General features: G+C 41.8%; 61 protein-coding genes and 3 pseudogenes (1 of these 64 cut by a window edge). 54 read left to right on the top strand and 10 right to left on the bottom strand.

The genetic code is table 11. The annotated features are described in order from the left end of the window. The 8 genes from AC1WMD_RS06445 to AC1WMD_RS06410 all read left to right on the top strand — a co-directional run. On the top strand, nucleotides 1-677 hold the 3' portion of the coding sequence (locus AC1WMD_RS06445) for a branched-chain amino acid ABC transporter permease (protein ID WP_494256681.1). The gene continues 364 nt to the left of window position 1, outside the view; the window shows 677 of its 1,041 coding nt (coding positions 365-1,041); the start codon falls outside the window, past its left edge; it ends in the stop codon at nucleotides 675-677. 2 nt (nucleotides 678-679) lie between these two features. Then, nucleotides 680-1,444 carry an ABC transporter ATP-binding protein gene (locus tag AC1WMD_RS06440; protein WP_043904838.1) on the top strand — a complete coding sequence of 255 codons (765 nt, stop codon included), beginning with the start codon at nucleotides 680-682 and terminating at the stop codon, nucleotides 1,442-1,444. Continuing rightward, nucleotides 1,437-2,144 carry an ABC transporter ATP-binding protein gene (locus AC1WMD_RS06435; RefSeq protein WP_043904837.1) on the top strand — a complete coding sequence of 236 codons (708 nt, stop codon included), beginning with the start codon at nucleotides 1,437-1,439 and terminating at the stop codon, nucleotides 2,142-2,144. The genes AC1WMD_RS06440 and AC1WMD_RS06435 overlap by 8 nt, the downstream gene beginning before the upstream one ends. 83 nt (nucleotides 2,145-2,227) lie before the next feature. Next, a complete protein-coding gene (locus AC1WMD_RS06430; protein WP_494256379.1) occupies nucleotides 2,228-3,436 on the top strand; it encodes an ABC transporter substrate-binding protein in 1,209 nt (402 codons plus the stop codon). Nucleotides 3,437-4,146: 710 nt separating this feature from the next. Further along, complete coding sequence (locus AC1WMD_RS06425) at nucleotides 4,147-5,349, top strand: DNA polymerase IV (protein ID WP_043904835.1); 1,203 nt, start codon at nucleotides 4,147-4,149, stop codon at nucleotides 5,347-5,349. Nucleotides 5,350-5,616: 267 nt separating this feature from the next. Further along, nucleotides 5,617-6,300 carry a SatD family protein gene (locus tag AC1WMD_RS06420; protein WP_043904833.1) on the top strand — a complete coding sequence of 228 codons (684 nt, stop codon included), beginning with the start codon at nucleotides 5,617-5,619 and terminating at the stop codon, nucleotides 6,298-6,300. A gap of 10 nt (nucleotides 6,301-6,310) precedes the next feature. Beyond that, nucleotides 6,311-7,162, top strand: a complete 852-nt coding sequence (locus tag AC1WMD_RS06415; protein WP_494256377.1) for a DUF3307 domain-containing protein — start codon at nucleotides 6,311-6,313, stop codon at nucleotides 7,160-7,162. 189 nt (nucleotides 7,163-7,351) lie between these two features. Beyond that, on the top strand, nucleotides 7,352-7,519 hold the full coding sequence (locus AC1WMD_RS06410) for an ADP-ribosylglycohydrolase family protein (protein ID WP_186003938.1): 168 nt from the start codon (nucleotides 7,352-7,354) through the stop codon (nucleotides 7,517-7,519). A gap of 34 nt (nucleotides 7,520-7,553) precedes the next feature. On the opposite strand, the gene AC1WMD_RS06405 is transcribed toward AC1WMD_RS06410, so the two are convergent. Next, nucleotides 7,554-8,039, bottom strand: coding sequence for a QueT transporter family protein (locus AC1WMD_RS06405; RefSeq protein ID WP_494256376.1), 486 nt, complete (start codon nucleotides 8,037-8,039; stop codon nucleotides 7,554-7,556). 166 nt (nucleotides 8,040-8,205) lie between these two features. Between AC1WMD_RS06405 and AC1WMD_RS06400 the strand changes: the two genes are divergently transcribed. The 3 genes from AC1WMD_RS06400 (at nucleotide 8,206) to AC1WMD_RS06390 (ending at nucleotide 9,985) form a co-directional block, all read left to right on the top strand. Further along, the gene (locus AC1WMD_RS06400; protein ID WP_494256375.1) at nucleotides 8,206-8,706 is read left to right on the top strand and encodes a hypothetical protein; all 501 of its coding nucleotides are present in this window, start codon (nucleotides 8,206-8,208) and stop codon (nucleotides 8,704-8,706) included. A 294-nt stretch (nucleotides 8,707-9,000) separates the two neighbouring features. Then, a complete protein-coding gene (locus AC1WMD_RS06395) occupies nucleotides 9,001-9,435 on the top strand; it encodes a DMT family transporter (RefSeq protein ID WP_494256374.1) in 435 nt (144 codons plus the stop codon). A gap of 223 nt (nucleotides 9,436-9,658) precedes the next feature. Then, a complete protein-coding gene (locus AC1WMD_RS06390) occupies nucleotides 9,659-9,985 on the top strand; it encodes a YnfA family protein (protein WP_494256680.1) in 327 nt (108 codons plus the stop codon). Between the two features lie 197 nt (nucleotides 9,986-10,182). On the opposite strand, the gene AC1WMD_RS06385 is transcribed toward AC1WMD_RS06390, so the two are convergent. Beyond that, on the bottom strand, nucleotides 10,183-10,434 hold the full coding sequence (locus tag AC1WMD_RS06385) for a sporulation protein (protein ID WP_494256372.1): 252 nt from the start codon (nucleotides 10,432-10,434) through the stop codon (nucleotides 10,183-10,185). Between the two features lie 318 nt (nucleotides 10,435-10,752). Here AC1WMD_RS06385 and AC1WMD_RS06380 point away from each other — a divergent pair, with 318 nt between their 5' ends. The 19 genes from AC1WMD_RS06380 to AC1WMD_RS06290 all read left to right on the top strand — a co-directional run bounded on the left by AC1WMD_RS06380 (nucleotide 10,753) and on the right by AC1WMD_RS06290 (nucleotide 30,678). Next, complete coding sequence (locus tag AC1WMD_RS06380) at nucleotides 10,753-11,232, top strand: PH domain-containing protein (RefSeq protein ID WP_494256371.1); 480 nt, start codon at nucleotides 10,753-10,755, stop codon at nucleotides 11,230-11,232. Then, nucleotides 11,225-12,739: a PH domain-containing protein gene (locus AC1WMD_RS06375; protein WP_494256370.1), complete on the top strand. Its 1,515-nt coding sequence runs from the start codon at nucleotides 11,225-11,227 to the stop codon at nucleotides 12,737-12,739. Before AC1WMD_RS06380 ends, AC1WMD_RS06375 begins: the two co-directional genes overlap by 8 nt. 11 nt (nucleotides 12,740-12,750) lie before the next feature. Next, a complete protein-coding gene (locus AC1WMD_RS06370; protein ID WP_494256369.1) occupies nucleotides 12,751-13,359 on the top strand; it encodes an NAD(P)H oxidoreductase in 609 nt (202 codons plus the stop codon). A gap of 456 nt (nucleotides 13,360-13,815) precedes the next feature. Next, nucleotides 13,816-14,565 carry an ATP-binding protein gene (locus AC1WMD_RS06365; RefSeq protein ID WP_494256368.1) on the top strand — a complete coding sequence of 250 codons (750 nt, stop codon included), beginning with the start codon at nucleotides 13,816-13,818 and terminating at the stop codon, nucleotides 14,563-14,565. 74 nt (nucleotides 14,566-14,639) lie between these two features. Continuing rightward, entirely contained in the window at nucleotides 14,640-16,562 is a 1,923-nt protein-coding gene (gene cooS / locus AC1WMD_RS06360) for an anaerobic carbon-monoxide dehydrogenase catalytic subunit (protein WP_494256367.1), read from the top strand. Continuing rightward, nucleotides 16,562-17,050, top strand: coding sequence for a 4Fe-4S dicluster domain-containing protein (locus tag AC1WMD_RS06355; RefSeq protein ID WP_494256366.1), 489 nt, complete (start codon nucleotides 16,562-16,564; stop codon nucleotides 17,048-17,050). Before cooS ends, AC1WMD_RS06355 begins: the two co-directional genes overlap by 1 nt. 118 nt (nucleotides 17,051-17,168) lie before the next feature. Further along, entirely contained in the window at nucleotides 17,169-19,178 is a 2,010-nt protein-coding gene (gene hyfB / locus AC1WMD_RS06350) for a hydrogenase 4 subunit B (RefSeq protein ID WP_494256365.1), read from the top strand. Between the two features lie 12 nt (nucleotides 19,179-19,190). Then, a complete protein-coding gene (locus AC1WMD_RS06345) occupies nucleotides 19,191-20,132 on the top strand; it encodes a respiratory chain complex I subunit 1 family protein (protein WP_494256363.1) in 942 nt (313 codons plus the stop codon). Between the two features lie 18 nt (nucleotides 20,133-20,150). Continuing rightward, the gene (gene hyfE, locus AC1WMD_RS06340; protein ID WP_494256362.1) at nucleotides 20,151-20,798 is read left to right on the top strand and encodes a hydrogenase 4 membrane subunit; all 648 of its coding nucleotides are present in this window, start codon (nucleotides 20,151-20,153) and stop codon (nucleotides 20,796-20,798) included. 12 nt (nucleotides 20,799-20,810) lie between these two features. After that, complete coding sequence (locus AC1WMD_RS06335; RefSeq protein WP_494256361.1) at nucleotides 20,811-22,289, top strand: hydrogenase 4 subunit F; 1,479 nt, start codon at nucleotides 20,811-20,813, stop codon at nucleotides 22,287-22,289. 58 nt (nucleotides 22,290-22,347) lie between these two features. Then, nucleotides 22,348-23,787 carry a hydrogenase 4 subunit D gene (locus tag AC1WMD_RS06330; protein ID WP_494256360.1) on the top strand — a complete coding sequence of 480 codons (1,440 nt, stop codon included), beginning with the start codon at nucleotides 22,348-22,350 and terminating at the stop codon, nucleotides 23,785-23,787. Between the two features lie 22 nt (nucleotides 23,788-23,809). After that, a complete protein-coding gene (locus AC1WMD_RS06325) occupies nucleotides 23,810-25,537 on the top strand; it encodes a hydrogenase large subunit (protein WP_494256358.1) in 1,728 nt (575 codons plus the stop codon). Nucleotides 25,538-25,576: 39 nt separating this feature from the next. Then, the gene (locus tag AC1WMD_RS06320) at nucleotides 25,577-26,095 is read left to right on the top strand and encodes a formate hydrogenlyase complex iron-sulfur subunit (protein ID WP_494256356.1); all 519 of its coding nucleotides are present in this window, start codon (nucleotides 25,577-25,579) and stop codon (nucleotides 26,093-26,095) included. A 23-nt stretch (nucleotides 26,096-26,118) separates the two neighbouring features. Next, the gene (locus AC1WMD_RS06315) at nucleotides 26,119-26,862 is read left to right on the top strand and encodes an NADH-quinone oxidoreductase subunit B family protein (RefSeq protein WP_494256355.1); all 744 of its coding nucleotides are present in this window, start codon (nucleotides 26,119-26,121) and stop codon (nucleotides 26,860-26,862) included. Then, the gene (locus AC1WMD_RS06310) at nucleotides 26,852-27,277 is read left to right on the top strand and encodes a formate hydrogenlyase maturation HycH family protein (RefSeq protein ID WP_494256353.1); all 426 of its coding nucleotides are present in this window, start codon (nucleotides 26,852-26,854) and stop codon (nucleotides 27,275-27,277) included. The genes AC1WMD_RS06315 and AC1WMD_RS06310 overlap by 11 nt, the downstream gene beginning before the upstream one ends. Next, the gene (gene hycI / locus AC1WMD_RS06305) at nucleotides 27,249-27,704 is read left to right on the top strand and encodes a hydrogenase maturation peptidase HycI (protein ID WP_494256351.1); all 456 of its coding nucleotides are present in this window, start codon (nucleotides 27,249-27,251) and stop codon (nucleotides 27,702-27,704) included. Before AC1WMD_RS06310 ends, hycI begins: the two co-directional genes overlap by 29 nt. A 115-nt stretch (nucleotides 27,705-27,819) precedes the next feature. Next, nucleotides 27,820-28,203 (top strand): hydrogenase maturation nickel metallochaperone HypA, encoded by a 384-nt coding sequence (gene hypA / locus AC1WMD_RS06300; protein WP_494256349.1) that lies wholly within the window; start codon nucleotides 27,820-27,822, stop codon nucleotides 28,201-28,203. Then, a complete protein-coding gene (hypB, locus tag AC1WMD_RS06295) occupies nucleotides 28,169-28,912 on the top strand; it encodes a hydrogenase nickel incorporation protein HypB (protein WP_494256347.1) in 744 nt (247 codons plus the stop codon). Before hypA ends, hypB begins: the two co-directional genes overlap by 35 nt. 629 nt (nucleotides 28,913-29,541) lie before the next feature. Then, nucleotides 29,542-30,678: a KamA family radical SAM protein gene (locus AC1WMD_RS06290; RefSeq protein WP_494256679.1), complete on the top strand. Its 1,137-nt coding sequence runs from the start codon at nucleotides 29,542-29,544 to the stop codon at nucleotides 30,676-30,678. A gap of 228 nt (nucleotides 30,679-30,906) precedes the next feature. On the opposite strand, the gene tnpA is transcribed toward AC1WMD_RS06290, so the two are convergent. The 4 genes and pseudogenes from tnpA to AC1WMD_RS06270 form a co-directional block, all read right to left on the bottom strand. Then, entirely contained in the window at nucleotides 30,907-31,329 is a 423-nt protein-coding gene (gene tnpA / locus AC1WMD_RS06285) for an IS200/IS605 family transposase (protein WP_043904821.1), read from the bottom strand. 220 nt (nucleotides 31,330-31,549) lie between these two features. Next, nucleotides 31,550-31,756: pseudogene (locus tag AC1WMD_RS06280) on the bottom strand (ISNCY family transposase); the annotation flags it as partial. A gap of 603 nt (nucleotides 31,757-32,359) precedes the next feature. Beyond that, nucleotides 32,360-33,721: a sensor histidine kinase gene (locus tag AC1WMD_RS06275; RefSeq protein WP_494256345.1), complete on the bottom strand. Its 1,362-nt coding sequence runs from the start codon at nucleotides 33,719-33,721 to the stop codon at nucleotides 32,360-32,362. Nucleotides 33,722-34,327: 606 nt separating this feature from the next. After that, nucleotides 34,328-35,212, bottom strand: a complete 885-nt coding sequence (locus AC1WMD_RS06270) for a DUF2935 domain-containing protein (protein ID WP_494256343.1) — start codon at nucleotides 35,210-35,212, stop codon at nucleotides 34,328-34,330. Between the two features lie 108 nt (nucleotides 35,213-35,320). Here AC1WMD_RS06270 and AC1WMD_RS06265 point away from each other — a divergent pair. Then, nucleotides 35,321-35,590, top strand: a pseudogene (locus AC1WMD_RS06265) (arsenic resistance protein); the annotation flags it as partial. Between the two features lie 20 nt (nucleotides 35,591-35,610). Continuing rightward, the gene (arsC, locus tag AC1WMD_RS06260; RefSeq protein WP_494256341.1) at nucleotides 35,611-36,021 is read left to right on the top strand and encodes an arsenate reductase (thioredoxin); all 411 of its coding nucleotides are present in this window, start codon (nucleotides 35,611-35,613) and stop codon (nucleotides 36,019-36,021) included. 187 nt (nucleotides 36,022-36,208) lie between these two features. Here the strand turns inward: arsC (AC1WMD_RS06260) and AC1WMD_RS06255 are convergent, their stop codons facing one another. Beyond that, on the bottom strand, nucleotides 36,209-36,703 hold the full coding sequence (locus tag AC1WMD_RS06255; RefSeq protein WP_043904817.1) for a DUF1572 domain-containing protein: 495 nt from the start codon (nucleotides 36,701-36,703) through the stop codon (nucleotides 36,209-36,211). A gap of 238 nt (nucleotides 36,704-36,941) precedes the next feature. On the opposite strand from AC1WMD_RS06255, the gene AC1WMD_RS06250 reads away from it, so the two are divergent. From AC1WMD_RS06250 to AC1WMD_RS06235, 4 genes are all read left to right on the top strand, one after another. Further along, nucleotides 36,942-37,394, top strand: a complete 453-nt coding sequence (locus AC1WMD_RS06250) for a ferritin-like domain-containing protein (RefSeq protein WP_043904816.1) — start codon at nucleotides 36,942-36,944, stop codon at nucleotides 37,392-37,394. A 383-nt stretch (nucleotides 37,395-37,777) separates the two neighbouring features. After that, nucleotides 37,778-38,938 (top strand): methyl-accepting chemotaxis protein, encoded by a 1,161-nt coding sequence (locus AC1WMD_RS06245; RefSeq protein ID WP_052351480.1) that lies wholly within the window; start codon nucleotides 37,778-37,780, stop codon nucleotides 38,936-38,938. Next, nucleotides 38,916-40,124, top strand: a complete 1,209-nt coding sequence (locus AC1WMD_RS06240) for a phenylacetate--CoA ligase family protein (protein ID WP_494256338.1) — start codon at nucleotides 38,916-38,918, stop codon at nucleotides 40,122-40,124. The genes AC1WMD_RS06245 and AC1WMD_RS06240 overlap by 23 nt, the downstream gene beginning before the upstream one ends. A 399-nt stretch (nucleotides 40,125-40,523) precedes the next feature. After that, a complete protein-coding gene (locus AC1WMD_RS06235; protein WP_494256336.1) occupies nucleotides 40,524-40,859 on the top strand; it encodes a hypothetical protein in 336 nt (111 codons plus the stop codon). 158 nt (nucleotides 40,860-41,017) lie between these two features. Here AC1WMD_RS06235 and AC1WMD_RS06230 read toward each other — a convergent pair whose 3' ends face one another. Then, entirely contained in the window at nucleotides 41,018-42,010 is a 993-nt protein-coding gene (locus tag AC1WMD_RS06230; protein ID WP_494256334.1) for a spermine/spermidine synthase domain-containing protein, read from the bottom strand. Next, nucleotides 42,007-42,420, bottom strand: coding sequence for an adenosylmethionine decarboxylase (gene speD / locus AC1WMD_RS06225; RefSeq protein WP_043904813.1), 414 nt, complete (start codon nucleotides 42,418-42,420; stop codon nucleotides 42,007-42,009). Before speD ends, AC1WMD_RS06230 begins: the two co-directional genes overlap by 4 nt. Nucleotides 42,421-42,989: 569 nt before the next feature. Between speD and AC1WMD_RS06220 the strand changes: the two genes are divergently transcribed. Next, entirely contained in the window at nucleotides 42,990-43,247 is a 258-nt protein-coding gene (locus AC1WMD_RS06220) for a YiaA/YiaB family inner membrane protein (protein ID WP_043904811.1), read from the top strand. Between the two features lie 355 nt (nucleotides 43,248-43,602). Here the strand turns inward: AC1WMD_RS06220 and AC1WMD_RS06215 are convergent, their stop codons facing one another. After that, complete coding sequence (locus tag AC1WMD_RS06215) at nucleotides 43,603-43,824, bottom strand: hypothetical protein (RefSeq protein WP_494256332.1); 222 nt, start codon at nucleotides 43,822-43,824, stop codon at nucleotides 43,603-43,605. A gap of 205 nt (nucleotides 43,825-44,029) precedes the next feature. Here AC1WMD_RS06215 and AC1WMD_RS06210 point away from each other — a divergent pair, with 205 nt between their 5' ends. The 17 genes and pseudogenes from AC1WMD_RS06210 (at nucleotide 44,030) to AC1WMD_RS06130 (ending at nucleotide 56,031) form a co-directional block, all read left to right on the top strand. Continuing rightward, entirely contained in the window at nucleotides 44,030-44,464 is a 435-nt protein-coding gene (locus AC1WMD_RS06210; RefSeq protein WP_494256331.1) for an SAM-dependent methyltransferase, read from the top strand. A gap of 128 nt (nucleotides 44,465-44,592) precedes the next feature. Next, nucleotides 44,593-45,321, top strand: a complete 729-nt coding sequence (locus AC1WMD_RS06205; protein ID WP_043904809.1) for a hypothetical protein — start codon at nucleotides 44,593-44,595, stop codon at nucleotides 45,319-45,321. A gap of 479 nt (nucleotides 45,322-45,800) precedes the next feature. Next, the gene (locus AC1WMD_RS06200) at nucleotides 45,801-46,376 is read left to right on the top strand and encodes a GNAT family N-acetyltransferase (protein ID WP_043904808.1); all 576 of its coding nucleotides are present in this window, start codon (nucleotides 45,801-45,803) and stop codon (nucleotides 46,374-46,376) included. A 737-nt stretch (nucleotides 46,377-47,113) separates the two neighbouring features. Then, entirely contained in the window at nucleotides 47,114-47,461 is a 348-nt protein-coding gene (locus AC1WMD_RS06195) for an ArsR/SmtB family transcription factor (RefSeq protein ID WP_011230091.1), read from the top strand. A gap of 32 nt (nucleotides 47,462-47,493) precedes the next feature. Then, the gene (gene arsB / locus AC1WMD_RS06190; RefSeq protein ID WP_043904806.1) at nucleotides 47,494-48,555 is read left to right on the top strand and encodes an ACR3 family arsenite efflux transporter; all 1,062 of its coding nucleotides are present in this window, start codon (nucleotides 47,494-47,496) and stop codon (nucleotides 48,553-48,555) included. A 20-nt stretch (nucleotides 48,556-48,575) separates the two neighbouring features. Then, nucleotides 48,576-48,998 carry an arsenate reductase (thioredoxin) gene (arsC, locus tag AC1WMD_RS06185; protein ID WP_043904805.1) on the top strand — a complete coding sequence of 141 codons (423 nt, stop codon included), beginning with the start codon at nucleotides 48,576-48,578 and terminating at the stop codon, nucleotides 48,996-48,998. 55 nt (nucleotides 48,999-49,053) lie between these two features. Next, nucleotides 49,054-49,413 carry an arsenite efflux transporter metallochaperone ArsD gene (arsD, locus tag AC1WMD_RS06180; RefSeq protein WP_043904804.1) on the top strand — a complete coding sequence of 120 codons (360 nt, stop codon included), beginning with the start codon at nucleotides 49,054-49,056 and terminating at the stop codon, nucleotides 49,411-49,413. A gap of 18 nt (nucleotides 49,414-49,431) precedes the next feature. Continuing rightward, nucleotides 49,432-51,192: an arsenical pump-driving ATPase gene (arsA, locus tag AC1WMD_RS06175; RefSeq protein ID WP_494256328.1), complete on the top strand. Its 1,761-nt coding sequence runs from the start codon at nucleotides 49,432-49,434 to the stop codon at nucleotides 51,190-51,192. Nucleotides 51,193-51,219: 27 nt separating this feature from the next. Next, complete coding sequence (trxB, locus tag AC1WMD_RS06170; protein ID WP_043904802.1) at nucleotides 51,220-52,167, top strand: thioredoxin-disulfide reductase; 948 nt, start codon at nucleotides 51,220-51,222, stop codon at nucleotides 52,165-52,167. 15 nt (nucleotides 52,168-52,182) lie between these two features. Next, entirely contained in the window at nucleotides 52,183-52,464 is a 282-nt protein-coding gene (locus AC1WMD_RS06165; protein WP_043904801.1) for an adhesin, read from the top strand. Nucleotides 52,465-52,655: 191 nt separating this feature from the next. Beyond that, the gene (locus AC1WMD_RS06160) at nucleotides 52,656-53,102 is read left to right on the top strand and encodes a MarR family winged helix-turn-helix transcriptional regulator (RefSeq protein WP_043904800.1); all 447 of its coding nucleotides are present in this window, start codon (nucleotides 52,656-52,658) and stop codon (nucleotides 53,100-53,102) included. A gap of 75 nt (nucleotides 53,103-53,177) precedes the next feature. Beyond that, nucleotides 53,178-54,044, top strand: coding sequence for a permease (locus AC1WMD_RS06155; protein WP_043904799.1), 867 nt, complete (start codon nucleotides 53,178-53,180; stop codon nucleotides 54,042-54,044). 13 nt (nucleotides 54,045-54,057) lie between these two features. Next, nucleotides 54,058-54,852 (top strand): arsenite methyltransferase, encoded by a 795-nt coding sequence (locus tag AC1WMD_RS06150; RefSeq protein WP_494256324.1) that lies wholly within the window; start codon nucleotides 54,058-54,060, stop codon nucleotides 54,850-54,852. Between the two features lie 64 nt (nucleotides 54,853-54,916). Next, nucleotides 54,917-55,111: pseudogene (locus AC1WMD_RS06145) on the top strand (permease); the annotation flags it as partial. Nucleotides 55,112-55,141: 30 nt separating this feature from the next. Beyond that, nucleotides 55,142-55,285 carry a YrzI family small protein gene (locus AC1WMD_RS06140; RefSeq protein WP_088124148.1) on the top strand — a complete coding sequence of 48 codons (144 nt, stop codon included), beginning with the start codon at nucleotides 55,142-55,144 and terminating at the stop codon, nucleotides 55,283-55,285. Between the two features lie 27 nt (nucleotides 55,286-55,312). Next, entirely contained in the window at nucleotides 55,313-55,468 is a 156-nt protein-coding gene (locus AC1WMD_RS06135; protein WP_494256322.1) for a hypothetical protein, read from the top strand. Nucleotides 55,469-55,539: 71 nt separating this feature from the next. Then, nucleotides 55,540-56,031: a phosphinothricin acetyltransferase gene (locus tag AC1WMD_RS06130; RefSeq protein ID WP_494256320.1), complete on the top strand. Its 492-nt coding sequence runs from the start codon at nucleotides 55,540-55,542 to the stop codon at nucleotides 56,029-56,031. Nucleotides 56,032-56,275 lie beyond the last annotated feature (244 nt).

Below are 56,275 nucleotides of genomic sequence, written 5' to 3'. Positions count from 1 at the left end.
ATATTATTTACCTTGTCATCGATAAATGGGACAACCTGACGGGAGGGGTGCGCGGATTCATCGGCATTCCTGCTCCGGCAAACATCGGTCCACTTTCATTCCAGACTCCTGTGTCGCAATACTATTTAGTGCTGTTTTTCTTGCTTCTCGTCGTTTTCGTCATGCACCGCATCATCTACTCGCTGACGGGAAGAACGTATATTGCGATTCGCAACAGCGAGGATCTGGCGCTCGCGATCGGGATTTCCACAATGAAAAATAAATTAACATCATTCGTCTTATCGGTCTTTTTCACTTCCTTGGCAGGAGCGCTGTACGCTTCCTTTATCCGCTTTCTTGGACCGGATATCAGCTATATTTCCGTGATGTTTGATTTGCTTACGTATTTGCTTGTCGGCGGCATCGGAACGATGGCCGGACCGGTCGTCGGTACGTTGTTGATTACGTTTCTATCTCAGCAACTGCAATTTTTGCAAGACTATCGGATGCTGATCTTTGGCCCGGTGTTGACACTCCTCGTCATCTTTTATCCGCAAGGCATTGTCGGAGGAGTAATCCGCTGGAGGGCAAAACAAGCAGAAAAAAGCAGCAATCGACAAGCACAGACTGTGCGTACTGCTAATCACTTTGTCGCTGCCCGTCATTCCGGAAACGAAAAACAAGTCAAGGAGGGGTGAACATGTTGCTGGAAATCCAGAAGTTGACGAAACGGTTCGGCGGGTTGGTAGCTGTCAATGATGTGAGCTTTTCCGTCGAAAAAGGGAAAGTAAATGCAATTATCGGGCCGAACGGAGCGGGAAAATCGACATTTTTCAATCTGATCAGCGGGTTTTATAAGCCGACATCCGGACAGATCATTTTTAAAGGGCAGGATATTACTCGCCTCCCGGCCAATCAGCGGGCTAAACTAGGGATTGCCCGCACGTTTCAAACGACCCAATTGTTTGAACAATCTACCGTATTTGATAACGTCATGATCGGCCATCGGCTGAGAACTTCTTCTAACTTATTCGACGCCGTTTTCCGGACGAAACGGTTAAAAAGAGAAGAAGCCGAATGCAAGGAAAAAGCAATGGAAGTATTGGAGTTTGTCGGTTTAACCGATGTCGCCGATAAAATAGTCGCCAACATTTCGCAAGAGCAGAAAAAACGCGCCGCTTTTGCGCTCGCGCTTGCGACGGAACCAGAGATTGTCCTTCTCGATGAACCGGCGGCAGGCGTCAATCCGGATGAAACAGAAGGATTGGAACAACTGATTGTCAAGATGGTGAATCACGGAATTACCGTATGTCTCATTGAACATAAAATGTCGATGATCATGAAAATCGCCCATAAAATTATGGTGTTGAATTATGGGGAAAAAATCGCTGAAGGAACGCCAGAGGAAATTCAAAACAACGAAACCGTCATTAAAGCATACTTAGGAGGGAGCGCGATTGCTTGAGTTAAGGAACGTATCCGTCCAGTACGGCAGCTTTACCGCCGTCAAAAATGTAAACATTACCGTCGAGCCGGGCGAAATCGTTGTTCTATTAGGCTCAAACGGGGCGGGAAAGAGCACAGTTTTCCGCACCATTAGCGGACTAAACAAACTTTCCCAAGGCGAAATTGTTTTTCAAGGGGAGCGGATCGATCATCTTACCCCGGACCGCATCGTACAATTAGGGATCGTCCAATGTGCCGAAGGAAGAAAATTGTTTCCGCGCATGACAGTTTATGAAAATTTATTGATGGGTGCCTACATTTACCGAAAAGAGAAGGAAAAAATCAAGCAGTCGCTGCAACATGTGTATGAACTGTTTCCGATTTTACAAGAAAAGCGCAACGATCCAGCTGGGTCGCTAAGCGGCGGCCAGCAGCAAATGTTGGCGATCGGCAGGGCGTTAATGTCGCACCCAAAGCTGCTGCTTTTAGATGAGCCATCGATTGGGCTGGCACCGCTTATTGTCGAACAAATGTTTCAAACGATCAAGCAAATCAATCAAGAAGGAACGACGGTTTTATTAGCTGAACAAAACGCTCATGCGGCGCTTAGCATTGCCCATAAAGGCTATGTATTTGAAAACGGAACGATTGTGGTAGAAGGAACGGCGGAACAGCTATTTGCTAATGATGATGTCCGCAAGGCCTATATCGGCACATGAAAAGGAGGTGATGGATCACCATCCTGTTAATAGTCTGAATATTTTTAATAATATTTTATTCATTGCAAAATAGGGGGGATACGATGAAGAATATGAAATGGTTTCTAACCACAATTATTATGTTGGTAATGGTATTTTCATTAGCAGCGTGCAACAGCTCCACAACGGGGAATACATCAAGCGGGGGCAATAATGAGACAAACGGAAGCGGCGATGGCAACATCGTCAACATCGGATACAGCGGTCCGTTAAGCGGTCCTGCCGCTTATTACGGGAAACGGACGTTAAACGGGTTGAAAATGGCGGCCGAGGAAATTAACAATAGCGGCGGTTTTGAAGTGAATGGAAAAAAATATAAATTAAATATCGTTGCTCTTGATGATAAATATTTACCGAACGAAACGGCATCGAATGCAAAACGCCTTGTCCAAGAGAATCACACGCCGATCGTGTTTACTCCGCACAGCGGCGGAGTCATGGCCTTACAAGTATTTAACGAAACCGACAAGTTTATTATCGGCGCTTATACGAGCGAACCGAAAATTACGCAAACAGGGAATTCGCTGACGGTAAGAATACCGCCGCGCTATGACAGCTATGTGGCACCGTTTACCGAATACGCGATGAAGCGCTTCGGCAAAAAAATTGCCGCGCTGCCAACTGCTTCGCAATACGGAAAAGACTGGACGGAAACGTTGCTTCCATATTGGGAAAAGCAAGGCGGAAAAGTTGTTTATAAAACGTCGATCGACTTTTCCAAAGATACGGACTTCTTTACGATTGTTACCAATGCGTTAAAAGAAAAACCGGATGTTTTATTTATCGGCGGCCCGTCGGAACCGACGGCAAAAGTGGCGAAACAAGCAAGGGAGCTTGGATTTAAAGGCGGCTTTATCATTATGGATCAAGCGAAGCTAGACGAAATGAAAAAAGTAACGGGATCTTACGATGTACTTGAAGGATCCATTGGTGTCATGCCATTAGTGGAATCAGACGGTCCAGGAGTGCCGTCATTTGTGAAAAACTACCGCGCCAAGTTCAATGAAGACCCAGGATCGGAAGCTGGTTTTAACTATTTGGCGCTGTATGCATTTGTCGAAGCGATGAAAGCAGCAGGCTCGGTAGATGACCCTGTTGCCATCCGCAAACATATGCAAGAAGGCCTTGAACATATTCCAAAGGACAAACAAGTATATGTTGTTGAAAAAATTGGAGATGACGGCGGATTTGAATCGAAACAAAGCATCGCGGCCATAGAAGACGGCAAGATTGTGCCGATAAAACTGAAATAAGAAGGCACTAAAAATAAAAAGTGGAGATGGAAGTTGCCATCTCCATTTTATTATTTGACCCTCTCTGCCCAATGCATAATGCGTCACTGGTTTCGGTTCAATCCTCCTCATCATCCCGATAAGGGGATTCGGAACGGGCATACCAAGCATGCTGGCAAATGCGGTTTAACAAAATAAGCGACAAAGGCAGTCTTTTATCGTTCATTTTTGAACTGTAAGAGGCTGTCTTATGGAATAAAATTAATTTATTTAAACTATATTCTAAATAATCAATCAAACTCAAAAAAGACAACAATCAACAAGATAAATGAGAAGAAATAGTTTTCCCTATGCGAGAAGACTCCTACTTCTCATTGGGGCTGGGTATAAACGATAAAAGCGGGAGAGGAATCGCCATGTCGCAGAAAAAAGAACATATGTGCTATAATTGAATTACTTATACAGGTTGCTTTGTGAAAACGAAAGAGGTGGAGGGAAGGAAAGAGACTGTTACGTAAAACCTTCCACCATCATACGGCCACGCTGACTGAAAAGCAAGACTTGCGCAGTACGTCAGCGTGTCGAGCCCTAACGTACATGGAACTCGCATTCAGGGCTGGAACGGTCCATAGAGTTTGGTCAACTTCTCTTTGTTAGAAGGGATTACTCAAGAATCCTTTACTTCTAAACGAAGTGAAAGTGGGATTAGTTCAAAAAAGGAGAAAAATGATATGGAAACAACGTACCAAAAACGAAGTCGCGTAATTTTCCATGTCGACTGCAATTCGTTTTTCGCCAGCTGTGAAATCGCGCGCGATCCTTCGTTAAAGGAAAAGGCTGTTGTGGTTGCTGGTGATCCGAAAGAAAGAAAAGGGATTGTATTAGCGGCAAATTACATCGCGAAACAACGTTTCGGCATCTATACAACGATGCCGTTATGGGAGGCAAGAAAAAAATGCCCGTCCCTTGTCGTGTTAAAACCGGACTTCTCTTTATACCGCGAAACAAGTGACAAAGTGTTTCAGTTTTTGCGTCGTATTTCCCCGCTACTAGAACGTGCTTCCATTGACGAAGGATATTTGGATGTTACCGAATACGATTCGCTCGGCTCGCCGTTGGAAATTGCCAAACACATTCAGCGCGGACTGTTGCAAACTTTGCATATTCCTGTAAGTATCGGCATCGCGCCAAATAAATTTTTGGCGAAAATGGCCAGTGAAATGAAAAAACCGTTAGGGATCACCGTTTTGCGCAAACGGGATGTCCCGCATATGCTGTGGCCGTTGCCTGTTGAAGCGATGCACGGTGTCGGCGATAAAACAGCGAAAAAATTAAATACTATTGGCATTTTTACGATTGGAGAATTAGCAAAGGCGGAAAAGGAGGCACTTCATCAGCTTCTTGGCATCAACGGCATCCGCTTAAAGGAACGAGCCAATGGCATCGATCATCGTCCGGTTGACCCTGAAGCGGGCGAGAGATGGAAATCCATCGGAAATTCTACGACGCTTTCTTATAACGTAACAGAAGAGCGAATTCTTCTTGACGTGCTCCGTGAGTTGGCACAATCGGTCAGTGAACGGATGAAGCGAAAACGAGTTGTGTCTTCCACCGTCCAACTTATGATTCGCTACAGTAATTTCGAAACGATCACCCGCAGCAAAACGTGGGAAAATCCGTTTCAGGAAGCGGAGGAAATTTTTCAGTATGCGGCGTATTTATTAAAGAAACATTGGAACGGTAATCCAGTGAGGCTTTTAGGAATTACCGCGCTGGATGTCTTTGATAAAAAAGAAGCCATGAAACAATTAGATTTGTTTCATTATGAAGAAGATGCCAAAAAGGAAGCGCTATGGCAGACGATGGAGCAGCTGCGGCAAAAATTCGGCGAGGATATTATTCAAAGGGGAGTTAATCTTTTTAAACAAGACTAGGGGTCGATTATCGTTGGTTTTATGGTGTATGCCTTCTACGCAGCAAGAGAAAGAAAAAAGTCTATCAAACTACAGCGACATATATTGATCGGCTCCACCGTGATGACGGTTTGTTTGGCAGTGTTGGCGTTAATCATTGAGTGGATCACCAGCTCAATGCCGTAAACTTGAGTCCCTTTATCGAAATGAGCCGATGCGTTTCTTGATGTTTTTCCGACAATAATAGTAATATTGATATATATACATCAATCAAAAAGAGGAGATCTTATGAAACCGGCTGTATGTTTTGCGTTGGATGTAAAGCATTCTAGACAGATGGATAAGAAGCGGCTGCTAATGATTTTAAATGACTTTAAAGAAACGATAAACATGCAGTTTCATGAGGATTTGCTTGTTCCGTTTGCTATCCGAAACGGCGATGAGCTTGTTGGAGTAATTGGAAGTTTTTCCAGCGTATATCCATTGATTAAATACATATATTCCCAATCCTGTTTTCATCAGTGCCCATTTTATTTAGGAATTGGAATAGGGGAACTGGAAACGGACACAACGGACGTTCATACGATTAACGGCAGTGCAGTACTGTGTGCATTTGCGGCTAGAGAACATTTGAAGGAAAAAAAAGAAAAAACAAAAATATGGAGTGAAAATGAAGATACAACAAGTTTTTATATTTTAGCTGAGGCGCTTCCATTCGAACCACTCAACACTTTGTTAGGATGGATTCTGGAAACAAAGCGAAATTGGACAGACAAACAAAAACAAGTGATTCATCTAATCGAGCAGTTTCCGGAATGGACATATGAAAAAATCGGAAGACATTTGGGGTATAAATCCCCTATTTCGACCGTCAGCTATTTGCTGAAACGCGCGGAATACCAAAAAGTAAAGGTGACAGAAGCGAGCTTTACCGAATTGTTGATATTATATCAAACGCTTTTAAAAAAGTAGGGGGATAACATTGTGGATATACTTTTATCTTGCTCATTTGCTAGGAGATTTTATTTTCCATTCAGATCGACCAGTTCAGGAACGACATGATCAACCGCTTTCCGATTTAGGAAAACATCTGGCTGTCCATACTATTCTTATGGTGGTCGCGGCGAGCATTGTTACTCTAGAAACATTTCCATCGTTTTCCCTTTCCGGGCTGCTAATGCCGGCACAAGCTATTGTGCTTATTTCCGTCTGCCATTTTATCATTGATTACGGCAAAATAAAATTAGATATGGTATTTAATAAAACTATTAGTCAGGCGTTTTTATTTATAATGGACCAAATGCTTCATCTTTTGGTTATTTTGTTTACATTTTATGCTATCTTTGAACCGGCAACTTTTCTCGACATGTTTGGAAAGACCTTTGAAGAAAAAGTGGCAGCTACTGCATGCATTTTTATTTTAGCCACTTATGGATCTGGGTATTTTCTGGAAATTTTGTTAAGGAAAATCGCACCAAATTATGAGCTACAAGAAGGGATTTATCGTTTATCAGATGAGAAAATCGAAGTAAAAACGAAACATGAGAATAACGGAAAGCAAGAAGTAGAAATCACCACGATTAAAACGGAACAATTTTTTCATGATTCTCCAGCCAAAATCGGCCAACTCATCGGGATGCTAGAACGGACATTAATTGTGATTTTTATGATGATGGATATGCCACAGGGACTCGCATTCTTGGCGGCACTAAAAACGCTGACCCGATTTAAGCAGTTTGAGCATAAGCAATTTGCCGAATATTATCTAATTGGCACTTTATCAAGTGCTATTATTGGCATTTTACTAGGGATTATTGCAACAAACATTTGGTAATTGCTGTATCGAAACGGCAAAGTGATTTCACATAAGGGGGAATATATTGATCGACGTTGTTGTTATTTGTCATGACCGCTGGATTCACCGGCACATTGGTGCTATTCGGAGACAAAAAAGCAATGTCATAACGGCTAACGCTTATTTATGTCGCGCTAGCAATCGTGTTGACTGAAGGAATGGGGATATATGTATCATTGTAGTATTTCCTACACATATTGTTTCTTTTCGAAAGAACGGCAGGAAGAGATGGAATGGATCGATCGAATGAAAGGTGGATTAATAGGTCTTGCGATTGGCGGCGCGCTTGGTGCGACAACGGAATTTATGACGCAAGAGCAAATTCGCCTAACGTAAGAAAAGCGGCAGGTAAAACCTTGCCGCTTCATATTTACACTAATTTATCCAGATGGGCCCGCTGGTTTACCGCATACATAATCGGTGCGCCAACCGCCATGACGACAAATTCTCCTGCTGCGGTCGTCAGCCAGGTGAAAAGGAATGGCAGGTCAAACGCCAGCTTTAACTCCCAGGCAATCAAAAACATCGTAAACGTAAACACCAGCGTATTGACAGCCATCCGCGTCCATATATTTTTCACATACCGCATCGAAAAAATCGTGATCAGGAGGGCGATGACCGACTGCCCGACTCCGAAAACAAGATCGTACGCTACCATCGGCGAGAAAAACAAGTTCGCAAAAAAGACGCCTAACACAATGCCGAAGAAATATTTTTTATTAAACACGACGAGGTGATTTAGCATTTCTGACACGCGAAACTGTACATTAGTAAATCCAAACGGCTGGATCAGCATCGTCACCGCGATGTACACAGCTGCTAAAATGCCGTTAACGACGATAGTTCTAATGTTCATATGTTTCTCTCCTTACATCGTTAAGGTGTATGCAAAAAAGACACCAACGGTATACATGGCGCAGCAAGAAAAGCAACATCTATTATTTTAGCAAGAAAAGAAGGAAATGCAATGATCGTTCTCTAAATAATTTGGTGAGGGAAGTTTTTGATTGCTGGGGGTTTCTATGCCGTACTATGTTTGGATGATTGTTAACGGATTATTTATTCTTGGTTCCGCACTCTATATATGGATGTTTCAACCATATCACTCCACCGTTGTTTTATTCGGAAAGTCGTTTGCCCAAATCGCCATCATCCTGTTTGCCGTGAACATCAATATGTATTTTATTTTTTTTGTGATTCGAAAATCAAAAAACCGTTCCATGAAAGTGAGACTAAGCAAGATGGCGCGCAAGATGATGAAAGCCCATATTCCGATTGCGATCATAGGAACAAGCTTGATTGTGCTTCACGCCGGGATGCTGGCGTTGGAATTAGGTAAGAAGATCGGATTTTTTCATCCAAAAATGCTGACCGGCTATCTAGGAATATTGCTGTTGGTATTGACTTTATTTGCTGGATGGCTTCGGCATAAAAAGGCTTCTGGCTTTCGGAGGAAATTTCATTTAACAATGGCGCTTATTTTTGGAGGTGTGTTTATCGTTCATTTGTTCTTTCCACTTTAAAGCTTGTCTCAAAGAAATATAAGGACCGTTTAGTGCGCAACGCTTGTGTTTCTCATTTTGTTTAGCAACTTATATGATAGAATCCCAATACTTTTGAAAAAATTAAAACGCAGCTATACATGAAACCCTGTTTTTGTAGGTCGTTTCATTCTCTTTTTAATAGGAGCGTTGATGGCCTCCATCAGCTGTTTTTGTTGTTTTGAAAAATCGCAGAAATAACTTCTTCCATGCCATTGTCTTCCATGATATGATAATTAGTAAAGTTTTTCATTATTATGTAGGATGTGGATTAGCATGAAGTGGTTATGGATGATTCTTGCCATCGTCGCAGGAATGGCAACCTCGGTACAGGCTGGCGTCAATGGCGGTCTCGGCAAAAGGGTCGGCGTGCTGGAAGGAGCGTTCGTTTCCTTTCTTATCGGAACGATCGTTTTATTTTTATTGCAATTGTTTTTTGGAAAAGGAGACTTGCTACAAATGTTTTCCGTGCCGAAATGGCAGCTGCTTGGCGGGATGCTCGGGGCGTTTTACGTGTTTGTCATGGTGCTTATCGTTCCAAAAGTCGGGGTCGCTACTTCTATTATGGCCGTTGTCGCCGGACAGTTGGTGATGAGTTCCATCATCGATCACTTCGGCTTGCTTGGCGGGCAGCAAATTCCTTTTGACATGAGAAGAATGACAGGAATCATACTATTGTTTTGTGCCTTGTGGGTCTTTTATAAAAAATGATATCGTACGTGTGTCTGCTGGTTAGCCAGCAGGATTTTTTTTGTAAAGATTTGCTATAATAGACTCGGAATGATTCTAAAAAGTGGGAAATAATCGAATGCTTGAATAATGATACAGCCACAGAAATTAATTTTTGTTCGTGAAAAAGAGAGTGATGTTGTCTAGATTTATCGCCGGTATTCTGTCGAAGTTGTATCCTTTTTATGAAAAAGGAGTGATAGAAATCGTTTACGCTATTTTCTTGTTTGTTCTTGCTGGATTAGCAGAAATTGGCGGCGGTTATCTTGTTTGGCTATGGCTTAGGGAAGGGAAACCGTTATGGTATGGAATAATCGGCGCTGTCATTTTGATTTCATACGGCATCATCCCGACGCTGCAGCACTTCCCCTCGTTCGGAAGAGTGTACGCAGCTTATGGGGGAGTATTTATCATTTTATCCGTCTTGTGGGGATGGGGGATTGATAATAAAACCCCTGATACATATGATTGGATCGGCGCGGTTATTTGCCTAATCGGCGTTTTTGTCATGTTATGGGCGCCGCGGAATTAACGGGAGGAGAGGGAGTAAAAATGAACCTTGGTATAGGAGACCTTGTTTTGCTGTTTGTAAACATATTGGCCGTTAGTTTCTTCATTGTAGCTTTTGTAGCGATGATTGTTTTTATTGTGCGCAACGAAAAACGACCAGCGCCATCGTTGGTCGTTTTTTATAGGGAGCGGCAATGCGCAATAAAGTTTTCTCACCTTTCAGCAGTACCGACTGATGGTATTTATTAATAATTGTGGCAGAGAAGGAAGATCATTAGCATCATAAGTAAAGCGGATGAGGGTTTCGTCCATGTTCAGGGATTCCGCGAGCAAGCCGCTTAAACCGCGGGCTTTTCTGTCAATCTCTAAAATGGCTTCGGCTTGATGTTCGGAAATGTATTGTGTTTTGGACAGCTTGGTATCCACCCTAGCAGCGCCAATGCCGATGGAACTTAAGAACTTTTTAAACATGTGTTTTCCTCCTCTGTTTTTTTACCTTATCACTTAACGTGTTGCTACCTAATATTTTCTTGACCGATGCCCATTCTCCTGCTTTTAGTTTATCTATTCCGCAATGGCTTTCAATCCCATATCAACACCAGCGGTGGATTGTGCTTTTTTCAATCGGCTGTACATCCACAATGGGAATCGAAGTGAAATATTTACATATTTAGCTTTTAAAAACAGAAGTTCTGTTACTTTATAGTTAAATTTGGAAACTTCCTGTATACTAAATACGTATAACCATTACGTCAATGGATTGTCTTTGTTTACGGGGGTAGAGAAATCATGAATGGGGAACCTGGGAAAAAAATATCCGAACGAGCGTTATCGGTATGGCGGATATACGGCATGATCGGATTAGCCGTTTCTTTTGCCGCTTTTTCTGCTGTCGCTGCCCTGATCATCGTGTTTGACGGGCCGAAATGGATTATTTCTATCTTGATTCTTTTATTTATAGGGAACGGTTATTTATTCCTCTTTTTTATCCCAAGATTGCGCTGGCGGCGGTGGCGCTATGAAGTGCGTGAGCAGGAAATCGAGATTCAACATGGCTTGCTTACAGTAAAGCGCACGTTGATCCCAATGATTCGCGTGCAACACGTCGATTCTAAGCAAGGGCCATTGTTCAAAAAATACAAATTGGCTTCCGTAACGATTTCAACAGCTGCAACAGTGCATGAAATTCCAGCACTTGATGAAGAGGAAGCAGAGGAACTGCGCTATTCTATTTCTAGATTGGCGAGGGTGGCGGATGACGATGTCTAAGAAAAAACGACTGCACCCCATTTCTGTCATCGCCAATATTGTTAAACAATTAAAAGATGCATTTTTTCCGCTGATCCTTCTCATCATAGTCGGGAATAGAACCATTTCCACGGTGTGGGATATCGCCGTGCCATTGGCCGTTGTCATATACACTATTGTGATCGGAATTGTTTCTTGGCTTCGGTTTACCTATCGGTTGGAAGAAGGGGAATTGCGCATTGAACAAGGCGTGTTTGTAAGAAAAAAACGATATATTCCTTTCGAACGTATTCAAGGCGTTTCCATTTCCGAAGGTTTTCTGCAACGATTGGCAGGAGTCGTTAGAGTTAATATAGAAACAGCAGGAAATCAGTTTGGAGAAGTCGAAGCGGTATTAACGGCGGTGACAAGGGAAGAAGCAGAACAAATTCAACGTTGGATTCGCAAAGCAAAGGAAACAATGAATGATGAAACGATGCTGCTGGATGAGAATACCGCGTCTTCTTTTGTCTCCATCCATCAACCGTTACAGGAAGAACCGAAAAATATCATTTTTTCGATGAGTTTTTGGGAAGTTTTTCAAGTAGCGGTGACAAGCGGCGGGGCACTTAGCGTTATTGCTGCCATTTTCCTTTTTATTTCCCAATTTGACGAGCTTATTCCTTATGAAAGGCTATATAAAGATGCGCAAACGATGCTGTTCGCGCATGGTTTCTTTTATACGATGATGGCTGTTTTATTGATTTTTATTGCCGCCTATATGATATCCATTATTCAAAATATGTTGCGGTACGCGTTTTTTACGGTGGAAAAGATAGATGAAAACATCATCATTTCCAGAGGATTGTTGGAAAGAAGAAAAGTGACAACGCCTGTCGCACGGGTTCAAGGGATTGTAATAAAGGAAAACATGATTCGCCGCTGGCTTGGGTATGCTTCCGTTTATATCATTCATGCAGGTGGGGCATTGGATGGTGATCGTCAAGGAAATATTATACTCTGCCCGTTAATAAAGAAAGAGCGGGTTGCTTCCGTTATTTTTTCCTGTTTTCCGGAGTATAGCATCCACTATGAATTCAACGCTTTGCCAAAGCGGGCATGCATCCGCTACATGGCCCGTCCTTTATACGTGTTGATTCTTCCTGTTTGCATCGCCGCTTATTTCCTGCGTCCGTGGGGGCTGTTGCTTTTGTTATTGCTTCCCATCGTTTCTTATTTCGGCTACTTAAGTTACAAAGAGGCCGGCTGGGCGATTTCACCTCATCAGCTTGCATTAAGAAGCGGCTTATTCAACGTGAAAGCTATGTATATGTTAAAAAGTCGTATTCAATCCATGGAAGCTTCTTTTAACTGGTTTCAGAAGCGAAAACGCCTCGGGACCATTGCGGCAACGGTCATGCCTGGAATCGGCGCCCGTGGAGAAGTGGTGGATCTTGATCAGGAAGATGTGAAAACAATATATGCATGGCTGAAGCGGACAAACGAAGCATCCAAAGATAGTTCATCCAAAAATGATTTGTCTATTTAGGAGCTGGTTATATGAAAGTGTTAGCAATTGTCTCACATCCAAGAAGAGAATCCCTTACTTTTGCGATTGCCGAGCGTTTCATTCAAGGCTTAAAAGATGCTGGACATGAGGTGGAAATTGTGGATTTGTACGGTGAAGAATTTAATCCGCTGTTATACGAACAAGATGAACCTGATTGGGACAACCCTAATAAAACATATTCTCCACGTGTCCATGCAGAAATGAAAAGATTGAAAAGAAACGATGGCTTAGCCTTCATCTTCCCGTTATGGTGGTATTCATTACCGGCAATGGTAAAAGGATATATAGATCGGGTATGGAACTATGGTTTTGCTTATGGAGGAGCGCGTCTCCCGCACAAAAAGGTGTTGTGGATTCCGCTTGTTGGGGAGACAGAAGAAAGTCTTAAAAAAAGAAATTTCGATACGATGATTTCCCATTATTTGAATGTTGGTTTAGCTGGCTACACAGGTATTTCTCAGTCGGAAGTAGCATTTCTGTATAATACGTTAGCGGAAGATATGGAAAACGAAGAGGAAGTCCAAAAACATTACGAAAGTCTTTTCCGTCGGGCGTATGAGCTAGGGAATACATATAGCCATTCATTAACGGAAAAATAATCATGTATACAGGATGCTCTCCAATCTCTCTGAGGCAGGGGCGGTAATCACCGGAAACGATTTTATCCTTATTCATTTTTCTGTTTCACTGCTGCATAGGTAGAGGCATTACGATTTTCGTAATGCCTCTATTTTTTATTGGGAGATAACGTCAAAATCGACCACAATGAACCTCTTTCGCCTACATTCTTTAGAGATAAGAGACTTTTCGGGAAAAATAGAAGGACAATTTTTTCACATACCGGCCTAGTACGATTTTCCTGATTTTTTCACATAATGTTCACTCTTTCACAATATTTATTCGACGAAAATAGTGTATATTTATGGTGTAAGCATTTTCATAGATTTATTTAACTAAAATGGCGTATATTTGTATTTTAAGAAAAAATTGATTGCGTCTTTTTGTGAAATCTTTCACAAAAAGACGCAGAAAAGCTAAACAAAGGAGGCATTCCAATGAAATTGGCTATTTCTGGGAAGGGCGGTGTCGGCAAAACCACCATTGCTGCGAATTTGATCAAGAATTTTGCTTCTCGAGGTTACCAGGTATATGCCGTCGATGCCGATCCCGATACCAGCTTGGGAATGACCTTAGGTCTTCCCGAGGAACAGATCGGCAACTTGAAGCCCATTGTCGATATGCGTGAGGTGATTGCAGAACGCACAGGCGGCAGTGGTGCCTACTTTTCTTTAAATCCGGAAGTAGATAGCCTGTTGCAGGATTATACCATCAAAAGTGGAAACATCCATTTTTTGAAAATGGGAGCCGTTAAGCCCGGGGGTTCAGCCTGTTATTGTCGGGAAAATACTGTCTTGAATGCTATAATCAATTCTCTCATCTTGAAACGCCAAGAAATGGTAGTCCTCGATATGAGTGCGGGAATTGAACACTTGACCCGAGGTACGGCTCGCGGAGTAGACCTGATGTTGATTGTCACCGAGCCAACCTTGGTCAGCGTCCAAACAGCTTTGGTCGTTCAAAAATTAGCTTCAGATATCGGTGTGAAGAAAATAAAATTTGTGGGCAATAAATTGCGTCGCCCTAAAGATGAAGAATTTATTCTCAGCCACTTGCCGCCAGGTGATGTTATTGGCCTGATCCCTTTTCAAACAGAGATTTTGGACCAGGCTGCCGGTTTTGCCGAAGAGCAGTCTTTTACCGCTGAAGGTATTGCTGAACTAGCTGCTAGATTGCTTAATTATTAAGCGTTTGTATCTACAGGAGAACTGAGTTCTCCGTAGAGATACACTTTTAAATAAAAATAAGGAGGATGATACTTATGGGAAAAACGTGCAAATTTTCTCTTGACCCTGCGGTTTGCGAGATGATTGAGAAAGCAAAACAAAAGGGAATAGAGACAATTTGGGACCGCTATCAAGCCATGCTCCCGCAATGTGGTTTTGGAGAAACGGGTCTGTGCTGTCGGCACTGCCTGCAAGGTCCATGCCGTATCGATCCCTTTGGTGGTGAACCTAAGGTAGGGATCTGCGGTGCGACCGCCGACGTAATCGTCGCCCGTGGCATCGATCGCGCCATCGCATCCGGAGCGGCGGGGCACTCTGGTCACGCTAGACACTTGGCGCATACTTTGAAGAAGGCGGCCAAGGGATTAGCGCCGGACTATACCATCAAAGATAGAGACAAACTGCTTAAAGTTGCTGAGCGCCAAGGCATTCCTACCAAGAACAGAAGTGATGACGAGATCGCCTTGGATGTGGCGAAGGCTGCGTTAGCAGATTTTAATGAGAAAGAAGCGGTCGCATGGGCGGCCAACACGTTGACTGAAAAGCGTACGACGGTCCTTTCGGAACAGGGATTAATGCCTAAAGGGATTGACTACGAAATTGCTGACATCATGCACAGAACTCACTACGGTGCGGACGCCGACCCGACGAACCTCATTTGGGCTGGGTTGCGTTGCGCTATGGCGGATATGGCTGGCTCTTACATAGGTACCGACATTTCCGACATTCTTTTCGGTACTCCTCAACCTGTGGCAACGGAGGCCAATCTAGGGGTGTTAAAAGCCGATGCCGTTAACTTGGCAGTGCACGGCCATAACCCGGTCCTTTCCGACGTGATCGTTCAAGTGGCTCGGGAGATGGAAGATGAGGCCAAGGCAGCCGGTGCGACTGGTGTGAACGTAGTAGGCATTTGCTGTACCGGTAACGAAGTGATGATGCGTCACGGCATTCCAGCCTGCACCTATTCGGTGAGCCAAGAGATGGCCTTGATTACCGGTGCGGTCGATGCGGTGGTAGTGGATTACCAGTGCATCGTGCCCGCGTTGGCTACGGTGGCAGAATGCATGGGAACCAAGCTCATCACTACCACTGATGTCACCAGAATTCCTGGTGCCATCCACGTAAACTTCACGGAAGAGACGGCCGTAGAGAACGCTAAGGAGATCATCCGTATCGCCATCGAAAATTTCACCCATCGCAAAGGAAAACTTGTAGATATTCCGAAACATAAGTCCAAAGTAGTGGCTGGTTTCTCCGTAGAAGCAATCATAAACGCTCTAGCCAAGCTGAATTCCAAAGATCCTTTGAAAGCGCTGATCGACCATATCGCCGCCGGAAATATTCGCGGAGTCTGTCTTTTCGTCGGGTGTAACAACGTCAAGATCCCGCAAGATCAGAACTTTATTGCTATGGCTCGTCGACTTCTAAAAGAGAACGTGTTGCTACTGGCTACTGGTTGTGGAGCAGGAGCTCTCATGCGCCACGGGTTCATGGATCCGGCAAACGTAGATAAGTTCTGTGGTGAAGGCTTGAAAGCAGTATTGACAGCGATCGGCGAGGCTAATGGATTGGGTGGACCGTTGCCACCTGTCTTGCACGTGGGTTCCTGTGTGGATTGCTCGCGGGGAGTGGCCCTAGCTGTTGAGATTGCGAATCGGTTAGGTGTGGATATTGACCAACTCCCGTTGGTCGCCTCTGCTGCCGAAGCAATGGCGGAAAAAGCCGTTACCATCGGCCATTATGCCGTAGCACTAGGCTTGCCGACTCATGTAGGAATCAATATACCGGTCACAGGCAGTCCTTTCGTCACCCGATTGCTGACCGATAAGATTCAGGACTACACCGGTGGATACTTCATCGTAGAATCCGATCCTGATTCCGCGGCTGAAAAACTTCTTGCAGCCATCGATGAACGCAGGGCTGGTCTCGGGCTTAACGTTCCCGGGGGTGGACGGTGATGAAGCGGAAAGAGATTTTCATTCGTTATGATCGGTGTGTTGGTTGCCATTCCTGTGAGTTGGCTTGCGCCGTGAGCCACACCTCTGACGGAGATCTAGTTGGGGCTATTTTGAGAGGTGAGAGACCACAAAAGTATCTCTGGGTAGAGGATATAGCTCAGAAGAAGGTTCCGACGGTCTGCAGGCAGTGTGAAGACGCTCCATGCGTGGCAGTCTGCCCAACAGGTGCAATGTACAAATTGGATGAAAATATCAATATTTGTAATTTGCAACAGTGTATTGGTTGTTGGATGTGTGCCTTGGCTTGTCCGTTCGGTGCGATCGGTCGCAATGAGGGTAAAGTCGTGAAGTGCGATCGAGCATGTTTGGATGAGGAGGGCATACCTGCCTGCGTTCGATCCTGCCCAACCGGGGCTCTGGTTTACATGACCGTGGAGGAGTTCGAGGCAGAACGACGCAAAGAGGCCGTTGCTTCATTATTAAAATAGCAGTTTCGGGCAAGAGCGGGGTGGGGAAGTTCTTCCTCTCCCCCTTCAAGCCCAAGCTCAAAAGGAGTGCTGCTGTTGTTAATGTGGTGCCTATTTTGAGGGCGGGAGGTAGGAATAAATGAATGTTCAGCAGCTATTTATGCTGTCTGTTTTCTTATATGTCGTCGGGGCATTGGTCTCCTTGGCGATGAATCGAATTGGCAAAGTTGCCAACTATGTTTCAGCGATAAGTACCTTTGTGGCCGCAATTGCAGGGATGGGTTCAGCCATCATCGTTTTGGTTCGAGGAACGCCTTTTGCGGCAGAAATTCCTGGGGTAATTCCCTTTGCGCGATTTACGATCGAGGTGGATTCTCTTTCTGCCTTTATGCTGTTGGTGATTTCACTGATGGTCGCCGCCACAACCGTCTACTCACTCTCTTATGATGCCCAGTATGCGGGGAAACACGCTGGAATATTTAGTTTTTTGAATAGTACCTTTATTTTGTCGCTAATCCTTGTAGTTGCTTGTGCCAACGCATTCTATTTTTTAGTTTTTTGGGAGCTCATGACCTTGGCTTCCTATTTCCTCGTTGTTTTTAAACAAGATGAGGAAGCGATTAATTCTGGTTTCATTTACTTTGCGATAGCTCATGCTGCAGCAGCAGCGATTATCATTGCGTTTGTTGTACTATTTCTTCAATCAGGCAGCTTCGATTTTGCCGATTTTCGCAACGCTGAGTTTTCACAAGCTACGAAGAACCTGGTCTTTTTGCTTAGCTTCTTAGGGTTCGGAACCAAGGCCGGTATCGTTCCATTCCATATTTGGTTACCGCGGACCTATTCTTCTGCTCCATCCACCGTTTCGGCCCTCATGTCGACTAAGGTCGCGATCTACGGCTTAATCCGGGTGGGAGTGGATTTCCTCGGTGCCTCCGTTTGGTGGTGGGGACTTACCGTCTTGGCCTTCGGTGCAATCTCGGCGGTTCTGGGCATTCTTTACGCTTCAAGCGAAAACGATCTCAATCGGCAATTGGCTTATTCCAGTACTGAAAACGTAGGCATCATCCTAATGGGTATCGGTGTTGGCATGATTGGCGTAGCCAGTGGCCACCCTGTTCTAGGAGTGCTCGGCATTTTAGCGGGACTCTATCATTTGTTAAACCATGCTGTCTTCAAAGGTCTTCTTTTTCTTGGGACAGGTTCTGTAATCTATCGAATCCGTACAAAAAACATGGAGGAAATGGGCGGGTTGGCCAAACAAATGCCATGGACCGGACTTGCTTTTCTGACTGGCGCTTTAGCCATCTCAGCCATTCCCCCACTTAACGGCTTTGTTAGTGAATGGTTTCTCTATCAATCGCTGTTCATGGCGAGCAAAAGCGACATCCTGACAGTCAAAGCGCTGTCGCCACTTTTTGCGGTTATGCTGGCTCTGACAGGCGCTCTAGCGGCGATGTGCTTTGTAAAAGCTTATGGAGTTACTTTTGTTGGCCCTTCTCGCAGTGATCGCGCGCGGGAAGCCAAGGAAGTGCCGGTTCCGATGCTTACTGGGATGGCAATTCTTGCAGCTGGCTGTATTGCTCTCGGACTCGGAGCGCCGATTATTGCTCCATATATTGGAACTGTGGCATCGGCGTTGCTGGACACCACTCCGGTTTGGGTAAGTGCCGACATGATGGTATTTCCAGGAAGTAACTCGCAGGCCGTGCTTTCCACGCCGCTCATGATCCTTCTCCTTATGGGGCTTGTGATGTTCTCCTTGTTCATTGTCTGGATTCAAGGAGGAATGAAGGCTGGAAGACGCATTGATTCTGGGCCGTGGGCATGCGGTTATTCATATTCTTCTCGGATGGCGTCTACAGCAAACGCTTTTGCTCAACCATTACGAGTTCTTTTCCAGCCAATCTATTTGTTGAGAAACACCTTCGTAGGATTGGGCAATAAGATTGCATCGTATTCTAAGCAGGCAGTGGACTACATCGACCGTATGGAATTGGTTTGGGAGAATCATATCTATGGTTTCTTGGCACGAGGAATGGTTCAGTTAGGCAAACGGGTGCAAGTTATCCAGGTTGGAAATGTCCGGGTGTATTGCATGTATATCATCATTACACTTGTCGTCTTACTGATCACGACGGTCAGATAGGAGGAGAAAAAGATGCCCGAAATGAAGTTGCTCCTCATCGGTTTGGTGCAGGCTGTATTTCTTCTGCTCGTAGCACCTTTTTTTACGGGGCTCTCCCGTGTTTTAAGGGCAAAAGTCCATTCTAGGAAAGGCCCTAGTATTTTACAAGACTACCGGGATATCTTTAAGCTCATAAAAAGACAAGAGGTTGTACCTGCCCAGGCTAGCTGGGTATTCCGCATTACCCCTTATGTAATCATGGCAAGCATGCTGCTTATTGCCATGATGATTCCAGTATTAACCCTGCAAGCCCCTTTGGGGATGGTTGGTGATCTCATTGTTGTTGTTTACCTGTTTACTGTGTTTCGCTTCTTCTTTTCTATTGCGGGGTTGGATTCTGGTAGCGGTTTCGCCGGAATCGGTGCCAGCCGGGAAATGGCCCTGGGCGTTCTCGTGGAACCGACGATCATCTTGGTGCTGTTCGTGGTTGCCCTTCTTTCCGGATCGACTGATCTTGGAATAATCAGCCAGAAGATGGCGACCGGTGAGATATCCTATTTAAGCCCGGCGATCTTGTTGGGAATGGTAGCTTTTGCTGTCGCCACTTTTATTGAATCCGGCAAGATCCCATTTGACTTGGCGGAAGCGGAAACGGAAATTCAGGAGGGACCCCTTACGGAATATTCAGGTCGCTCGCTAGCCATTTTGAAGTGGAGCCTAGGGTTGAAGCAAATGGTGGTTAACGCTTTGTATCTGGCCATTTTCTTTCCATTTGAGAGCGCGGCGGTGGTTACTCCTTCTTCAATTCTAGTATCTACGATTCTCTTTCTTTTAAAGGTTGTCGTTATTTATGTGATTGCGGCACTGCTGGAAAACAGCATGGCCAGATTTGTTCTTTTCAAAACACCCGCAGTAACCTGGGTGGTTTTCGGAATAGCCATGTTGTCGTACGTTTTCTACATGGTCAATATTTGATCGGAAGGGGATACGATCATGTCCGGCACAAGTGTAGTCAATGCCCTGGCTGTACTGCTTATCCTGACCTCGATGATGGTAGTAGAAACGAAGAGGCTCCGGTTGGCGGCGTACATGTACAGCATCCAGTCCCTTGTTCTGGTGTCGATCTTTCTGTCCTTGGCGGTATTTATGCATGCAGAACCACTGTACATATGGTCCATTACTGCATTCATCACTAAAACCTTCTTGGTGCCCTATTTAATCATCAGAACCCTTAAAAAGGTAGGGGAGCAAGAAGAAGGAAAGTCGCTTAAGACAACCACGTCGGTTTTTCTTGCTGTGCTCTTGGTAGCTTTATCTTTCGTAGTAGTCCATTCTTTCCAAATGTATGCGGTACTGAAGATCAAGATTGCCCTGGCGGTTTCTATCGCTCATTTTCTTCTCGGGTTGCTCTGTATGCTGGCTAGAAGGAATGCGCTCAAGCAGATCTTGGGCTATTGCTTGATGGAAAACGGATCGCATTTGACGCTGGCCTTAATGGCTTACAATGCTCCTGAGACGGTAGAAATTGGAATTTTGACTGATGCGGTATTTGCGGTTCTGATCATGCTTGTCATTGCCAAGCGCCTATCTAAGGGCTTCGGCACCTTGGACACGGGCAAGCACACACTACTTAAGGGTTAGGTGATGATTGAAATGGGGGAGAACATTCTAATCTACTTGCCTGCGGTACCGCTGGGAACAGCTCTATTGGCTTTTGCGATTAGATCCCGGCGTATGGTGGAGACCGTTCACTTTGTCGGGATTAGTATCTTGGCTCTTCTCTCCTTGTTGCTGGTCAAATCCGTACTAAACGGACAAAGCCTGTTTGCTCTGGACGATATGCTTTTCGCTGATGAACTGACGGCGATTCTCATTCTTCTGATCGGGGTAGTCGGCTTTCTAAACGGCTTCTATTCTATCGGATATATGAGACATGAGCTAACGCATGGAGAAGTAAATGAGAAGGGTGTTACTTCTTATTATGGTTTCTATCATATATTTTTGTTCACGATGGTGGTCTCTGCTATTTCCAACAATATTGCCATTATGTGGGTGGCGGTGGAGGCAACCACCTTGGGCTCGGCCTTCCTGGTCGGGTTTTACAAGCACAAGACTTCTGCGGAAGGTGCTTGGAAGTACATCCTGATCTGTAGCGTTGGTCTTGCTTTTGCTCTGTATGGAACGATCCTGACTTACTCTAACGCTTTTTCCTCGGTGCAAGACGCTCACCGAGCGATGCTATGGACCGAGTTGGTGCGAATGGGTCAACACCTTGATCCGCAGTTGATGAAGTTGGCCTTTGTATTCATTTTGATTGGCTTCGGTACCAAGGCTGGTCTGTTTCCTATGCACACTTGGCTGCCTGATGCTCACAGTGAAGCTCCGAGTCCGGCCAGTGCTCTTTTGTCAGGTGTATTGCTCAAGTGCGCATTGTTTGCAATTGTAAGATACTATGCCATTACTTTGCAGGTCGTTGGCAAGGAGTTTCCGAAGACCATGCTACTCATCTTTGGTCTTCTCACTGTAGGTGTCGCTGCTTTCTTCATTCTGATGCAGAACGATATCAAGAGAAAGCTGGCTTACAGCAGTGTTGAGCATGTTGGCATTATTGCTACAGGATTAGGTGTTGGAGGGGCGCTTGGAATATTTGCTTCGCTCCTTCACACCATCAACCATAGCATTACCAAATCACTTTTATTCTGTACGACAGGAAATATTACGATGAAGTATGGTACCCGGGATGCGAACAAGATCCGAGGAATGCTAAAAGTAATGCCTTTTACGGCATTAATGTTCATGGCAGGGATTATTGCTGCGGCCGGTTCACCGCCTTTCAATATTTTCGTAAGCGAGTTTACGACCTTGACGGCTGGCCTGCGAAGCGGGCATTTTTGGACAATGATCCTCTTTTTGCTATTTCTGGTGATTGCTTTCGTCGCATTGGTGCTCTTGATCAGTGAAACGGTTTTTGGTCCTCCTTCAGAGGATCTGCCCCGGGGTGATGCCAACTGGCTTACGTTGTTGCCTTTTGGAATCCTGTTCGTCTTTATGGCAGGGTTGGGGTTATATTTACCGGATCCGCTAAATCAATTACTGCAGGATGCAGTCAGCGTTGTCCTGGGTGATAAGTAAAGAAAGTGGAAATTTGCTGATTCATGAATGAGAGATTTAGTCAGGAGGTGCGATTTCGATGGTTTGGTATGCGCTGGGAAGCATCCTGCTGCCAGTATTAGGAAGCGCCCTTGTCCTTTTTATACCAGAACAACACGTGAAAAAGGTGAGTCAGTTTTTCTCCTTCCTCGCTTTTATCTGCGGTTTGCTTTTACTGCTCGCTTTTGCAGCAAACCGTGATAGTTTCACCCAGGATCTGCTAACCATTAGCGGTATTAACTTGTTTGGTGTCACGATTGATACCCTTAGCGTTTTGGTCAACTTCATGGTAGTTTTCATCGGTTGGCTGATTTGTACCTACTCGGCAGGGTACATGAATACCGGTAACCGAGAACATCCGATTAAAGAAGGGATTCCTAGGTTTTATGCTTTCATGTTGCTTTTTATCGGCTCTATGTCGGGTCTAGTCTTCTCTTCTACATTGCTCGGACTGTTGTTTTTCTTTGAAATGACTGGTCTCTGTTCGTGGAATTTGATCGGATTTTACGGAGATCAAAAATCACGAAGATCCGCGCTCTGGGCGATTATTCTCACGCACTTCGCGTCACTTGGACTCTATGTAGCAGCTGCCTATGTCTTTATTAGCACCGGTAGCTTCTCTGTCACCGCCCTTAGTGAATTAACAGAAACAGGAAAAATGATTGCTTTTATTGGAATCTTGATCGCCAGCTGGGGCAAGTCTGCTCAGCTTCCTTTACATCCTTGGCTTCCGCGGGCGATGGTGGCACCGACACCGGTAAGTGCCTATTTACATGCTGCTTCAATGGTTAAGGTTGGGGTTTACATCTTTGCACGGACCGTCTTGGAAGCAGGTTCGGTTCCCCAAGTAATCGGCGAGATTGGGGTGATCATGGCGGTTATCACGATGGTTTACGGTTTTGTTATGTATTTCCCGCAGGATGATATGAAGAAACTGCTCGCCTACTCGACGATTGCTCAACTCTCATACATTTTTTTGGCGGTCTCCCTTTCCATCTACGGCTCAAAGACGGCTTTTGATGGAGCGGTGGCCCACATCTTTAACCATGCCTTTGCTAAAGGCTTGTTCTTCCTAGTTGCAGGTGCGCTGGCATATACAACCGGCACCCGCAGGCTTTCGATGCTCAAAGGAATTTTTAAAAAAATCCCTGTGATCGGTTTGGGATATATTGCGGCGGCGATGGCCATTACTGGCGTTCCTCCTTTTAATGGTTTTTTCAGCAAATTCATGATCATCCTTGCCGGTTTTGAGGTTGGTATTCACCATCCACTCGTCCTTGTCCTAATGATCGTTACGATGATTGAGTCTGTTGGAAGTTTCATTTGGATCCTAAAATGGATGGGCGTAAACGTATTGGGTACGCAATCGGATGCAGTTGCAAGCGCGGCGGCACCGCCTTTGTCGATCAAATTTGTTCTTGGCGTTCTCATCATCATGACGCTGATTTCCCAGTACATTGTTTTTCTCCTATTAAGCTAGGGGAAAAGGAGGTTAACATGGCATGGAAAATAAAATGAAATGCGACCAAGATAGAAAAAAATACGTGGAGGCTTTGCGGTCTAAGTTTGGAACCGCGATTCTCGAAGAGAGCTGGCAAACATCGGATCAGGTAACCTTGACCGTTAAACTGAACTCCCTCCCAGAAGTGGTGGAAGAGGTATATTACCGGCAGGGCGGGTGGCTCTCGAGTGTTATTGGGAATGATGAGCGCGGCTTGAACGGACACTTTGCGGTATACTATGTTCTTTCCGTCGAAAAAGAGCAGGATCCTCATAAAAACTTCTGGTTGACCGTGAAGGCTTTGATTCCTTCCCATAAACCGGAGTTTCCTTCGGTAACCCCGCGGGTGCCGGCGGCCGTATGGTACGAGCGGGAAGTGCGGGATATGTTTGGTCTTGAGCCGGTAGGTCTTCCCGATACGCGGAGACTAGTATTGCCCGATGATTGGCCGGATCACCATTATCCTCTGCGGAAAGATGCCAAGGTTTTCCGTCCGGACCCGGCAGCGGAGGAAGAAAACTACAAGTTTATCGAAGTAGAAGGGGAGGGGATTGTCGAGGTACCTATAGGCCCACTGCATATTGCCAACGACGAACCCGGGCACTTCCGGCTCTATGTCGACGGCGAATATATCGTGGACGCTGACTATCGCCTTTTCTACGTGCACCGGGGGATAGAGAAACTGGCGGAGAACCGCATGGATTACGACCAAGTTAATTTCCTAGTCGAGCGGATCTGCGGCATCTGCGGTTACACCCATAGCGTGGCATATGCTACGGCGTTGGAAACGGCCAATGGAATTGAGGTACCGCCGCGTGCTCAATATATTCGTACGATCCTATTAGAGGTGGAAAGATTGCACAGCCACCTTCTGAATCTCGGGGTGGCGGCCCATCTGGTGGGGTTCGATTCGGGTTTTATGCATTTCTTCCGGGTCAGGGAGAAGTCGATGAAAATGGCCGAAATTTTGACCGGAGGCCGTAAAACTTACGGCATGAACCTTATTGGCGGCGTGCGCCGGGATATTTTAAAAGAGGAGAGAGAGCAAGTTTTGCGTTTAGTTTCCGAGATGCGGACGGATCTAGAAGAACTCCTCGATATCATGGTAAATACCACTAACTTTATCTCTCGAACGAAAGGGGTAGGCCGTCTAGACCCAAAAGTAGCGCGAGACTATAGCCCGGTAGGTCCTAATTTGCGGGGATCAGGATTTGCAAGAGATACGCGGATAACCCATCCGTATGCGGCCTACGGTCAGGTCACCTCGGACGTCATTTTCAAGGATGGATGCGACGTTCTTTCCAGACAACTGGTACGTGCAGCAGAGCTGTTCCAATCCTTGAACATCATTGAAAAATGCCTGACCGAAATGCCTCCGGGACCTGTCCTTGTAGAGGGGTTTTCCTATAAACCTTACACCTTTGCCGTTGGATATACGGAGGCACCTAGGGGGGAAAACGTTCACTGGGTAATGACAGGAAGTGGCCAGAAGGTGTATCGGTTGAGGGCGCGAGCCTCAACCTATAATAACTGGCCGTCCCTTAGATATATGTTTCAGGGCAACACGGTTTCTGATGCCCCGCTCATCATAGCTAGCATCGACCCTTGCTATTCCTGTTGTGATCGAGTTACTGTGGTCGATGTGCGTAAAAGAAAAGCGAAAACGATCGAATATAAGGAGCTGGAGCGGTACTGTCAAGAAAGAAAGTACTCTCCGCTAAAACTCTAACCCGGCTATAAGCGAGCAAAAGGAAGGGGGATTCCCAAGATGCTAAAATTGCTTAAAAAAGCATTACAGGTCGGGGAAGCTACTGTGAAGTATCCCTTTAAACCGTTAGAAGTTGCGCCTGGCTTTCGTGGGAAACCGGTTTACGACTTTAGCCAGTGTATCGCATGCGGTGCCTGCGCTACCGCCTGTCCGTCTAATGCCATTACCATGGAGCACGATTTCAAGCGGGGGGTCGTGTCTTGGAACATCAACTATGGCCGTTGCATTTTCTGCGGCCGTTGCGATGAGGTGTGCCCGACGGGGGCCATCGCTCTCTCAGAGGAGTTTGAATTGGCCGCCGGCAGAAAGGAAGACCTGTACTGCCGGGCTGAGATCCAGCTTTGTAAGTGCAACTCCTGTGGGGAATACTTTGCGCCCAATCGCGAACTAGAATACGTACTGGCAAACTTGGAACAGGTAGGATTGACTGATCATGACAAAGAAAAATGGAATCGGCTCGTGAAGGTATGTCCGGAATGCCGGCGCCGGCAGACGGCAACTCCATGGGTGTGCAATTAGGGTGTTAGGAGGGAGGCATTAAGATGGGACAAGAAGTAAAACTGGCAGATCTGAAAGCAAAGTTGAAAAACGTCATTAAACGCTCCGTTTACGTGTACCGCGTGGACTGTGGTGGATGCAACGGGTGCGAGATTGAAATTTTTAGCGCCATCTCACCGATTTTTGATGCGGAACGGTTTGGGATCAAGGTGGTACCCACTCCGCGGCACGCCGATATTCTTCTCATCACTGGCCCTATGACGAGGGCTATGCGGCTGCCGGCGATACGTGCGTACCAAGCGGCCCCTGATCCTAAAATCGTGATAGCTTATGGCGCATGTAGCTGTAGCGGCGGGATCTTTCACGACTGTTACAGTGTGTGGGGAGGGGCTGAAAGCATCTTTCCTGTAGATGTATATATTCCTGGATGTCCTCCAACTCCAGCGGCGACGTTGCACGGCATTGCAATGGCTCTGGATTTGCTTGAACAAAAGATGAAAGGAGAGCAGTTTGTAGAAAAGGAGATTGCTCGCGTTACTCCAAAATACAATGGGATTTCTCCAGATCTTGCTAAAGAGATCGAGTGGGAGGCTCGCCGCTTGAGTGGTTACCTGCATGGTCGGCGCATAGCCGCACAATATATCGAGTTCATGAGGGAAGGGGACCCATTGGCGGTCGATCAGAAAATTAAAGAGCTGGTAAAGCAAGAGAAAGATCCGCGACTGGCCGAAATTTTTTTGAGATTGCACAAGATTTATATGGAGAGGGTAGGCCATCATGCCGGGTAAGGTAAAGTTTTTTAAGCTGTACAAAAAGTTTGTGGACGAAGAAAATAATGTCGCGCCTGAGGTTAGGCAGCTGAATTATTATGCTCTAGCTATCGGTCATCATATTGGGGTGGTGGATTGTTTGTCGCCTGTTATGGTTATTGAAAAGGAAGACTATTTTAATTGGATTCGTAAACTGCCCCAGGGAAAAGCAAGAAGAAAGCTGGAAGGCCTAGACAAATGGGGAGAATTAGAGATAAATAGGGATCATGTTGCATCCTTAGGATCGGCACTGTCTGAAGCGAATTCCAGTTTCCTCCCGGAGGAGAAAAAATGGGCCAATAACCTGTTACAACTTCTCCAAATGATTCAAAAAGAACCAGCTATATATCTGGTGGTGAGGTTGAGTGAAGAGGCTAGTGATTACAGTAGGTAACGAGATGATGGGAGATGATGGAGCCGGGCCGCTTTTGGCCCGCCTTTTAGAAAAAAATCGCATACCCGGGTGGGAAGTAATCGACGGTGGGTCAGCGCCAGAAAATTATTTTCATCAAGTACGTGATATGAAGCCAGATGTTACAGTGGTAGTAGATGCCTGCGAAATGAATTTAGAGGCCGGAAGCGTACGGCTCATTTCGGAAAGCGATATTGCTGATGAGTTTATTTTGTCGACGCATCGGTTACCTTTATCGTTTTTCATCTCAGCTTTGAAAGAACTGGTTCCAAAGGTCTACTTTGTCGGGATCCAGCCTTCGATCGTCGCCTTTGGTTTACCGATCTCTCCTGAGATAAGGCAAGCAGTTGAGATGGTGTATCAAACGTTGAAAACAGGAAAAGTAGATTTTCCAACCTTGGATGATTGAAAGATTGCAGAGAGGCCGCAGGAAGCCGTCAGAACGAGGGCCTAAGGGCAGTTTTGAAAGGAGATTGGTGAAAATGAAAGGCATTTCGTGCGACATTGATTAGAGGTGCTCGGCTATGCATGAACTTTCCATAGCTCAAAACTTGGTTGAATTAGCTATTGAAGCAGCAGAAAATACGGGAATGAAACGGGTGCAAGCCCTTTATTTAAAACTTGGTGTCTTGTCCGGGATAGTAAAGGAAGCCTTGGAATTCTCCTTCGATGTGGTCATCCAAGGGACGCCATTGGAAGGGGCAAAACTCATCATTGAGAACGTTCCTGTAAAAGTATTCTGTCCTACTTGCCAAGAAGCCCATGTTTTGTCTGAACCGTTTCCTATGCGCTGCCCTGTGTGTGGGACGAGAACGAGTCAAGTGCTCGAAGGGAAAGAGATAGAATTGTATGCCTTGAAAGGGAGGGGAAAAGATGAAGGAGATGATGTTAAATCCCCGGGTTGTTGAAATTCGGCAGAATGTCCTTAAGAAAAACGATATTCTTGCTAGAGAATTACGAAAGCAGTTTCAGGAGGCCGGTGTCTACGTCGTCAATTTGGTCTCAAGCCCAGGCGCTGGAAAAACGACCTTGCTTACAGAAATGTTAACTCGCCTTGGCAAACGGTATAGTGTGGCAGCCCTGGTCGGTGATTTAGCCACAGAAAACGACGCCAAACGTTTACGCCAGAGCGGAGCGAAAGTGCGGCAAATTACTACTGGTACAGTTTGTCACCTTGAGGCGGATATGATTAAAAGATCCATGGAAGGATGGGACCTAGAAGATATCGATTTTCTTTTTATTGAAAATGTTGGCAATCTCGTGTGCCCGGCGAGTTACGATTTAGGAGAAAATCAGCGTGTCATTCTCTTTTCAGTGACGGAAGGAGAAGACAAGCCGGTAAAATATCCTACCATCGTCAACAGTGCCGATATGGTGGTCATTACGAAGACGGACTTGGCTGAAGCGGTGGAGTTTCAACGAGCTCTTTTCTATGAAGCGCTGAACGAGATAAGACCAGACCTCCCCATTTTTGAAGTTTCTGCCCGCACGGGAGAAGGGATCGACGAGTGGATATCCCGTTTGGAGGCTGACAAAGAAGCGTTTGAAAAAGCGGTTGGGGTTATCAATATCGACACAATGCAAACGCGCTTGAGCACCCCGTCGGAGCCTTCATAGTGTCGTCCGAAGGTGCGTGCGCCGCGTATTGCCATCACGTCTACTTGTGTCAAGTTAGTCAGCGAAAAATTCAAAAAAGGGGATTCAACGATAAGTGGGCTTGTTTTGCTAGGAATTGCACTTTTTCTCGGTATGCGTCATTCATTGTTGTTTACTCCATTACACACACTTTTTGAGCTATCGCCAAAAGTACGTAAGAACCAAAAAATACAGAGTATTGTAGTATATTAAAATCATAATTTTGTATAAAAATACAATCAAGTAATTTAGTTATCAGCCTCTGTAGCCATGATCATTTTGCCAAGCAACTGCTACAACAGTTTTGGCAAAACCTAAAAAGGTTATCATGGCTACCATTCTATCTGTGTAAAGCTCCAGCACATATTACTGTATAAGTTTTTGACAATTCTCCTATTATAGTCAATCTATTGGTTGTAGGAATTGATGTTCAATTATAGTCAACTAAAAGATGAATTTTTATGAGAGATGATGCGATTGGTTTCTGATAAACTGATAAAAATGCAAGTCACAAAGAATACAATATATTTTTCAGATTAAACTTTGCATCTCTTCTATACTTTTGTTAGCCTTAATATAGAAGGATTTTTAAATAAAAGGAGGGTGGTATGATGGCACAACCAAAGTATATTACAAATATTGAAAAAATCACACAAATTCCGAAGGAAGAACGGGAAAAATTAAAAGAAATCACTAACAAATATGTATTTAGAGTGAATGAGTATTATCTTAATCTGATTAATTGGGATGACCCGAACGATCCTATAAAGAAATTGGTTATACCGAATGAAAGAGAATTAAACGAATATGGTAGTTGGGATGCTTCCGATGAGGCGGCTAACTATGTGGTGCCAGGATGCCAACACAAGTATAAAACGACTGCATTACTCATTGTTTCAGAGGTTTGTGGAGCATATTGTCGATTTTGTTTCCGGAAGCGTTTGTTTCGTAGTGATGTACAAGAAGCTATGTCAGATGTAACACCCGGAATAGAATATATTGCACAAACTCCTGAAATAAATAACGTTTTATTGACTGGTGGAGACTCTCTTATTTTGGCAACCAAAAAAATAAGACAGATTGTAGAAAGATTGCGAGCGATTGACCATGTGAAAATCATCCGTTTCGGTTCAAAATTGCCTGTCTTTAACCCTATGAGAATTTATGAAGATCAGGAACTGCTTGATTTGTTTCGTGAATATTCTACACCAGAAAAACGCATTTATGTCATGGCACATGTGAACCATCCACGTGAAATAACAGAAGAAGCACGTAAAGCCTTCCAAGCTCTTCATGATGCCGGAGTTATCGTTGTGAATCAAACTCCTATCTTAAAAGGAATAAATGATGATCCCGAAGTGTTAGCACAACTGTTAGATAAACTTTCATGGGCAGGAGTAACCCCATATTACTTTTTTGTTAATAGACCGGTAGCAGGCAATAGCGATTTTGTATTAACGCTGGAAGAAGTATATCAAATAGTTGAACAAGCAAAAGCAAGAACATCGGGATTAGGCAAACGCGTTCGCCTCGTTATGAGCCATTCCTCAGGAAAAATTGAAATATTAGCAATCGAAAATGGCAAAGCATATCTGAAATATCACCAGTCAAGAGATGATGAACAATATGGAAAATTTATGATTTTGGATTGCCCAAAAGACGCCACTTGGTTTGATGACTTACCTGGAAATGAACAATATTGGAAAAAACCAGTGAAACAAGCAGTTTCAGTGACTTCGGTTAGCTAAATGAACCTCTCCCACCTCTATTCCATTAAGAGGTGGGAGTTTTTTGTTTTAACTGTTCTTCAAGAACGCCAATCATGAATAAAAAGTGTTCAGCTAGTAAAGAATTGAAAATGTTTCGAATCTGACAATTCTTTTTTGTTTTGCATCGGAATAATGTCTCGATCCCCCTGGAACGATACCCCTTGAATCAAAACCCTCGACGCATTCCCATGCTAATAATGAGTAGCATTAGGAGGGGTTAGTCGGGGAAGGTTTATCTTGTTCTTCTATATATTGTTGAATTACTTCTAATGAAGCGCCTCCTGTTGAGAAAATCATATAACTGTTGCTCCAAAAATATGGTTTCCAATAATACTGCGACAATTCATTCTGAAATTCTTTACGAATATATCGAGATGAAACAGTTTTAAAATTGTTGATTAATTTAGAAAGCTGAACTTGTGGAGGAGCTTTAAACAATAAATGTATGTAATCTTCTTCTCCGTCCATTTCGATTAACTCGCATTTAAAACGCGAAAAGATATCTTCGGCAATTTCGTTTAAACGGTGATGCATCTGTTTCGAGATGCATTTTTTTCTATATTTTGTAACGACAACTAAATGATAATATAAACTGTAAACAGAGTGTCTATTCCTATCAAATTGATACATTTTTTTTAAACAATACTCCTTTACAACTAAATGATTCATATATTACAATGGTGGTGTTGCAAAACTAGAGTAAAAATTCGAACTTTATGCATAAATGTCGCATTACACATACAGTACATATCGAAGAAATCGATGTCATCTCAGTGGTTCCAGTCACTCATTAATACCCGTTCCATCCACGGCGAAATCCAAACAACCATTGGCCAAACCTCGTTTTCTAAAAAATAGGGATAACTTGGTTATAGGCATCTTTCCGTTCCTCGCTATTGCGGCGGCTGATGGGGGAAATCCATATGATTCTTGGCCGTTCTGCTGTTTGACCGAACCTTTTCACTGTTATATGCGGCACCGCCCGTACAAATTCGATATTCCATTGTTGCAAAGAAACTAGCAGTTCAGGTGCCACTGCCGCTTGATTTTGGTCACTGTATATGATTTCCAAAGTGATGGATTTTTTATGGGTATTATTCGTTTTGCAACATGTTCTACAATCATAACATAAAACAATACTTGTGAAAAAGAGTTTTTTTGGAGGGGAAAGTTAGTTCGGAGAAAACCAAAACCATCAGAAATAAAATGGTTTTTTCACGGGGCAAAAATTTTTCTGAGTAAACTTACGATTCATGTGGGAGTTAGTAAAAATTATTACCAAACATTAAAAGAAGAAGATCGTTTGATCTTCTTCTGAAGGTCATTGGTCTTTTTTAAGTTTAATATAATAAAAATTAGGTATAGAAGGATGATGATTGTTTTGTTGTTTAGTTGTTTAAATGAAGGACTTACTGCTTATTCTAGGTGAAAAATAGAGGAGGTAAGTCGGTTATTATTGATACTATACTATGAATCTTAAATGAGGAAGAGTTTTAACACTCAATTGGTCATACTAAGAAGGAGATAAGGTCTCATGTTTCGATTGACCCTAATTCTCCCCGAGTCTCAACGAAATTGAACAATTAGTTTATTACCTTGGGTAAATTCGAACGATTTATGTTCGGCATCCTTGCATTTAAAAGTGCAAAATAAGACTAATCTAATCTACCGTAATTTTTATGTTTGGGATCATTTTTCTAATTCGTGTTTCGTCTCGTGAAGCGACCGAGATGTTTCGGTTTTGCTCAACAGATGGGGTGTGCAGAGATTGTGCGAGCGGAAGATATAATGATACTTGCGTGCCCTTGTTGACTTCGCTTGCAATTTGGATCGTTCCACCCATCGATTCGATAATTCGATAGACGACCATCATTCCAAGCCCGGTACCTCTTCTTCCTTTTGTTGTAAAATATGGTTCTCCAAGGCGTTCGATTTGCTCTTTTGTCATTCCGACCCCTGTATCCGAGATGCGGATAAGCACCTGATCTTTTTCGATAGAAATGTAAACTTTGAGTGTGCCGCCATTTGGCATTGCTTCAATAGCGTTCTTTATTATATTGAGTATGCATTGTTGAAGCTTTTGGCGTTCCCCTTTGACATTACAAGGAATGAGTGATGCTTGAACTGCAACACTATTCATGTTTGCAAGTGGACGTACAATATCGATGACTCGTTCAATTTCTGTTTTCACATTTAGATTTTCTACACTTTCTGGAGCAGGTTTGGCGAATGTAAGATAATCAGTGATAATCGCTTCAGCGCGATCTAATTCTTCGATGGCAATGCTAATGTATTGTTTCCGCTTTTCTTGCGCTAAATGACTTTGCTCCAGTAATTGCATAAACCCTCGCGCGATTGTTAGTGGGTTACGCACTTCATGGGAAATGGAAGCAGCTAGGTGGCTAACCACTTCCATTTTTTCCGCGCGGATAATCCGTTTTCTTAATACGCTGTTTTTATATAAAACTTCTTTAAGATAGCATGTTAAAATCATACTGATTGGCTGAACAGGCAAGTAGAACCAAAGCGCTGAAGAAGCCGGCAATGTGTGATAAAATGATTGGATCAAAACGACCATGAGCATCTCGGAAACAGTTGATAATAGAAAAGCAAGTAAAATGCGCTGTTTTGAAGACAAGGCCAAAAATTTTTTCGATAAGGCAATGCTGGTGAGCATAATGAAGATCGATATAATAGAGGTCAGCATCAATTCTTTTCCGCCAAAAAAAGAGCGATAGCCAATCGTCACTATACAAAGAAAAAGGCTGGCGATCGGTCCTTTATATAAACTTCCTAACCAAAGGGGAACTTGATGTAAGTCAAAAAAATATTCTGTATCGATGTTGGCATTGATAGGGAATGTCATGCAAAGAACGATGATCACAGCGGAAGCAAGTGCTAAAATGTACTTCCTTGTTTTTTCAGGTGCGTTTCTTTCCTCAAGCCATAATGCAAGAATGAAAACTGGGATCAGAATGAAGAATAAATTTAATAGAACGTTTTTTACAATATCGAGGAACATATTCACACCCTCCTTTACATGACAAAATTTTTTAATGATTCCAACATTTAATATTGTAAAAAAAGGATTGTCAGATGTTAAGTATGAATGATTAGTGTTTTTTTGACATAAATATTTATTTTTCGACACGAATCTTTTTCATAAAAAGTTGAAATTATGCATAATTATACTAAAATTATGTATAATTTTACGTTCGTAAATAGCGGTTAAATCTATATTTAACATATTTACCGAGAAGTCTCCCACCTCTAAACAGAGTGTAGGTGGGAGAGGTTCATTAGAAGCGCATTAACATATGCCATTGTTGGTCCGGGGTATCTAAGTTTTGAACCGCCTAGTGAAAATCGCTGAGCATTTTGAAAACATTGCAGGAAGAGATATCCCACGTGGAGATGTCGCACAAGTAATAGTATCTTGTCTTGATATGACCTGAACAAGGGAGTTCGCATTTTTTCCGTTTCAGCTCTTTTGGAACAGGTGTTAAAAGTTTGTCCTTTTTTCGCCATAAAAAATCCCCTCCCAAGTAGACACTTAAGAACATCATATCAAATGTCCTCTTTTTTTGCTGTCTACTTGTAGGGGATAATACCAAATTGCATCTCTTTTTCACATGTTTGTCTCTTTCTGTTTTTGTTTTAACCGTTCTTCAAGAACACGAATCATGAATAAAAAGTGTTCAGCTTCGCGAACAACGTGGTCAGCGAGTAATGGATTAATAACGCTTCGAATCTGGGAATGTTTAATTAGCTCAAGCCCCGCTTTCTTGAAGTTTCTTAATTCTTCGGTTGCGCTTTCACTATCCTTATTCATCTTTCCGATGATCGGATAGGTCGGTTTCTTTTGATAAAGCATGGATTCAACGTCCCTAGCTTGGTTTAACAGAGTTTCAAAATCGTCACCAAATTTTCGTGCAGTAGCTACCAAATTTCTTTCAGATTGATCTAGTAATGAAGCGATAAAACGGGAATGTTCCATCATAATGCGCAGCCAAAACACATTCTCATGGATAATGGCATCTTGAATAGGCTCTAATATGCCATTGTTAAATTTTTGAAGACTATTCATAAAATACTCTGCTTCACGAGCAATATGGTCAACAAGGAGAGGAAAATTAAAACCTTGAACTTTTCCATTTATAATAAGAATGAGAAGATTTCTTTTGAAATTTCTAAATCCATATACCAACTGGATACTATCCTCATTAAGTTTTCTAACTGCTGTAACTGATTCTGGGGTTTGATGCGCCCTTTTTTCTTGTTGTTCAAAATAGTGGTAGAAACGTTCTGTTTGTTGAATTAAATCTTTATCATTTCTATTCATACCATCCCCTAGAAACAATGCATGCTCCTTCATAATACGAAGCCAAAATTTATTTTCAGTAAGGGAGCGTTCAATAAACATTTTTTCTGAAAGAGACTCTGGCGGGTCTGCAAATTGTTCTGGTGGTAAAAGCATAGCTCTTGTTCTGTCTTCAGCAAAATGCCCCGGCATGTTAGATGGACTCCACATGTGGCTTCACCTCTCGATTTAGATAAGCTAATGTACGATATGCGGATGTTTTGCTAAATATGACTTTAAAGTGGATCTTGTTCTTTCACACACTTTGTGTTGATGTTTTTCGTTTCCTTCTTCTTAGGGAAGAAAATTGGGGCGAGCTATCCTGTCGCCACCACACTTGCTTTTACGGCTGGCAGTAATAACTTTGAGGTAGCGATTGCCGTAGCTGTTGGCGTGTTTGGGATTCATTCTGGTGCAGCGTTTGCAGCTGTTATTGGACCACTTGTGGAAGTGCCTGTCATGATTGCGTTGGTCAACGTGGCATTATGGTTTCAACGAAAATACTTTAAAACAGAATCAGTATCATACTAACAACAGAGGTGGAATGAAACATGAAAAACAAAAAGATCATTTACTTCTTATGCACAGGAAACTCTTGCCGCAGTCAAATGGCAGAAGGATGGGCAAAAAAATATCTTGGAGACGAGTGGGAAGTTTATAGAGCTGGCATCGAAGCTCACGGATTAAATCCAAACGCGGTGAAAGCCATGAAAGAAGTAGGGATTGATATTTCGAATCAGACATCGGATGTCATTGATCCGGAAATTTTAAATAAAGCGGATCTCGTTGTGACATTATGTGGTCATGCGGCGGACCATTGCCCAGCAACACCATCACACGTGAAACGCGTACACTGGGGATTTGATGATCCGGCAAAAGCAGAAGGAACAGAAGAAGAAAAATGGTCTGTATTCCAGCGTGTTCGCGATGAAATCGGGGAACGAATCAAGCGGTTTGCGTAGACGGGGAATAGTTGTTCCCACAGTTGATTGACGACGGAAGGAGTATCGAAAAAACTGCCAAAAAACAGGCAGTTTTTTCTTTGAATGTTATTCATCTATATCTCATTGTGATGGTTAATTTCGTCAGAAAGGCATCAGGAAAATTCCTATTGCCTTTCTCTACAATAACCAAAAACCATCCTTAGATTTATTTGTTTCTTGGTATCGTCAATGTTTTCCAGCCTGTAGACTTAATTTGTTTCGCGATATAAACAATTTGCCCGACATGATAGGAGTAATGGTACATTTGCCGCTCGATGGCTTGAATGACGGAATGTGGTTCATTTCGAATCGTCACGGTTTTTAACAGGTCATTTTCAGTAATTTCATTTAATGTAGTGAAAAATGTGCTCCACCCTTTTTCCCAGCAGGCGAGAACTTCTTCCCGAGTGCTCCAATCGTTGATGAATTCCGCATCGCGGTGGCGATTCGGTTTTTCTCCGTCTGAATGGAAAAAGTCAGTCCAGCGGGAAATCATATTGCCGCTCATATGTTTGACAATGATGGCAATACTATTGGATTCTTCGTTCAAACGATAAAAAAGTTCATCGTCGGACAATTGTTCCATAGCGCGTTCCGCTGTCATTTTCATCTCCAAAAACTGTTTTCTTACGACCTTTAAGTATTCCTGCCCGATGCTCATTATGACACCTCCATCTAAATAGTAATCAGTGCATTTTCCAAAGTTTTGTTTACTATATTTGGGATTATATTCTATTATAAGGTATTTTTTTCAAGGCTTTATATAAAGAGCTCCGCTTAAGAAATGCTAATTTGACAAAATGGATAGTCGAGGGGAAAAGGAAAGGGACCGTAAAACATGCACCCAATGTTATATTCATCATAATATGAAGATAAACAAAAACCGGGGGGGATCTATAATGTATCCATATTTTTACAACTACACTAACCTTAACAGACAGTCAGACAAATTAATACGTGACATTGAAAAGGCAATAAATGGACAATATAGCGCCATTCAATGTTATGCCAAATTAGCAAAAATGGCTCCTACGGATAAGGAAAGGGTTCAAATTCTTGAAATTCGTGATGATGAAATGAAACATTATCAACGATTTACACGAATATATGTAAGTCTGACAGGTATGCAGCCTAATGTAAAAGTTACTGAGGAATGTCCTAATACCTACATTAAGGGATTAGAATATGCCTTGGAAGATGAACAAGAAACTGTTGATTTTTACCTAGATATTGCTGAGGAGACGAATAATCCATATATAAAAGAAGTTTTTCGTCGTGCAGCAGCAGATGAACAAAACCATGCAGTTTGGTTCTTATACTTTTATATAAAGAATAAAAGAGCTGGGTTATGACTAATTCAGCTCTTTTATTTATCATATATGAACAGGTAGTGTCAAAAATAGGATGTTTTTCCTATATAAATATAATTCCTAAGTCCGATATTAAGTATGAAAAAATATTAAACATACCATTTTCGAAACGGAGTGACGGAAGTTTACAAAGTTTAAAGGCAATGTAGGCCATGCCAGCCAGTAGGCTTATATCCCTTCATGTTTATGTGAGGGATTTTTTGTTTTACAAAGGATGGATTTTCTTATGGTGAAAGACCTTTTAGTTTAGGAGGTTTCAAAGTCCTGATTTTGTACAACTTGGAAGATAAAAAATATTTGGGGAAAAGTTTCACTTTTAGGCATATAACGATACGTTTACTAAAAAACAGAAAGGGAGTAATTGCATGAGTGTGAAGATTAAAATGAATGGGCTTTTAAGTATTTCGTTTTTATTACCTACTGTTCTTTTATTGCTTTATTTCGTAAAACATTCTTTTCATTGGTTGATTGGATCTGCTATCTTATCTTCTTTTATTTCTGTTTTAGTTACTGCTGTTCTTTTTAATCGAAAGTTTTCAGTTGAATCAAAGCAAATTAGTGAAGAAGAACAAGCTTTATCTAATGAGAAAGATGAAGTGATGGTTTTCTTCCAAAGCCTTGAACATGATGCCGAAGAATTAAAAGATTCTCTGCAAACACTTTGCGAGAATATGGAAAATATATCCAAAGTAGCGACGGATATTTTGAAAGGAGCTAACATTCAATCCGAAAATGTAGAAAGAAGCACCGAAGCCATGATGGATATTTCATCTGGCATCCAGCAAATCGCCTCAAATGCCCAAAACGTATCCAATACGTCAACGACAACCTTACAGGCTGTTGCGGACGGATTTAAGGCAATTGAAACGGTAATTGGTCAAATGGAATCGATTCATCAAAAAGTGGAAAATCTTTCACAAGTGATTACTGATTTGTCTAAGCATTCTCGGGAGATTGGAAATATAGTCAATACCATTACGGAAATTTCAAATCAAACCAACTTATTGGCGTTAAACGCAGCGATTGAAGCAGCTCGAGCCGGAGAGCATGGGAGAGGTTTTGCGGTAGTTGCCGATGAAGTAAGAAAACTGTCTGAAGAGGCGACTGCATCAACGAATCAAATTAGCGAAATTGTTTCTTCCATCCAAGAAAATATTTCAAAATCCGTGGAATATATGAACGAAGGAAAAGCAGAAGTGACAAATGGTATTCGTATCGTAAATGACGCAAAACGCGCTTTTGAAGTGATCCAATCAGACATGGACAATGTTTTGCAACAAATCATAGAGGTTTCAGCTGCTGTTCAGCAACTTTCAGCAAGCTCTGACGAAATTAGAAAGATTACAGAGTTTACCAAAAATGTTCAAAAAGGCGGAGTAGAAAAAATACAAAATATGAATGAACTGTTTGATGAATTAATCACAGCAGCCAATGCGATCCTTTCTTCCGCTCATCATTTGCATCAAAAAGTAAATAATGCAAATCAACAGGAGGAGAATACTTATGCAAAATCAACGGTTCATTGAGGCTGCAATGCGGTCCAAGCTATACCAAAAAAAGTTAAAAAATATTAATCTGGAAGACTGGAACAGTATTCCTTTTACAACGAAAGATGATCTTAGAAATGCAGATACATATGATGTACTAGGTGTGCCCTTACATCAGGTTGCGACTTATCATGAGACAAGCGGAACAACTGGTACGCCGACTCCAAGTTGGTTCAGTCATAAAGATATCGAACAGGAAGCTCAGGTAGTTCTTCAATCTTCTTTGAATTTAAATGAACATGATATTGTCTTAAATCGGTTCCCTTTTGCGATGGCAATTCCTGCTTTTATTGTGTATTGGGCAGCACAAAAGGTCGGAGCAGTTCATATCGGTGTTGATAAAGCAAGCATGGTGACTCCTGATAGACGGGTTGTAGAAATAATGGAACGAACGCACCCTACGATTTTGACACTGCTTCCATCCGAAGCTGAGAAGTTATACCATGTCAGTATGCAAATGGGAGTTCGTTTTCCTACCAAAGGGTTGCGGGCATTGCTTTTAGCAGGCGAGCTCGTTTCACCGGCAAGAAAAAAATACATTGAAAAAATGTGGGGAGTTCCGGTTCACTTGTTGTTTGGAAGCACTGAGACGGGTGGATTATTTATGACATGCGAAAATGGGCATTACCATATTGACCACCCAAATGTAAAGATCGAAGTAGTAGATGAGTGGGGGATTCCTGTTGAAAATGGAATAAAAGGGAATTGCGTGATTTCTTCCGCGAGGGAAGGAATGCCGCTTTTGCGATATGCGAATCAAGATATCATTAAATTGATTGATGGGGCACAATGTAATTGTAAAAAAACGGAGCCAATTATGATTCACTATGGTCGAAAAGAAGATGTAATAGAATATCAAAACAAGTCGGTAAGTTTTTATGAATTGCAGGAAGCTGTTTATACACTTAGTAAGGTTCCGTTTATGTGGAAAATAAAAACTTCAGGTGATCGAGTACAATTTCTATGCCAGTTCATTGAGCCAGCGGGAGAAAACATCATTTCTACTATTAAACATGAATTAAGTGAAAAATTAGGTTTTGAGATGGATATTCAACAAACAGAGATCATCCCGCTTGAAAAGCTTACGGAAAAGCCTGCCTATGGAAAATATGCATACATTGAACGCGAACGTATAAATGAGACTGAAGTACTCGCTAAATATTAAGGGATTTTGATAAGGATATCATTCTTAACAAGGCCTGAACAAAAGCCAACGTATTTGAAAGCAACGCCATCATTTCGGTGTTGCTTTTCTTTCATCGTCAAATCACACTCTTAAGCTATCATCTTGCTTTTCACCACGAAATTTCAGAAATTTTCTTTAAACACTGAAAAAAGTTAAAAATCACTAGTTGAATAAAACAGGGAGATAAATGCTGCCATTCACTACCTTTTTGTAATTTTAAAATAAAACTATGTTCTAAATAATCAGCTTTACGAAACGTAATTTTAACAGGTGATGTAGTCGAATACAGAATTTGCATGTTTAAAAAAACGTGATCAGAAACATACTAAAGGTGCGCTATATAACAAACTAAATGAAACACTGAAAGGAGTCATTTATATGGAACACAAATCTCATGAGAATCATCAACATCAACATAGCATCGCATGTGGCCATACCAAAATTCGTCATGGCAATCATATCGATTATCTTCATAATGGTCATTTACACCATGAGCATCAAGGCCATTGGGATGAATGTAAAATCGAAGTTAGTGAAACCAATCCTGATATTTGCAAACCAATTGATTGCGGCTGTAACCATGATGAAGACTGTGGCCATGAAATGGTACCCCATGGTGACCATTATGACTATCTTGTAAATGGACGTCTGCATCACGTACATAATGGACATTGTGATGATCATGGTCCTGTAGAGCTGATAATTTTAAAGTAAACGCTTTATGCGTCAAACGAGCGTTGACGACGAGAAGCAGTTAAATAGCAGAGGGTTTTTAAACAACTTTTTTCTCGATCTTCCGTTAGAGGAACAAAAAAAAACAGTTGGCCAAAAACAAATCTTTTTTTGGCCAACTCCTTTTTTGAATATTTTACTCACAAATATAAATTTTCCTTTTTAAATATCTTGTGCAATACGGAGTTTCTCTTTGAATTCACGATAGCCAGGTCTTTCCTCGCCAAAATTTTACGAGGGAAATAGGACAATTTTTTAAGATTAGCAGGCAAAGTGCGGCACGGTACTTGAACGCGCTTGTTCCCCCACGAGATAGGCTTTTTTGCCCCTATATGAAAACCCCAATCTCCAAAAGACGGAATAATAGTGTGATAGCTAAGCGTTTGAAACCCTGCGCTTTCAATCGTTTTTCCGATGCTCCAAAAGACAATTGGCGTATCTTCAGGGGAATTGGATTGACAAACAAACACTCCGTCATCAGCAAGAGAACGTTTTAGGAGGGAGTAAAATTCGGTTGTATAAAGATCGCTAATCGTTTGATCTGTTGGATCAGGAAAATCGACGATAATGATATGATAAGGAGAACGATTAGAAGCGAGAAATTCTACGGCATCTTGAGGATGAACGGTTACACGGGAATCATAGAGCGAGTATTGATTAAGGGCTGCTAAGCTTCTGACATTCTTAGCAGCATCTAATACTAACGGGTCTAAATCAACAAGGTCAACATGTTTCACATCGTCGTATTTGAGCACTTCTCTTAACGCCAGACCGTCACCCCCGCCTAAAATAAGCACTCGTTCATGATTGGAAGTAAGAGTAAAGGCGGGGTGTACAAGCGCTTCATGGTAAATTCGTTCATCTAAGGAACTAAACTGCAGTTGCTGGTCTAAATACATTCTTAAATCGGTTGCTTCAATAATCTGGATGTTTTGAAACGCACTTTTTTCTTTAAATAAGCTTCTATGCTTGACGTTTAAAAGCTCTTGCAATCCGATTTGGTCCCATTTGTCTCCGCGAACAATCCCATTACTACTGTCTACTCGCGGTGTTAAAGAAGCGGAAGAGGAATGTGACAGGCGGTTATATTCCGGAGAAAACCAAGGTTTTGTCTTTTGTTTTCTTAAGTTCATGTGAAGCTATCATCTCCTTTCGAAGAATCAAAAGGTGCCATTTCTTTATGCAAAATTCGTTGAGGTTGTGCCGCTCCGCGGGAAATGGAGTAAATCATCGCTCTTTTTGAAGAAATTCCTTTTAACAGAGATTCAACTTGATCTATAGGGTCTTGCTCCCCACACGTATAAAAATCTAACGATGCATATCCTTCCTCAGGCCATGTATGAATGGATATATGCGAAGTGGATAAAATAAGCATTCCTGTTATTCCTTGTGGGATGAATTGGTAAAAATAAGAATATAAAACCTCCATGCCTGCATTTTGTGCCGCTTTTGTAAGCAATTGTTCTAAATATGTCCTGTTATTTAAAAGAGACGAATCACACTCAAATGCATCAATGATGATATGTTTTCCTTCTACGTTCAAAGTATCATCATCCCTTCTTATATTCTGTTATTTATCCTATGGGATTTTTTTTGAAAAGCTTGTATGATTGTCCTTTATTATTTATAAAATGGTTAGTTGTTAAAAAAGTGGGCACACAAACGTCTGTTCTTACATTTTTTAACAACGTTTCACTAAATGCAACACTTCTTCTTTCGGTGCGTTTTCTATTCCAAAAATCCATTGCGGACGTTTGGTTACATGGAATGTGTACATGCAGTATTTACATATAATGTGTTTGTGCATGTCTTTGATGTTATTAAGAGTTTTTTACCTCCTATGTCAGAGCTTCTGAGACTGATAAAACCGAATAAACCACCTGTAATATTATTGGCAGACTTAGATGGGGATAAAGATGCGGAATTAGCGGTTGTAATATTAGCATCAAGAAAAAAATTCCGATTTCCGGTGATGAAATTATTCAAAATTAATAAGCAAAAATTGTTAAATTTTACTTGACGGTTACAAGAGTTAGAGCGAATAATATTAGTAATCTAGGACATTATTGTAAATAAAAGATAAAAAGGCTGTATGGGAGAGGAGATGGAGTCATGAATTACCGCCGCCGCAACACACAGGCATTTACGTTTTTGGCTTGGGCATCTTTTGTTCTATCATGCGCCTTTATGTTCATTGGATTATACAATATGGATGCGCCTCTAGTCGAGAAAGGATATTATGCGGTATGCGCCTGCTTTTTAATCATGTCTTCGTTTGTGCTTCAGAAAACGATTAGAGATAATGCAGAAGACGATGCTTACGAGAAGGAACATATGCCAAAAAAATTTGAAAAAGAGGAGACAAAATAATAAGCTAGCACACGCTAGCTTATTTTAGCTTAATTTTTAAATACTTCACTATTGGTGTACTGGAATTGTAACCTATACGATAAAGACGAAGAATCCTTTTTGAATAAAAATCCTAAAAGTGGTGGAGCTGTAATAGTAGTAAAAAGCGCTATCATAAAAATGGTTAACGAAAAAACATTGAACTGTTTTCCAACCTCTTTTTTGTATTTATTAACAAATTTTTTTATTTGTTCGTTTTTTCTTACTGACCCCGAATCAATCAGCTTTTTGTGATCCAAATCATAATAATATATCTGTTTTACATCAAAATAAAAGATGCTATCCCTAACTTCCACTTTTTTCGCCTGTGCCAATATTACTCGAATGTTTCTTTTGCATCTCCTTCAGTTACTTCAGTAGAAGTTTTTAGGCTATCAATTAATTCCACTGAATGGCCTCTGTAATCAGCAAAATCTTTCTTTAACTTTTCATCGAGTGCTCCTAAGACATCTTGATTATCCTTTGCCAATGTTGTAAAAGGAGAAATAAAAAACAGAGATAATATTAAAAATAAAATGGATATTCTCGTTTTTTTCATCCCATCACTCCTTTTTGGATATTTTTTCACATTATACCATAATTTTTATTTTGATAAACTTGTTATATGTAATTTTCAAAATTTTTAACAAATATTCCTTTCATTTTGTGCTACTAAATTAGGTTTAGAAATACGTTGAAATTTTATGTTAGATGAACAATTGAATACCTAGATGAACATATGAACAAAGTGAAAACAGAACGAAATGGTTCAATCGCCGCTATTTGAATTAATTATTAACAAGCATGAATCTTTTTCAGCAGCGGAACTGCATCGGATATTAAAACCAAATGGCCAATTCATCACTCAGCAGGTAGGCGGGTATGACAATTTAGAATTAAATGATATGCTGGGAGCTGACAAAGATTTCGGCTACTCGCATTGGAATTTAAATTATGCTGTTAACGAATTAGTGAATGCGGGATTTAAAATTTTGAAGAAAATGGAACAGTTTCCGTACACAAGGTTTTATGACGTTGGTGCTATTGTTTATTATTTAAAAGCTATCCTGTGGCAAATTCCGGATTTCACAGTTGAAAAATATTTTGATCAACTTTACCAAATTCATCTTGAAATACAGAAAAAAAGGTTTGTTCAATTTAAATCACATAGATTTTTCATCATTGCGGAGAAAATATAAAAGCTAAAAAATCAACAAATTAAGAACAAACTTCTGAAGAGCTGTTAAAGCCAAAAAACAATAAATGAAGTTAGAGGTACAAAAGTATTTTACGTCGAATACAGTATAACAGGTGGTGATCATATCGTATGCAAAAACAATTATTCACGGCTTTTCTTTTATTTCTTCTGTTGTTGTTAAGTTCCTGCTCGTCAGAAGAAATGGTACATCGAGAAGGAAATCAAGTTGAAGCAGAGACTGTTCAGAGCGGAAACATTGCTAGTCAGAAAAAAGATATCCCACAGCAAAACACACAATCGCAAAAATATGACAAGGCTGCTGCCGCTCCTGCTGACAAAACGCTACATCCAACAGCAAAAGAAGGCAACGTTACTGTTGCTTCAAAGCAGCCTGCACAATCCCCGATCGGTTCAAAACAGCCACAACAATTCAAAAATGCGACTAATCAAAATACAAACTCATCTACCAATGAGCCGAAGCAAACGAACACAGCGCTCACTTATGACCAAGTGAAAAGCACTCTTCATCAAGGCATGAGTAAAGAGGAAGTGGAAGTGTTCTTAAAGGTTACAGGAGTGAAAGTCGTTAGTGCGTTGGACGAGAAAACAATGTACCGATATGATATAGCCTTCCCTGACCATTATCAGTTTACCGCAACCTTAACGGAAGATGGAACGCAATTAGATGATATAGATATTGATGGGATAAAAAAATATAAAGGAATTATCGTCTTTGTGGAATATGATGAACAAGCTGCTATAAAAGGCTATTCTATTTTCTATGTGGACGAAAAAACACAAAAAGTCCATGGCTACTATCATTATCCAACCTTTGAAAAAACGGATATTCTAGAATAATCTAAAAACAACCAGTAATCGTTGGTCGTTTTTTTGGAGAGTAGTCATATCGTTACAAATGTTCCATTTATATAGAAACACATGGTTTTATAATAAAATTGCAGTTGTAAACTTTAAATACAATTTATTTACAGGAGCATTACTTCAACAAGCAGGAGGTAATGCTTTTTTGTTGAAGTATAGGAGAGTTTAGTAAAAAATATTCTATATATTTAGGTGTAATTAAAAGAATGATATCATCCCGGGTGCTCCTTGGGGAGTAGATGATGTGATTAACTTGGAAGGCAGGAAATCAGATATTCTGCGTTTTTTCTCCTGTAGGGTGTAGTCTATGGTGTGTCTCCTCTGTCAATTAGAGTTATACTTTTTCGCCTCTCAATTAGATATGTATCAGAATTCTCTTTTGTTTAAAAGAATTTTTGACGGGACATATTAAAAATAGCTTTTTCGGTCATAACAATTTCATAAGGAGGCCAAATATGAACTGGTACGAAAAGTTAAGCCAATATTTTCCCGTCGAAGAAATGAAGTCAAAGGAACATATTGAAGCATTGCTTAAGGAACGCGGCGATATTTATCATAAAGAAGAAGGTCCGAACTATGTATTAATGTACGCAGAAACAGATGATTTTATTTTTATCGATTATTTATATGTGTCAAAAGATGCTCGCGGTCAGGGGCTTGGAAGCAAGCTCATTGAAAAGCTAAAGAAAAGACAAAAACCGATTATTTTGGAAGTTGAGCCGCTTGATTATGATGATTCAGATACAGAGAAGCGTCTGCTCTTTTACAAACGATTAGGATTCAAACATGCTCAATCGATCGGATACCGCCGCCGCTCCCTCGCCACAAATAAAATTACCCAATTGGAGATTTTATACTGGTCGCCAACAGAAGAATCAGAAGAGAAGATTTTGGACCGAATGAAAAAAACATATGAGATGATCCATACGTATAAAGATAAGAAATGGTATGGAGAATCGTATTTACCTGCTGATGAAGTATTGAAGATTGATAAAAACCGGAACGAAGGGGATATTTTAGCCGATTTATAATCCCAGCCCATAATAAAAAATTTTACTTTATGCCAAGGAAAGCATTATCGTTTGCGGTATGCATAAAATATTTGTGGGAGAAAATTCGTTCCCTTCTTTATAGAGGGAGGAGATAGAAGGGATCAAGCAGGAGAAAAGCAAATCAGATAAAAAAGGGACTCTCTTCCTGTATGATGGAATTGCGCAAAAAACCAAAACAGGGGATAAGAGAGTCCCTATGCCAAAAAGGTTACATATTGCTTTGTCTGTTGCCAAGCTTTTCTCCATTTGCTTGCCACTCATATCCGTAATCCCTTTTTGTAAGAGCCATCCGGAGTCGAGAGAATCACTCTCTTGGTTCCCATTCTACTGTGAGGAAGGACATAATATTGAAATGGAGTTAACAGACGAATCAAACAAATGGATGAGAATCTCTCGTTCTGAAGAATAAGAAATAGAGGCGGAGATAAGGCAAGTTTACTTCCGTCTTTCACACTTTCGTTTGAATTGTAAAGATTATGTTAAAGTCGTTTTTTTCTCTTGTTTTATATAAGTATGTAGTTATATACTTATTAAAGGGAAGAGTAAGTATGGTTATACTACAATATCCATTTCGTGGATATGAAAGATGTGACACCATTATTTAGTATGAGAGGAACAAAATTGCAAATAAAGGGATTTAGGAGTATCATATTTCATTTTCGCTCATATATATAAGTAAATAACTATATAATCATAAAAGAATAGGAGGTGTTTCCATGCAAAAGACAGTAGTGGAAATAGAAAAAGCATCACACGTTTTAAAGTTGCTTGGTGATAAAACACGTTTAACGATCATGGCAATTTTAAAACAACGTGAGTGTTGTGTATGCGAGCTTCTTGAGGTGTTTGACATGAGTCAGCCGGCTATTAGTCAGCATCTTCGCAAGTTAAAAGATGCAGGATTAGTAAAAGAAGATAAGAGGGGACAGTGGATTTATTATTCCCTCAATTCACAAAATGAGTTATATGATTTCATCCAAGATATTCTGCAACATATTCCAGATCAAACAGAGAATATTCGTAAGATTGAGGAAACCAACCCTACGCTCCGTTGCGGTTGTTAACCTACTAATTTAAATTATTAGGGGGGGAAAAAATGAATAATACGGGGAAAAAACGTCTATCGTTTTTGGATCGATACCTCACGCTTTGGATTTTCCTTGCTATGGCAGCAGGAATTGGCTTAGGATTTGTCTTTCCAGGCTTTGTAGACGGAATGAACAGTTTGCAGGTAGGGACCACATCAATTCCAATTGCGATTGGCTTAATTTTAATGATGTATCCTCCGTTAGCAAAAGTTCGTTATGAGGAGATTGGGCGCGTCTTTAAAGATGTGAAAGTATTAGTGTTATCGCTCGTACAAAACTGGATTATTGGACCGATTCTTATGTTTTTGTTGGCGATCATATTCTTGCCGGATAAACCGGAATACATGGTCGGACTCATCCTAATCGGTCTGGCACGTTGTATTGCGATGGTGATTGTCTGGAATGATTTAGCGAAAGGAGACAGGGAGTACGCAGCTGGACTGGTGGCGTTTAACTCTGTATTCCAAATGCTATTTTACTCTGTTTATGCGTATGTGTTTGTGACGATCATTCCAGAATGGTTAGGACTAGAAGGTGCTGTCGTTCATATTACAATGATGGAAGTCGCTAAGTCGGTGTTCATTTACTTAGGAATTCCGTTTCTTGGCGGAATGTTGACGCGCTTTTTGTTGGTAAAAGCAAAGGGCAGACAATGGTATGAAAAAGTATTTATTCCAAAAATCAGCCCGATTACATTGATTTCTTTATTGTTTACGATTATCGTCATGTTCTCTTTAAAAGGAGACGTCATTGTAAGCTTGCCGTTGGATGTAGTGAGAGTTGCCATTCCATTGTTGATTTACTTTGTGTTGATGTTCTTCGTTTCCTTCTTCTTAGGGAAGAAATTTGGAGCGAGCTACCCTGTAACCACAACGCTTGCCTTTACAGCCGGCAGTAATAACTTTGAGTTAGCGATTGCCGTAGCTGTTGGTGTGTTTGGGATCCATTCTGGTGCAGCATTTGCAGCTGTTATTGGACCACTTGTGGAAGTGCCTGTCATGATTGCGTTAGTCAACGTGGCACTATGGTTTCAACGAAAATACTTTAAAACAGAATCAGTATCATACTAACAACAGAGGTGGAATGAAACATGAAAAACAAAAAGATCATTTACTTCTTATGCACAGGTAACTCTTGCCGCAGCCAAATGGCAGAAGGATGGGCAAAAAAATATCTTGGCGACGAGTGGGAAGTGTACAGTGCCGGTATTGAAGCGCATGGACTAAATCCAAACGCGGTAAAAGTCATGAAAGAAGTAGGGATTGATATTTCGAACCAGACATCGGATGTCATTGATCCTGAAATTTTAAATAAAGCTGATTTGGTAGTAACATTATGTGGTCATGCAGCGGACCATTGCCCGGTAACCCCGCCAAATGTGAAACGCGTACACTGGGGATTTGATGATCCGGCAAAGGCGGAAGGAACGGAGGAGGAAAAATTAGCTGTATTCCGTCGTGTTCGCGATGAAATCGGCGCGCGCATCAAAAAATTTGCTGAAACAGGCGAATAAGACTGAATGACAGCCGAGAAGATTCTTCTCGGCTGGTTTTACAGGAGGGGAAATCATGAGAAAAATTGAAATCTTTGATCCAGCAATGTGCTGTCCAACAGGGATTTGTGGTCCAAGTATAGACCCGGAATTAATCCGTATTTCCATAGCAGTTAACAATTTGAAGAATAAAGGAATTGATATTGTACGTTATAACCTTGGAAGCGAACCAGATGCTTTTGTAGCAAATGAAATCATCCGTAAACTACTGACAGAAAAAGGACCAGATGTGCTGCCGGTCGTTTTAGTGGATGGTGAAGTTATAAAAGAAAAAGGATATCCAACCAATGCTGAGTTAGCAGAATTAACGGGTATGACAGAAGAAGAATTAAGCCAAAAACCAAAAGTTCGCTTAAGCCTCAATGTGAAAAAATAACGGAAGAAGTGAATCGACATGACCACTTTGTTTAACCCTCGATCCATGGATTTCACTCCCTTTTTATTCTTTACGGGAAAAGGTGGAGTAGGGAAAACATCAACGGCGTGTGCAACGGCTATTGCGTTAGCAGATAGGGGAAAACAAGTATTGCTTGTAAGCACAGATCCCGCGTCTAATTTACAAGATGTGTTTGAAGTAGAGCTGCAAAATAAACCTACCGCTATTCCGAATGTCCCAAATTTATTTGCTGCCAATCTTGATCCGGAAACAGCGGCAAATGAATATAAAGAAAAAGTAATTGGACCATATAGAGGAAAGTTGCCAGAAACCGTTATCGCCTCCATGGAGGAGCAACTATCAGGTGCATGTACCGTTGAAATTGCAGCCTTCAATGAGTTTTCTACATTATTGACGAACAAGGAACTTACTGTACAATTTGATCATATTATTTTTGATACGGCTCCAACAGGACATACGTTGCGATTGTTACAGTTGCCTGCTGCATGGAGTGGATTTCTAGAAGAAAGTACACATGGCGCCTCTTGTTTAGGTCCGTTAGCGGGATTAAGTGCGAAGAAGGAGATGTATGAACAAAGTGTAGAGGTACTAACGAACCCAGAAAAAACAACCCTGCTTCTTGTGACTCGTCCCGACGGTTCCCCGCTGCAAGAAGCGGCACGAGCATCCAAAGAGTTACGAGAGATTGGATTGAAAAATCAGTATCTTCTTATTAATGGTGTGATGAAGGATTTCGTGAAAAATGATGAGGTTTCTTCTGCTTTCTTTACTCGACAAGTTCGTGCATTGGAACAGATGCCAAATGAGTTAAAAGGATTGCAAACATTTGAAATTCCGTTAGTGCCATTTAATATCGCCGGAGTAGAAAACATCCGTAAGTTATTCACCTTTGAACAGACAAGAGTTGTATCGGCAGATGAAATAAAGTCATTGCACGTCCCGGCTTTAAAAGCGTTAATTGATGACTTATCAGAGTCAAGAAAGCGCGTCATTTTCACGATGGGTAAAGGCGGCGTGGGAAAAACAACGGTCGCTTCTGCGATTGCGGTTGGATTGGCTGAAAAAGGACACCGTGTTCATTTAACCACAACAGATCCGGCTGCTCATATTGATTATGTGATGTGTGGAGAACATGAAAATATCTCTGTTAGCCGTATTGATCCAAAAGTTGAAGTAGAGAAGTATCGTAACGAAGTCCTCAACCAAGCAAAAGATACAGTAGATGAGGAAGGATTGGCTTATTTAGAAGAGGACTTACGTTCCCCTTGTACAGAGGAAATCGCGGTATTCCGTGCCTTTGCAGATATCGTAGAAAAAGCGAATGAAGAAGTGGTTGTCATTGATACAGCTCCAACAGGACATACGTTACTATTATTGGATGCAGCGCAAGCCTATCATAAAGAAATTGCGCGTTCTTCTGGAGAAGTACCTCAATCCGTGCAAAACTTGTTACCACGTCTTCGCAATCCGGAAGAAACAAGTGTTGTCATTGTAACATTGGCAGAAGCTACACCGGTTCATGAAGCAAGCCGTCTACAAGATGACTTAAAGCGTGCAGGAATCCAACCGAAGTGGTGGGTTATTAATCAAAGCTTTTATGCCACACATACAATGGATCCTATTCTGCGTGGACGGGCACAGTCTGAAGTTCAGTGGATTGAAGAAGTACAACGGAAGTCACAAAACCATTGTGTGATTATTCCTTGGCAGTCGGAAGATATAGTAGGATATCAAAAACTTAAAGAATTAACGATCTAAGTTGGGATACAACAGGAGGAGACTCGAATGCGTAAAGTAATGATTTTAGGAACAGGTCCAGCGGGATTAACGGCAGCTATTTATTTGGCACGCGCTAATATGAATCCGTTAGTCATTGAGGGTTTACAACCGGGTGGGCAGTTAACAATGACAACAGAAGTAGAAAACTTTCCGGGCTTTCCAGAAGGGATTTTGGGACCAGAATTAATGGATAACATGCGCAAGCAAGCAGAACGCTTTGGTGCGGAATTTAAGAACGGTTGGGTGGAAAGAGTAGATTTGTCTCAACGTCCATTTAAAGTAACCATCACGGGTATGGGAGAAGTAGAGACAGAGGCAATCATCATTGCCACTGGAGCGTCTGCCAAACTTCTTGGTATTCCGGGAGAGAAAGAAAACATGGGGAGCGGGGTTAGTACATGCGCGACATGTGATGGCTTTTTCTATCGCGGCAAAAAGGTTATCGTGGTAGGCGGCGGCGATTCCGCCATGGAAGAAGCAAATTTCCTTACAAAGTTTGCGACAGAAGTTCGCATTGTTCATCGCAGAAATGAGCTGCGTGCGTCAAAAATTATGCAAGATCGAGCAAAAGCCAATGAAAAAATTACGTGGAGTTTAAATAAAACACCAGTAGAAGTAATATCAGATGGGAATAAGGTAACAGGTCTGAAAGTGCGTGATAATGAAACGGGACAAGAAGAAGTATTAGAAGCGGACGGCATTTTTGTAGCTATCGGTCACCGTCCAAATACCGAATTCTTAAACGGACAAGTGGAAACAGATGAAATGGGCTACATCGTAGTGAAGCCGGGTACCACAGAAACGAATATCCCAAGCGTGTTTGCATGTGGAGACGTACAAGATCATAAGTATCGCCAAGCGATTACCGCAGCAGGGACAGGTTGCATGGCTGCGCTTGACTGTGAACGTTTCTTAGAAGGTAGTGCAATACACGACTGGAGTAAATCATTATAAGAGAGGGAGAAAGCCATGGTTATTACAGAGAAAGCAAAAACATTTATTACAAAAGTGATGGAAGAAAATGGGGTTGATACACTACGTTTTACATTTGAAGGCGCAGGATGTTGCGGTCCGCAACTTGGTTTATCATTAGATAATCCTCAAATCACAGATCGGTTGGAGATTATTAATGGTATTCGGGTAGCGATGGACGAGCAAGTAGCTTCTATCATCGAAGGAGTTACACTCGATGCGGAAGAAACGGAAGAAGGCGTTCAATTCGTCTTATTAGGTTTAAATCAATGTTGTTAAATCTAAATTAAAATAAATCAGCTAATGACGAAAGCTGACGACGTGTAGTTGTCAGCTTTTTTATTTAAGTGGATATAAATACTTTATACAAAACAAAGGACGAGACATGTCGATAAAATTTTTTTATTTTTTAAAACAAAAAGGTTGCAATTTGCAAATAATGTGATATAAATAATTATAGAGGTGAAAAAATGGAAAACATTAGAGAGTTGTTTCAAGTGATGACACGTCGTTTCGGATTTCTAAATAAAAATTGCTGTTCGATTGATGCTGTAGATATTTCTCTTGTTCAAAGCCATATTCTTTATGAAATTGACAAAAGAGAATCTCCTTCCATGCAACAAGTGGCTGAAGTATTGGGAATGGATATTACAACGTTCAGTAGACAGATTCAAAATTTAGTGAAAAAGGGATTAGTAAAAAAAACGCCACTCCCTGAAGATCGAAGGGTATATACGTTATCGTTAACCACCGAAGGAAAGTTTATCGCAACAACCATTGATCGAGAAATAAATCGATATCTAGAAGAAGTGTTTTCGCATATGACGGAATTTGAGAAAGAAACCGTGATTCGTTCGATTAAATTGTTGAATGAGTGCATGGCAAAATCAAGTGTATGTTGTAAACCGTTATTTTGAGGCAAGTATATCTAGGCTTGCCTATTTGTTAAACATATAGTTGCAATTTGCAAATAAAATAAGGAGAGATAATCAATGAGCATAGCGATTTTTCAAGACTTTCTCTATATTGCGTTAGAATTAACTCTTTTGTTTTTGGCTATTTCGTTCGTCATTAACTTTCTAGAAGGATATATTCCTTATGATAAAATGCAAAGTTTGTTAACAAAGCGCCATCCGTTATTCGGAGCACTGATTGCCGTCGCATTTGCCTTTGTGACACCGTTTTGCTCCTGTTCTACGATCCCGGTTGTCGTATCGCTTTTAAATCAGAAAGTCCGTTTCGGTATTGCGATGATTTTTCTATTTGCTTCCCCTGTACTCGATCCAACCATATTGACACTCATGGCTGCGACACTCGGAGTAAAAGTGGCGATTTCTTATACCATTATCACAACCATTTTATCCATACTGATTGGTTTCACGCTTGAAAAACTCGGATTTGAAAATCAAGTGAAGCAAGTAATGGTGAAAGGAGAGGTGGAGATCGGAAAAAAACGAAACATGAAAGAAGCTTTACAGGAGACCTTTCACTTAATGAAAACGGTTTATCCATATTTGCTTTTGGGTGCAGGCATTGGAGTCATTATTCATGGTACTGTACCAACAGAATGGATTTCAACCTATATGGGAGGTGATAAGTGGTGGCTTGTTCCGCTTGCAGCAATCATCGGAATTCCTTTGTATATCCGTCTTTCCACGATGATTCCCATTTCGCAAATGTTGATTGCAAAAGGCATGGCATTAGGACCTGTCATGGCGCTGATGATTAGCTCAGCAGGGGCAAGCTTACCGGAGATCACATTATTACACAGTATCTTTAGAAAGAAGCTGGTCTTTGCGTTTGTAGGTTCTGTCATGACGATGGCAACGTTATCAGGATTTTTATTCTATATCATTTAAGGAGTGATAACTTATGAATCACGTTAATAACGATCAAATCCGGCAAAATGTCCGCAGCCGCTATAAACAAATTGCGCTGCAGGAAGTAAATTCTGGCAGCTGTTGTTCAGCTTCTTCCGGATGTTGTGGTACACCTAATGAGGTATCGGCAAAACTAGGGTACTCGGATGAGGAATTATCTGCCGTGCCAGAAGGAGCCAATCTTGGACTTGGTTGCGGCAACCCGCTAGCAATTGCGGAATTGAAACCCGGAGAAGTGGTGTTGGATCTTGGTTGCGGTGCCGGTTTCGATTGCTTTTTGGCTGCTCGTCAGGTCGGAGAAACCGGGCGCGTCATTGGTGTGGATATGACGCCAGAAATGATCAGCAAAGCACGAAACAATGCTGCCAAGGGGGGCTTTACCAATACCGAATTTCGGTTAGGAGAGATCGAATATTTACCGGTGGCAGATGGTTCGGTCGATGTCATTATTTCCAATTGCGTCATTAATCTTTCCCCAGATAAGCCCCAAGTGTTCAAAGAAGCCTATCGTGTGCTGAAACCAGGAGGACGCCTTGTCATTTCCGACGTTGTGGCGACGGCAGAACTTCCACCGGAAATCAAAAACAATATGGATGTCTTGTATTCGGGCTGCGTATCAGGAGCAGCATCGATTGGAGAGCTGGAATCCATGTTACAACAGAATGGATTCACACAGATCACCATCGAACCGAAAGATGAATCGAAGGAGTTTATCAAAGATTGGGTGCCTGGAGCTAACATCGCGGATTACATTGTTTCTGCGATCATTAAAGCAATTAAACCTTAAAAAATGTGGTTTGACAGATCGGAACTCGTTGGGGAAGAAAAGATAGTTGAGCAAGCCGTTTCCCACGATGATTCCGATCTCACAGATGATGATTGCAAAGGGTATGATATTGGGACCAGTCATGGAGCTGATGATTAGCTCGGCAGGTGCAAGCTTACCGGAGATAACATGATTACACAGTATCTTTAGAAAGAAGCTGGTCTTTACGTTCATAGGTTCTGTCATGACAATGGTGATGTTATCAGAATTTTTATTCTAAATCATTTAAGGAGGAGATGAAAATATACTCATGACGATTCATTTATTTTTCGTGACGATAACGATCGAGCGCAGAAAACCGGCGAAGAAAGACAGAGAGCAAGAACGCCTTGTTCGAGAAATTGAGGAAGGAATTTTGGATCGTAAATGTCTATTGCATCATCGTCCATTTTAATCAAAGAGGAGAAAGGAGGAATTCCACGTGAACATCTTGAAAATGATATTTGGCAATTCCAAAGAAAAACAAGGTTGCTGCGATATTCAAATTGTTGAAATAAAAGAAAGCCAAGATGTTGCAGACAAAGCCACGATGGAAAGTGAATGTTGCCCATCTACATCTCATCGTGGGTGTTGCTAATGTTACATGGAAAAGGCATTGGGGAGATTCCTAGTGCCTTTTCTGTATGAAAATAAGGAGGGATTTTTCATATGAACATTCGCCGCTTTCGCAAAGAGGATTGGTTGCAAGTGAAGGAAATTTACGAGCAAGGAATTGCGACAGGACAAGCAACGTTTGAAACGACAGCACCATCGTTCGAAAAATGGGAATCGACCATTGCCGCAAATTTATGTTTAGTCGCTGAAGATGAAGAAGGCATTCAAGGATGGTGTAAGATAAGTAAAGTATCGGATCGCTGTGTGTATGAAGGGGTGGGGGAGGTGAGTGTGTATGTTCGGGACGTGAGCCGAGGAAAGGGAGTTGGAAAACAACTTCTACAAGCCATGATCAAAAAATCAGAGGAAAAAGGATTTTGGACATTAACTGCGGGGATTTTCCCTGAAAACATACCAAGTTTGCGCTTGCATCAAAGTGTTGGATTTCGTAAAGTCGGCATACGACAACGTATAGGAAAGTTAAATGGGGTATGGCGTGATGTGGTATTGCTTGAACGCCGCAGTCAAATTGTAGGTATAGATTGATCATCGTTTTTAATTTTAGATGCATATTTTCAGTGTTAACAACCCATCTTGATGAAAATTCATATATTTATATTTTTGCCATATTAGAATATATTCATTACTTTCATATACAGCTTTGATGATGTATAAAATTTTGTGTCAAGCATTTGGCTAGACCAAAAGAAAAAGGTAGGGTATTCTCTGATTTGGCCAAAAATCTTAGAGAAAGGAGAACCCTACCTATGTCTAAAAGTATACCGAATTT

The sequence above is a fragment of the Parageobacillus sp. NEAU-HV-2 genome (assembly GCF_059115485.1).
This window is presented reverse-complemented; position numbering and strand designations above follow the sequence as displayed.

Excerpts from the sequence above, each read along its gene's own strand:
- AC1WMD_RS06430 (WP_494256379.1), top strand. The coding sequence starts at position 2,228 with ATGAAGAATATGAAATGGTTTCTAACCACAATTATTATGTTGGTAATG.
- AC1WMD_RS06250 (WP_043904816.1), top strand. The coding sequence starts at position 36,942 with ATGTATCCATATTTTTACAACTACACTAACCTTAACAGACAGTCAGAC.
- AC1WMD_RS06400 (WP_494256375.1), top strand. The coding sequence starts at position 8,206 with ATGCCGTACTATGTTTGGATGATTGTTAACGGATTATTTATTCTTGGT.
- AC1WMD_RS06380 (WP_494256371.1), top strand. The coding sequence starts at position 10,753 with ATGAATGGGGAACCTGGGAAAAAAATATCCGAACGAGCGTTATCGGTA.
- AC1WMD_RS06200 (WP_043904808.1), top strand. The coding sequence starts at position 45,801 with ATGAACTGGTACGAAAAGTTAAGCCAATATTTTCCCGTCGAAGAAATG.
- arsC (WP_494256341.1), top strand. The coding sequence starts at position 35,611 with ATGAAAAACAAAAAGATCATTTACTTCTTATGCACAGGAAACTCTTGC.
- AC1WMD_RS06165 (WP_043904801.1), top strand. The coding sequence starts at position 52,183 with ATGGTTATTACAGAGAAAGCAAAAACATTTATTACAAAAGTGATGGAA.
- AC1WMD_RS06160 (WP_043904800.1), top strand. The coding sequence starts at position 52,656 with ATGGAAAACATTAGAGAGTTGTTTCAAGTGATGACACGTCGTTTCGGA.
- AC1WMD_RS06330 (WP_494256360.1), top strand. The coding sequence starts at position 22,348 with ATGGTTTGGTATGCGCTGGGAAGCATCCTGCTGCCAGTATTAGGAAGC.
- arsB (WP_043904806.1), top strand. The coding sequence starts at position 47,494 with ATGAATAATACGGGGAAAAAACGTCTATCGTTTTTGGATCGATACCTC.
- AC1WMD_RS06320 (WP_494256356.1), top strand. The coding sequence starts at position 25,577 with ATGCTAAAATTGCTTAAAAAAGCATTACAGGTCGGGGAAGCTACTGTG.
- tnpA (WP_043904821.1), bottom strand. The coding sequence starts at position 31,329 with ATGTATCAATTTGATAGGAATAGACACTCTGTTTACAGTTTATATTAT.
- AC1WMD_RS06215 (WP_494256332.1), bottom strand. The coding sequence starts at position 43,824 with ATGAAAAAAACGAGAATATCCATTTTATTTTTAATATTATCTCTGTTT.
- hyfE (WP_494256362.1), top strand. The coding sequence starts at position 20,151 with ATGTCCGGCACAAGTGTAGTCAATGCCCTGGCTGTACTGCTTATCCTG.
- AC1WMD_RS06275 (WP_494256345.1), bottom strand. The coding sequence starts at position 33,721 with ATGTTCCTCGATATTGTAAAAAACGTTCTATTAAATTTATTCTTCATT.
- AC1WMD_RS06325 (WP_494256358.1), top strand. The coding sequence starts at position 23,810 with ATGGAAAATAAAATGAAATGCGACCAAGATAGAAAAAAATACGTGGAG.
- AC1WMD_RS06150 (WP_494256324.1), top strand. The coding sequence starts at position 54,058 with ATGAATCACGTTAATAACGATCAAATCCGGCAAAATGTCCGCAGCCGC.
- hypB (WP_494256347.1), top strand. The coding sequence starts at position 28,169 with ATGAAGGAGATGATGTTAAATCCCCGGGTTGTTGAAATTCGGCAGAAT.
- arsC (WP_043904805.1), top strand. The coding sequence starts at position 48,576 with ATGAAAAACAAAAAGATCATTTACTTCTTATGCACAGGTAACTCTTGC.
- AC1WMD_RS06425 (WP_043904835.1), top strand. The coding sequence starts at position 4,147 with ATGGAAACAACGTACCAAAAACGAAGTCGCGTAATTTTCCATGTCGAC.
- hyfB (WP_494256365.1), top strand. The coding sequence starts at position 17,169 with ATGAATGTTCAGCAGCTATTTATGCTGTCTGTTTTCTTATATGTCGTC.
- AC1WMD_RS06385 (WP_494256372.1), bottom strand. The coding sequence starts at position 10,434 with ATGTTTAAAAAGTTCTTAAGTTCCATCGGCATTGGCGCTGCTAGGGTG.
- trxB (WP_043904802.1), top strand. The coding sequence starts at position 51,220 with ATGCGTAAAGTAATGATTTTAGGAACAGGTCCAGCGGGATTAACGGCA.
- AC1WMD_RS06240 (WP_494256338.1), top strand. The coding sequence starts at position 38,916 with ATGCAAAATCAACGGTTCATTGAGGCTGCAATGCGGTCCAAGCTATAC.
- AC1WMD_RS06140 (WP_088124148.1), top strand. The coding sequence starts at position 55,142 with ATGACGATTCATTTATTTTTCGTGACGATAACGATCGAGCGCAGAAAA.
- hypA (WP_494256349.1), top strand. The coding sequence starts at position 27,820 with ATGCATGAACTTTCCATAGCTCAAAACTTGGTTGAATTAGCTATTGAA.
- AC1WMD_RS06255 (WP_043904817.1), bottom strand. The coding sequence starts at position 36,703 with ATGAGCATCGGGCAGGAATACTTAAAGGTCGTAAGAAAACAGTTTTTG.
- AC1WMD_RS06315 (WP_494256355.1), top strand. The coding sequence starts at position 26,119 with ATGGGACAAGAAGTAAAACTGGCAGATCTGAAAGCAAAGTTGAAAAAC.
- AC1WMD_RS06365 (WP_494256368.1), top strand. The coding sequence starts at position 13,816 with ATGAAATTGGCTATTTCTGGGAAGGGCGGTGTCGGCAAAACCACCATT.
- AC1WMD_RS06310 (WP_494256353.1), top strand. The coding sequence starts at position 26,852 with ATGCCGGGTAAGGTAAAGTTTTTTAAGCTGTACAAAAAGTTTGTGGAC.
- AC1WMD_RS06245 (WP_052351480.1), top strand. The coding sequence starts at position 37,778 with ATGAGTGTGAAGATTAAAATGAATGGGCTTTTAAGTATTTCGTTTTTA.
- AC1WMD_RS06155 (WP_043904799.1), top strand. The coding sequence starts at position 53,178 with ATGAGCATAGCGATTTTTCAAGACTTTCTCTATATTGCGTTAGAATTA.
- cooS (WP_494256367.1), top strand. The coding sequence starts at position 14,640 with ATGGGAAAAACGTGCAAATTTTCTCTTGACCCTGCGGTTTGCGAGATG.
- AC1WMD_RS06220 (WP_043904811.1), top strand. The coding sequence starts at position 42,990 with ATGAATTACCGCCGCCGCAACACACAGGCATTTACGTTTTTGGCTTGG.
- AC1WMD_RS06335 (WP_494256361.1), top strand. The coding sequence starts at position 20,811 with ATGGGGGAGAACATTCTAATCTACTTGCCTGCGGTACCGCTGGGAACA.
- AC1WMD_RS06195 (WP_011230091.1), top strand. The coding sequence starts at position 47,114 with ATGCAAAAGACAGTAGTGGAAATAGAAAAAGCATCACACGTTTTAAAG.
- AC1WMD_RS06405 (WP_494256376.1), bottom strand. The coding sequence starts at position 8,039 with ATGAACATTAGAACTATCGTCGTTAACGGCATTTTAGCAGCTGTGTAC.
- AC1WMD_RS06270 (WP_494256343.1), bottom strand. The coding sequence starts at position 35,212 with ATGCCGGGGCATTTTGCTGAAGACAGAACAAGAGCTATGCTTTTACCA.
- AC1WMD_RS06420 (WP_043904833.1), top strand. The coding sequence starts at position 5,617 with ATGAAACCGGCTGTATGTTTTGCGTTGGATGTAAAGCATTCTAGACAG.
- AC1WMD_RS06375 (WP_494256370.1), top strand. The coding sequence starts at position 11,225 with ATGTCTAAGAAAAAACGACTGCACCCCATTTCTGTCATCGCCAATATT.
- AC1WMD_RS06440 (WP_043904838.1), top strand. The coding sequence starts at position 680 with ATGTTGCTGGAAATCCAGAAGTTGACGAAACGGTTCGGCGGGTTGGTA.
- AC1WMD_RS06290 (WP_494256679.1), top strand. The coding sequence starts at position 29,542 with ATGGCACAACCAAAGTATATTACAAATATTGAAAAAATCACACAAATT.
- arsD (WP_043904804.1), top strand. The coding sequence starts at position 49,054 with ATGAGAAAAATTGAAATCTTTGATCCAGCAATGTGCTGTCCAACAGGG.
- AC1WMD_RS06130 (WP_494256320.1), top strand. The coding sequence starts at position 55,540 with ATGAACATTCGCCGCTTTCGCAAAGAGGATTGGTTGCAAGTGAAGGAA.
- AC1WMD_RS06235 (WP_494256336.1), top strand. The coding sequence starts at position 40,524 with ATGGAACACAAATCTCATGAGAATCATCAACATCAACATAGCATCGCA.
- AC1WMD_RS06410 (WP_186003938.1), top strand. The coding sequence starts at position 7,352 with ATGTATCATTGTAGTATTTCCTACACATATTGTTTCTTTTCGAAAGAA.
- AC1WMD_RS06230 (WP_494256334.1), bottom strand. The coding sequence starts at position 42,010 with ATGAACTTAAGAAAACAAAAGACAAAACCTTGGTTTTCTCCGGAATAT.
- AC1WMD_RS06370 (WP_494256369.1), top strand. The coding sequence starts at position 12,751 with ATGAAAGTGTTAGCAATTGTCTCACATCCAAGAAGAGAATCCCTTACT.
- arsA (WP_494256328.1), top strand. The coding sequence starts at position 49,432 with ATGACCACTTTGTTTAACCCTCGATCCATGGATTTCACTCCCTTTTTA.
- AC1WMD_RS06395 (WP_494256374.1), top strand. The coding sequence starts at position 9,001 with ATGAAGTGGTTATGGATGATTCTTGCCATCGTCGCAGGAATGGCAACC.
- AC1WMD_RS06210 (WP_494256331.1), top strand. The coding sequence starts at position 44,030 with ATGGTTCAATCGCCGCTATTTGAATTAATTATTAACAAGCATGAATCT.
- AC1WMD_RS06205 (WP_043904809.1), top strand. The coding sequence starts at position 44,593 with ATGCAAAAACAATTATTCACGGCTTTTCTTTTATTTCTTCTGTTGTTG.
- AC1WMD_RS06345 (WP_494256363.1), top strand. The coding sequence starts at position 19,191 with ATGCCCGAAATGAAGTTGCTCCTCATCGGTTTGGTGCAGGCTGTATTT.
- AC1WMD_RS06355 (WP_494256366.1), top strand. The coding sequence starts at position 16,562 with ATGAAGCGGAAAGAGATTTTCATTCGTTATGATCGGTGTGTTGGTTGC.